This window comes from Winogradskyella echinorum (assembly GCF_014297365.1).
In the GTDB taxonomy this organism is placed as follows: domain Bacteria; phylum Bacteroidota; class Bacteroidia; order Flavobacteriales; family Flavobacteriaceae; genus Winogradskyella; species Winogradskyella echinorum.
In genome coordinates this window covers 288,357-329,467 of record NZ_JACOQD010000003.1, presented here as the reverse complement: position 1 = coordinate 329,467, position 41,111 = coordinate 288,357, and the positions used below count along the sequence as shown (strand labels likewise).

34 protein-coding genes and 1 tRNA gene (1 of these 35 only partly in view) are annotated in these 41,111 nt (G+C 32.9%); 14 read left to right on the top strand and 21 right to left on the bottom strand.

Going from position 1 to position 41,111, the window contains the following annotated elements:
• Positions 1 to 76 precede the first annotated feature (76 nt).
• Together H8K90_RS13260 and H8K90_RS13255 are read right to left on the bottom strand one after the other, a co-directional pair.
• On the bottom strand, positions 77 to 1,606 hold the full coding sequence (locus tag H8K90_RS13260; protein WP_186846465.1) for an OmpP1/FadL family transporter: 1,530 nt from the start codon (positions 1,604 to 1,606) through the stop codon (positions 77 to 79).
• 35 nt (positions 1,607 to 1,641) lie between these two features.
• The gene (locus H8K90_RS13255) at positions 1,642 to 2,760 is read right to left on the bottom strand and encodes a hypothetical protein (RefSeq protein WP_186846464.1); all 1,119 of its coding nucleotides are present in this window, start codon (positions 2,758 to 2,760) and stop codon (positions 1,642 to 1,644) included.
• Between the two features lie 100 nt (positions 2,761 to 2,860).
• Between H8K90_RS13255 and proS the strand changes: the two genes are divergently transcribed.
• The 4 genes from proS (at position 2,861) to era (ending at position 5,798) form a co-directional block, all read left to right on the top strand.
• Entirely contained in the window at positions 2,861 to 4,339 is a 1,479-nt protein-coding gene (gene proS / locus H8K90_RS13250) for a proline--tRNA ligase (RefSeq protein WP_186846463.1), read from the top strand.
• A 109-nt stretch (positions 4,340 to 4,448) separates the two neighbouring features.
• A tRNA-Glu gene (locus tag H8K90_RS13245) sits at positions 4,449 to 4,520 on the top strand.
• Between the two features lie 22 nt (positions 4,521 to 4,542).
• Entirely contained in the window at positions 4,543 to 4,794 is a 252-nt protein-coding gene (gene rpsT / locus H8K90_RS13240) for a 30S ribosomal protein S20 (RefSeq protein ID WP_186846462.1), read from the top strand.
• A gap of 119 nt (positions 4,795 to 4,913) precedes the next feature.
• Positions 4,914 to 5,798 (top strand): GTPase Era, encoded by an 885-nt coding sequence (gene era, locus H8K90_RS13235; RefSeq protein ID WP_186846461.1) that lies wholly within the window; start codon positions 4,914 to 4,916, stop codon positions 5,796 to 5,798.
• Here the strand turns inward: era and H8K90_RS13230 are convergent.
• The 5 genes from H8K90_RS13230 to H8K90_RS13210 form a co-directional block, all read right to left on the bottom strand.
• Entirely contained in the window at positions 5,789 to 6,289 is a 501-nt protein-coding gene (locus H8K90_RS13230) for a GTP-binding protein (protein WP_186846460.1), read from the bottom strand. The genes era and H8K90_RS13230 overlap by 10 nt on opposite strands.
• Positions 6,290 to 6,314: 25 nt before the next feature.
• Positions 6,315 to 8,198, bottom strand: coding sequence for an OmpA family protein (locus H8K90_RS13225; protein ID WP_186846459.1), 1,884 nt, complete (start codon positions 8,196 to 8,198; stop codon positions 6,315 to 6,317).
• 10 nt (positions 8,199 to 8,208) lie between these two features.
• Positions 8,209 to 9,147 (bottom strand): PorP/SprF family type IX secretion system membrane protein, encoded by a 939-nt coding sequence (locus H8K90_RS13220; RefSeq protein WP_186846458.1) that lies wholly within the window; start codon positions 9,145 to 9,147, stop codon positions 8,209 to 8,211.
• Positions 9,148 to 9,149: 2 nt separating this feature from the next.
• Entirely contained in the window at positions 9,150 to 13,871 is a 4,722-nt protein-coding gene (locus H8K90_RS13215; protein WP_186846457.1) for a gliding motility-associated C-terminal domain-containing protein, read from the bottom strand.
• Between the two features lie 191 nt (positions 13,872 to 14,062).
• Positions 14,063 to 16,189, bottom strand: coding sequence for a LysM peptidoglycan-binding domain-containing protein (locus H8K90_RS13210; protein WP_186846456.1), 2,127 nt, complete (start codon positions 16,187 to 16,189; stop codon positions 14,063 to 14,065).
• Positions 16,190 to 16,538: 349 nt separating this feature from the next.
• Between H8K90_RS13210 and der the strand changes: the two genes are divergently transcribed.
• From der to H8K90_RS13195, 3 genes are all read left to right on the top strand, one after another.
• A complete protein-coding gene (der, locus tag H8K90_RS13205) occupies positions 16,539 to 17,843 on the top strand; it encodes a ribosome biogenesis GTPase Der (protein ID WP_186846455.1) in 1,305 nt (434 codons plus the stop codon).
• A 15-nt stretch (positions 17,844 to 17,858) separates the two neighbouring features.
• Positions 17,859 to 20,297: a T9SS type B sorting domain-containing protein gene (locus tag H8K90_RS13200; protein ID WP_186846454.1), complete on the top strand. Its 2,439-nt coding sequence runs from the start codon at positions 17,859 to 17,861 to the stop codon at positions 20,295 to 20,297.
• A gap of 89 nt (positions 20,298 to 20,386) precedes the next feature.
• Positions 20,387 to 23,167, top strand: a complete 2,781-nt coding sequence (locus H8K90_RS13195) for an outer membrane beta-barrel protein (protein WP_186846453.1) — start codon at positions 20,387 to 20,389, stop codon at positions 23,165 to 23,167.
• Here the strand turns inward: H8K90_RS13195 and H8K90_RS13190 are convergent.
• Genes H8K90_RS13190 through H8K90_RS13165 form a run of 6 tightly spaced genes read right to left on the bottom strand, consistent with a single transcriptional unit; the run spans position 23,164 to position 26,898 of the window.
• Positions 23,164 to 23,664 (bottom strand): TPM domain-containing protein, encoded by a 501-nt coding sequence (locus H8K90_RS13190; RefSeq protein WP_186846452.1) that lies wholly within the window; start codon positions 23,662 to 23,664, stop codon positions 23,164 to 23,166. The genes H8K90_RS13195 and H8K90_RS13190 overlap by 4 nt on opposite strands.
• A gap of 51 nt (positions 23,665 to 23,715) precedes the next feature.
• Positions 23,716 to 24,540: a TPM domain-containing protein gene (locus H8K90_RS13185; protein ID WP_186846451.1), complete on the bottom strand. Its 825-nt coding sequence runs from the start codon at positions 24,538 to 24,540 to the stop codon at positions 23,716 to 23,718.
• A complete protein-coding gene (locus H8K90_RS13180; RefSeq protein ID WP_186846450.1) occupies positions 24,540 to 24,977 on the bottom strand; it encodes a TPM domain-containing protein in 438 nt (145 codons plus the stop codon). The genes H8K90_RS13185 and H8K90_RS13180 overlap by 1 nt, the downstream gene beginning before the upstream one ends.
• Before the next feature lie 9 nt (positions 24,978 to 24,986).
• A complete protein-coding gene (locus H8K90_RS13175; RefSeq protein ID WP_186846449.1) occupies positions 24,987 to 25,583 on the bottom strand; it encodes a LemA family protein in 597 nt (198 codons plus the stop codon).
• A 12-nt stretch (positions 25,584 to 25,595) separates the two neighbouring features.
• A complete protein-coding gene (locus H8K90_RS13170) occupies positions 25,596 to 25,925 on the bottom strand; it encodes a MerR family transcriptional regulator (RefSeq protein WP_186846448.1) in 330 nt (109 codons plus the stop codon).
• A 1-nt stretch (position 25,926) separates the two neighbouring features.
• A complete protein-coding gene (locus tag H8K90_RS13165; RefSeq protein WP_186846447.1) occupies positions 25,927 to 26,898 on the bottom strand; it encodes a M23 family metallopeptidase in 972 nt (323 codons plus the stop codon).
• 281 nt (positions 26,899 to 27,179) lie between these two features.
• Here H8K90_RS13165 and alaS point away from each other — a divergent pair, with 281 nt between their 5' ends.
• Complete coding sequence (alaS, locus tag H8K90_RS13160) at positions 27,180 to 29,795, top strand: alanine--tRNA ligase (protein ID WP_186846446.1); 2,616 nt, start codon at positions 27,180 to 27,182, stop codon at positions 29,793 to 29,795.
• Positions 29,796 to 29,905: 110 nt separating this feature from the next.
• The gene (locus tag H8K90_RS13155) at positions 29,906 to 30,859 is read left to right on the top strand and encodes a GSCFA domain-containing protein (protein WP_186846445.1); all 954 of its coding nucleotides are present in this window, start codon (positions 29,906 to 29,908) and stop codon (positions 30,857 to 30,859) included.
• Here the strand turns inward: H8K90_RS13155 and H8K90_RS13150 are convergent.
• The 4 genes from H8K90_RS13150 to H8K90_RS13135 all read right to left on the bottom strand — a co-directional run bounded on the left by H8K90_RS13150 (position 30,856) and on the right by H8K90_RS13135 (position 33,323).
• Positions 30,856 to 31,302 (bottom strand): HEAT repeat domain-containing protein, encoded by a 447-nt coding sequence (locus H8K90_RS13150; protein WP_246457751.1) that lies wholly within the window; start codon positions 31,300 to 31,302, stop codon positions 30,856 to 30,858. The genes H8K90_RS13155 and H8K90_RS13150 overlap by 4 nt on opposite strands.
• A gap of 123 nt (positions 31,303 to 31,425) precedes the next feature.
• Positions 31,426 to 31,887 (bottom strand): pantetheine-phosphate adenylyltransferase, encoded by a 462-nt coding sequence (coaD, locus tag H8K90_RS13145; protein WP_186846444.1) that lies wholly within the window; start codon positions 31,885 to 31,887, stop codon positions 31,426 to 31,428.
• 46 nt (positions 31,888 to 31,933) lie between these two features.
• Positions 31,934 to 32,293, bottom strand: coding sequence for a four helix bundle protein (locus tag H8K90_RS13140; protein ID WP_186846443.1), 360 nt, complete (start codon positions 32,291 to 32,293; stop codon positions 31,934 to 31,936).
• Positions 32,294 to 32,348: 55 nt separating this feature from the next.
• A complete protein-coding gene (locus H8K90_RS13135; RefSeq protein ID WP_186846442.1) occupies positions 32,349 to 33,323 on the bottom strand; it encodes a D-alanine--D-alanine ligase in 975 nt (324 codons plus the stop codon).
• A gap of 208 nt (positions 33,324 to 33,531) precedes the next feature.
• On the opposite strand from H8K90_RS13135, the gene H8K90_RS13130 reads away from it, so the two are divergent.
• The 5 genes from H8K90_RS13130 (at position 33,532) to H8K90_RS13110 (ending at position 37,646) form a co-directional block, all read left to right on the top strand.
• Positions 33,532 to 34,083, top strand: a complete 552-nt coding sequence (locus tag H8K90_RS13130) for a PASTA domain-containing protein (protein ID WP_186846441.1) — start codon at positions 33,532 to 33,534, stop codon at positions 34,081 to 34,083.
• Between the two features lie 5 nt (positions 34,084 to 34,088).
• Entirely contained in the window at positions 34,089 to 35,123 is a 1,035-nt protein-coding gene (locus H8K90_RS13125; RefSeq protein ID WP_186846440.1) for an RluA family pseudouridine synthase, read from the top strand.
• 239 nt (positions 35,124 to 35,362) lie between these two features.
• Complete coding sequence (gene yaaA / locus H8K90_RS13120; RefSeq protein WP_186846439.1) at positions 35,363 to 36,121, top strand: peroxide stress protein YaaA; 759 nt, start codon at positions 35,363 to 35,365, stop codon at positions 36,119 to 36,121.
• A gap of 30 nt (positions 36,122 to 36,151) precedes the next feature.
• Entirely contained in the window at positions 36,152 to 36,874 is a 723-nt protein-coding gene (locus H8K90_RS13115; RefSeq protein WP_186846438.1) for a hypothetical protein, read from the top strand.
• A gap of 88 nt (positions 36,875 to 36,962) precedes the next feature.
• Positions 36,963 to 37,646: a uracil-DNA glycosylase family protein gene (locus tag H8K90_RS13110; RefSeq protein WP_186846479.1), complete on the top strand. Its 684-nt coding sequence runs from the start codon at positions 36,963 to 36,965 to the stop codon at positions 37,644 to 37,646.
• Positions 37,647 to 37,803: 157 nt separating this feature from the next.
• On the opposite strand, the gene H8K90_RS13105 is transcribed toward H8K90_RS13110, so the two are convergent.
• The 4 genes from H8K90_RS13105 to H8K90_RS13090 all read right to left on the bottom strand — a co-directional run.
• Positions 37,804 to 38,874, bottom strand: coding sequence for a hypothetical protein (locus H8K90_RS13105; protein WP_186846437.1), 1,071 nt, complete (start codon positions 38,872 to 38,874; stop codon positions 37,804 to 37,806).
• Between the two features lie 416 nt (positions 38,875 to 39,290).
• Positions 39,291 to 40,037, bottom strand: a complete 747-nt coding sequence (locus H8K90_RS13100; RefSeq protein WP_186846436.1) for an SDR family oxidoreductase — start codon at positions 40,035 to 40,037, stop codon at positions 39,291 to 39,293.
• 2 nt (positions 40,038 to 40,039) lie between these two features.
• Positions 40,040 to 40,633 (bottom strand): SRPBCC family protein, encoded by a 594-nt coding sequence (locus H8K90_RS13095; RefSeq protein ID WP_186846435.1) that lies wholly within the window; start codon positions 40,631 to 40,633, stop codon positions 40,040 to 40,042.
• A 90-nt stretch (positions 40,634 to 40,723) separates the two neighbouring features.
• A protein-coding gene (locus H8K90_RS13090) for a helix-turn-helix domain-containing protein (RefSeq protein WP_186846434.1) crosses the window boundary here: on the bottom strand, positions 40,724 to 41,111 show its end. The gene runs 461 nt beyond the window's last position; 388 of the gene's 849 nt are visible here — the last part of the coding sequence; its start codon lies beyond the right edge, outside the window; it ends in the stop codon at positions 40,724 to 40,726.

The window sequence follows — 41,111 nt, the reverse complement described above, 5'->3', positions numbered from 1 at the left end:
GGATAAAGTGGTTTATATAAAATAAAAGGCCTGAAGATTATTCTTCAGGCCTTTTATTTTTAAGTTTAATATTGGACTAGATGTTAAAAGTTAATGAGAGAATAACATCCGTAAATTTAGATTCAATTCTTGCAGAATCAGTTAATCCAATGGTATATAATTGATAGTTCATGTCTCTTTCAGATTGGCTAAACGCTAAATCTAAATTAAAATTTCCAAAGCTGTAACCCAGGCCAAGAGAATAAGCAGTTAAATCACCAAAAGCATTATCATCTTTATAAGGGCTTTCTTCAAATCGATAGCCGCCTCTAAAACTAAGTTGTTTGTAACGATATTCACCACCGAATCTATATGTAGAAGCTGAAGTTAGAGAGTCACTTATATCGGTATTTAGATTCGAAAAATTAATATTAGTAGTTGTTCTAAATTTTACGCTACTATAATCTTTAACCGTATAATCAAAACTTAATAATCCTTTACTTCCAAAAACATAGGCAAGACTTCCCGTAATTTTTCCTGGAGTTTGTAATTTGTATTCAGGATATAAATTTACCACGTCACTAATATAATTAATATCTGGATCTGCATTATTAGAATTAATTCCTTGTATTAATTCTTCACTTATTCTATACCATGTTGGAGAATTATATGAGACACCTGCTCTCAATTCTGGTGTTAATTTTGCAATTGCTCCAAGTTGAAAAGAAAAACCACTACCATTAGTAGTTAGTATATTATCGAAAGTAACATTATTTACAATTGATCCATTGTTTGAATTAGTTTCATTAAGCCTAGAAAACTTTTCATAATTAATAAAGTGAGTATTTAAGTTTACTCCTAAAAATAGTTTATCGTCGTATTCTGTAGCAAGATTAAATGCAAGCTTTCCATTATATCCTGTCGCAGAGTAGAGATAATCTTGATTGAAATTTCCAGGAGAAATATTAGAAACATAGTTAGTTTCATCATTATTGGTATTATCATCTAAGTTTTCTGGATCAATTATACCAGACCAATAGCCTAAAAATGCTTGTTGAATATTGTAACCATCATTTGGAATGTTGCCTATATCCATGTAAGCTTCCTCAATAAACTCACCTTGCTGAAGTTTTAAAATACCAAAAGGAATTTCTAAATTGTTTGTTATACCGAGGAAATAACTGTCTATTGAATTGTTATTTGTGCCTCTAGCAACCCATTCATCATTAAAATCTGCAACACGATCATATGCTGCACTTAATGTAAATTTTTTCCAAGGAGAATTAATATCTGTATTCCTGAAGACAAATGTAGCTCCTAATTGATTCAAATCTAGAGTAGAATTTGAAGATGAGTTTATATTGTTGAGATAATTAATGTCATTATTTATATTAAAAGATCCTATGGATACTGTGGCCCGACTATCATTAAATATGGCAGAACCAGCAGGATTTATATTAACGCTAGATAAATCGCCTCCTAATGCACCAAAAGCACCACTCATAGCTCTAAATCGAGCTGTACCTTGAATTTCATCCATAGAATATCTTACGGCATCTGTAACGTCTTGTGCTAAAATATAAGACGTACTTATTAAGCCTATGCAAAGCATAAGTAATTTTTTCATAACTAATTTTTTGAAATTTGGAATTAAATTAAAGTTTATCCACGTCCACGTCTTCCGCTACTAGAAGATCTGCTACCAGACGATGATCTTGAAGAACTACTAGAAGATCTTGCACTGCTACCTGAAGACGATCTAGAGCTACGAGAACTTGACCTTACGCTTCCCGATGATCTAGAGCTACTGCTACTTCTAGATGATCGCATTGTTCCAGAAGACCTTGTAGTCCTTGATGGACGAGTCACCCTTGTGTTATTGGATCTTGTTGTTCTAGTAGATCTTGTTGTATTTGTAGGAGTTGAGCTCCTAGAAATTCTAGTAGATCGACTAGTACGAGTTGTACCTGAATTTCTCAATGTTGAATTATTAGATCTTACTCCAGTACTTCTTGTATTTCTTGACGTAGTTGCTGCATTAGATAGCCTACTTGTAGAATAACCACGTCTCGATATTGCAGAATTACTTCTAGAATATTGACGGCTTAACCCATTATTGTATGCCAATGATCCTCTTCTGCTATTACTGTAAGCATATCTATTGTTTCGATAGTAACCATTGTTCCAGCCCCAATTGTTATATCCTCGCGGATACCAAGCATTCCAACCCCAGTTATTCCAGCCATATCCGTAGCCCCAACCAACGTTCCAACCCCATCGGTGATTCCATCCCCAAGAGTCCCATCCCCAACGATTCCAACCCCAAGGTCGTCCCCAACCGTATGAAGCAAAACCAAAACCACCATTCCACAACCATGGATCATTCCATCCAAAGCCATACCAACCATTATCAATTACATTAATGGTAACAGTACTATTGTTTTGCCCCCAACCACCATAAGCTGGTCTTTGTTCTAGGGTGTCTTGAGCTTTCTCAATATAGTTTCCTTCATAAGAATCTATATCTGTAAAAATTTCGTTTTCCTCTTTTATAGCCTCAACTTCTGCTGAGTTCTCTGCGAAATAATTTTTATAATAATTTGAGTCACTAGTAGATGTAGTGGCTACTGGTTGCTCAACTTCGGTTTCATATTCATCAGTATAAATACCGTCATTGTCATATCCTGCATATTGAAAGGAACCACATGAAGTTAACACAGCCATTAAGCCGAGTGCAACAAAAAATGGCAATTTCTGTTTTGTAATAGTTTTAAATTGCATATCTCTTATATTTTATTGTTGAACAATACAAAAATAGTTAGTTTTGCTGAACTATTTTATTATTTAACATAAGCACAATATCTGTGCCAAAACACTGAAAATGAGTAAAAATCTTACGAGTAGAGCTGAAGATTATTCTAAATGGTATAATGAATTGGTTGTTAAAGCCGATTTAGCAGAGAATTCTGCGGTTAGAGGTTGTATGGTCATAAAGCCTTATGGTTATGCTATTTGGGAGAAAATGCAAGCTGAATTAGACAGAATGTTTAAAGAAACTGGTCATGTAAATGCTTATTTTCCATTATTTGTTCCTAAAAGTTTATTTGAAGCTGAAGAAAAAAATGCTGAAGGTTTTGCTAAGGAATGTGCTGTTGTTACACATTATAGATTAGAAAACGATCCGGATAATGAAGGTAAATTGCGTGTAGATCCTAATGCTAAATTAGAGGAAGAGTTGGTTGTAAGACCAACTAGTGAAGCTATTATTTGGAATACCTATAAAGGTTGGATACAATCTTATAGAGATTTACCAATTTTAATAAACCAATGGGCAAATGTAGTACGTTGGGAAATGCGTACACGTTTGTTTTTAAGAACAGCTGAGTTTTTATGGCAAGAAGGTCATACAGCACATGCAACAAAGTCTGAAGCTTTAATTGAGGCAGAACAAATGAATAATGTATATGCAGAATTTGCAGAAAATTTTATGGCTATACCAGTTATAAAAGGTGTGAAAACTGAAAGTGAACGTTTTGCAGGTGCTGAAGAGACCTATTGTATTGAAGCTTTAATGCAAGATGGAAAGGCATTACAAGCTGGTACGTCTCACTTTTTAGGACAGAATTTTGCCAAAGCATTTGATGTTAAGTTTACTAATAACGAAGGGAAGTTAGACCATGTTTGGGCAACATCTTGGGGAGTTTCTACACGTTTAATGGGTGCTTTAATAATGACTCATAGTGATGATAAAGGTTTAGTTTTACCTCCAAATCTGGCTCCGTTTCAGGTAGTTATTGTTCCTATATATAAGAACGATGAGCAATTTGAATTAATTTCTAAAAAAGCGAATGCTATAAGTAATGAGTTGAAAGCTTTAGGAGTAAGTTGCAAGTTCGATAAAAGAACGACCCATAGGCCAGGTGCTAAATTTGCTCAACATGAGTTACAAGGTGTTCCTTTAAGAATTGCTATAGGACCGAAGGATTTAGAAAATAATACAGTTGAATTAGCAAGACGAGATACTTTGACAAAGGAAATCGTTGAAATGGAGGATTTAACACAAACGATTAAGGATTTGCTGGTAAAAATTCAAAGTGAATTATTCTCAAAAGCATTAAATTTTAGAGATTCACATATCACAGAGGTTGATGACTTTGAAACTTTTAAGAAAGTTTTAGAGACTAAAACTGGTTTTGTTTCGGCACATTGGGATGGTACAGCAGAAACTGAGCAGAAAATAAAAGAGTTAACTAAAGCGACTATTAGATGTATTCCTATGGATAATAAAAAGGAAGAAGGAACATGTGTTTATAGTGGGCAATTATCAACTCAGCGAGTACTTTTTGCAAAAGCTTATTAAAAAAAAATCAAAAAAATTATGATAGTAGTTGCAACATTTAAAAATAGTTGTATTTTTGCATCCGCAATGGAAACATTGTAGGTTCATTTAATTAGTAAAATAACCAAATGGCCCGTTCGTCTATCGGCTAGGACGCCAGGTTTTCATCCTGGTAAGAGGGGTTCGATTCCCCTACGGGCTACAATTTTAATAAGAAAAATAAAATGGCAAATCATAAGTCAGCTTTAAAAAGAATTAGAAGTAACGAAAAAAGACGTGTACTTAACAGATATCAGCATAAGACAACTCGTAATGCTATAAAGAAATTACGTGAGATTACTGATGCAAAAGAGGCACAAAAAATGTTACCTTCTGTTATTAGTATGATAGATAAGTTAGCTAAAAAGAATGTTATACATTCGAATAAAGCTGGTAACTTAAAATCTCAATTAACTAAACACGTTGCTGCAATTTAAATTGTAGTTCCTACTAAGATATTAAAGTCTTTCCTTATGGAGAGACTTTTTTTGTTATACACCTATTGCTTATTTTTTATAGGTCTTATTATTAATACTACCTTTACACCAAATTTTTAATGATGCATAAAGCAGGTTTTGTAAATATTATTGGTAATCCTAATGTTGGTAAGTCCACATTAATGAATGCTTTTATTGGTGAAAAGCTATCTATTATAACATCAAAGGCTCAAACAACAAGGCACCGTATTTTAGGTATTGTTAATGGTGAGGATTTTCAGGTTATTCTAAGTGATACTCCTGGGATTATAAAACCAGCTTACGAGTTGCAAGCCTCAATGATGGATTTTGTAAAGTCAGCGTTTGAAGATGCCGATGTTCTAATTTATATGGTTGAGATTGGAGAGAAGGAACTTAAGGACGAAGCGTTTTTTAAGAAAATTACCAACTCTAAAATTCCAGTGTTATTATTATTAAATAAGATTGATAAATCTAATCAAGAACAGTTAGAGGAGCAATCAGAAATATGGCAAAATAAAGTTCCAAATGCTGAATTTTTCCCTATTTCGGCCACTGAGGGTTTTAATGTTCAGAATGTATTTAATAGAATCATTGAATTGTTGCCTAAATCTCCTGCATTCTACCCTAAAGATCAATTAACAGATAAGCCAGAACGTTTTTTTGTAAATGAAGCTATTAGAGAAAAAATATTAATGCATTACAAAAAAGAAATTCCATATGCTGTTGAAGTAGATACAGAAGAGTTTTTTGAAGAAGACAATATTATAAGAATGCGCTCTGTGATTATGGTAGAGCGAGAAACACAAAAAGGGATTATAATTGGTCATAAAGGCTCTGCTTTAAAACGTGTTGGTGTAGAAGCCCGTAAGGATTTGGAAAAATTTTTTGGTAAGCAAGTCCATTTAGAGCTGTATGTAAAAGTCAATAAAAACTGGAGAAATGACCAACGTCAACTTAAGCGCTTCGGATATAATCAACGATAAATGCTTAGTGTGTTTTTCATAAAATTGTGTAGTCGGTGCATTTCTGGCTTTCCTTTAGTTTGGCCTAATCGTCCTGTAAAATAAAGTATAAACCAAATTACTACCATTAGTACTGCAAGCAATAGCTGAATAGAATAGGAGCTATTTAAAGTTGCATTTGTATAAGCCCAAACTCCAAATCCAAGGAATAGTCCAGCAACAATAAAGTGGAAAAACATAAACATGGTCCAAACTGTAGGATTCGGCCCAAAAAGACCATGGACAGTTGAGTTTTTATCGTCCTTTTTATTGATTTCTAAATGCAATTGTGGTGACCAAAAATGTTGTTCGGATTTAGGGAATTTAATAAACACATGATCATCTATCCGAGACACAATAAACTCAGATTGGTTGGTTTTAGTTGTTTCAAATCCTTTTAATAGTTTTTCGTTGTTGGAATTGACATTAAACTTAAAACGTGGCCTTAATACTATTTCATTTGAAAGCTCCATTTTAATTAATTGCTAGAAAAATAACCTACTTCAGAATTAGAAATTCACAACGTCTATTTATCGAAAATTCTGTTTCGGTACAATTATCTCCACAAGGAACTAAAGGTTGCGTTTCCCCATAACCTTTATAAGTTAAACGATTTCTAGAGATGCCGTTTTCAACAAGATATTCTAAAGTCGCTTTGGCTCTTTTTTTGGATAATTCTAAATTAAACTCAAATCCTGCCCTAGAATCTGTATGTGCTCCAAGCTGTATTTCCATTCTTGGATATTTTTTCAGTAATGCTACTAGTACATTTAAGGTATTTGCGGCTTGCGGTTTAATATCCCATTTAGCAAAATCGAAATAAATGTTTTCTAATTCAATAAAAGTATTGCCATCTTCATCGTCAGTAACAATTTCCTCAGCGTCTTTATATGATTCAATTTCTAACTCTATATTAAATTCTATGTTTCCGCTATCGTTGGTATCAAAGAATGTAATTTCTGGGATGTATTTTGGTTGGAAACCTTCTAATGAATAACTTTTATTTGGTTCTGTTTTTAGCTTATAACGAGCATCTTCACCGGCAATCACTTCAGAAATCATATTACCATCTTCATCAAATAAAGTTACTGTTGTGTTTGGTAATAATTCGCCCGTTACTTTATCGGTAACCAATCCTTCAATGAAATATTCTCTTTCTGTCGGAATACGTTCAAATGTATATATATTATCGATACCACTTCGATTAGAAGATACATACCCAGTGTTTAATGAATCTACAACAACGAATGCAAAATCATCTTTTTCGCTATTAATAGTTTCACCTAAATTAAGAGCATCTAAAAATTTACCCTTGTTTACACTACTCGAAAATAAATCTAATCCTCCAAAACCATATTTGCCATTTGAGGCAAAATAAAGCGTACTATCTTTAGCTACATAAGGAAAATGCTCTCTGCGCTCTGAGTTAATGGCTGGTCCTAAATTTACAGGCTCTCCAAACGTATTATCTTCTAATATATCTACATAAAAAATATCAAAAGAACCTATACTATTGGGCATATCACTAGAGAAAAATAATTTAGTTTCATCGCTATTGAGAGCAGGATGCATAGTAGAATAGAACTCACTTGAAAACGAGACAGGTTCTATATTGGTCCATTCATTATCTACTAATTCTGCCTTAAATATACTTACAACTGCGACTTTAGTAGAATCTAAATCTACACGTTTTTTTAAATTTCTAGAAAAGTACATTGTTTTACCATCTTTAGTAAAGACGGCACTACTTTCATGTTGTTTTTTAGTATTTATAGCTTTATCAAATGGTTTAATGCTATCTATTATGATGGTATCACCTTTTGGAATTTCGGCCTCATATAAGTCTAAATAGGGCTTTCCATTCCATTTATAATTAGGGTTTTTTAAATTTTGTGTTGATGCAAAAACAACTTTATTTCCATATAAACCAATTCCAAAATTAGAACCGCCTAAATCTTGGGTAATGGGTTTCAATTCGTATTCGTAAGGAATAATACGTTTTAATATTGATTTAAAATTTTCTGTACTAAAAGGATCGTTAAGATGCACCGTTGAAACCTCATCGGCTTCTTCATAATTTTTTGTTCCTTTTAGTACATCGTAATATTTTAAATAAAAAGATTCAGTAAGTTCCGACTCTATTTTTCGGTCATAAATCTTTTTATAGACTTTGTAAGCTTTTTCAAATTCAGAATTATAATAATAACAATCACCTAACTTTTCTAATGTTTTAGCAGTCTTTGGTAGTTTAGAATAGATTTCTGCTGCGTCAACATAGGCTCTATTTTCGTAAAGTTTATCCGCTTTTTCCTTAGATTGAGAAAAAGATACATTGCTAATAACTAAAGCTGTTAATACGATAAATAATTTAAACGTTCTCATTTGTCTTTAATTAGAAAAATCTTGGTGATTTATCATAGCCTTTACCTAGTTTACTTATATCAAATAATAGAAATACCTCATGGGTTCCAGAATTAAACCTTCCCAAATTTGATACTGTATAATCATAAGCGTAACCTATTCTTAAAGTAGGTGATACAGCTAAATTAGCTAGAGCACTTACTGAATCATCAAACCTGTATGAGGCTCCAAATTCTACTTTATTATTAATTAAAACATTTGCTGTAAAATCTACAGCTATTGGCGCACCAGAAACCTGTTTCGCCATAAAAGCAGGTTTCAATTTTAGTTTATCATTTAAATTAAATACATAACCACCTGTAAAAAACAAATGTATATTTTCCGATCCTTCTGTAACAATACCACTGTCTTCATCAAGATGTTTTGATTCTAATAAATTCGGTGCAGAAAACCCCAAATAATATTGGTCTGTAAAATAATATAATCCGGCTCCAATATTTGGAAATGTTCTACTTAAGTTCTCAGCAAAAGCAGGATCTGGCAGTGGATCTGAGTATACAAAGCCATTAAAGTCAGTACTAAAAAATGTGGCACCTGCTTTTACACCAAATGATAATTTTGAATTGTCACCTGTAGGGATTACATAGGCAAAATCTACATAAGCATTTGTTTGTTTTACAACATCACCAATTTGATCGTGAATAATAGATAAACCTCCTTCTAATCGATTAGTAAATTTTGTGTGCGCAAATAAAGTTCCGGTTGTAGGTGCGCCGACTGAACCAACCCATTGCGAGCGATAGATTAATCCAAGATTTATAAGAGAGCTATCATCCGTAGCGTAAGCCGGATTTAAAACACTCATATTATACATATATTGAGTGTATTGAGGATCTTGTTGTGCAAACGATTTTAAACCTAATATTAGGATAAAAAATGTGATGCTATATGTTATAAACTTATTTATCATAATTATCTACTCAAGTACACTCTACCTTGTAATGGAGAACGTATGCCATCATTAAATTCTAATATGAAGAAATAAACACCTACTGGTAAAATTTTACCACTTTTTTTAGAAGTACCATCCCATCGATTTGATGTAATATCTCCTTCATATAGTATATTACCATATCTATTATAGATACTTAATTTAAAATTAGGATATAACTCATTTAGATTTACTATATGGAAATCGTCATTGATATTATCTCCATTTGGTGAGAAGCCATCTGGAATGATTAATTCTAAAATACAATCAATAAAAGTAACTGTAACAGCTAATCTTATAGTGCTTTCACAACCTGATTCTGCTTGAGTTGAGGCATAATAAGTGACTCCATCTTGGAGTAATTCACTTTCGGAATAAGCAATGCCACCATTAGGCATGTTATACCATATTATCGTTCCTGGACTAGTAATGTTTTCTGTGAGATTGGCTATAGTTGGGTCGTCAAATTCACAGAAATCTGCACCATCGGCACTTATTACAGGTGTAGGTATGTCTGGAATAATTATTTCTATTGTGTTTATTGAAGAAGTATCTGCACTACAAAATTCGCCTTCAAAATACAATTCGGTTAATGTTAATATAGTTATACCAGGATTAGGCAACAAATTTTGTGGAACAGTAAAAGTAGTACTTCCTGAAGTTATAGTAATAGTAAAAGTATTAGAAGATGTGTTTGCACCAGTAAGATCATATGCAATAGTATAATTACCATCTGCCAATTGGGTAGCACCATTAATATCTACTACGACATCATTAGCAAAACAAACAAAACTATCTACAGTTAAAGTTAAGCCTGTTGCATCAGGTATATTTCCTATGGTTACATTAACTGTAGCTTCATCAGATAAATTACATTCAGTCGAAGTTACGGTGTATGTATATATTCCTGGAGTGTCAATTGTAGGATCAAAAATTCCTGTTCCACTGTTTAGGGCAGGAGACCACGTACCACCAGAATCTGGTGTTCCTTCAAGGCTATCAAATAAATTTACAGTACTGGTTTCGTCAATACAAAGATCTAAAATACCATCATCGCCTGCGTTTGGTAAAGGTCTAATTGTTACGGTAACACTTGCTGAATCATCTGGGCATAATGACCCTTCATTAGAAATGGTATAAACATAAACTCCAGCAGGATCTACGCTTGGATCAAAAATTCCAGTATTACTTGTAAGTGTTGGTGTCCAAAACCCACCAACCTGAGGTGTACCATCCAAGCTGTCAAATAAATCTACAGGGCTGTCATTACTGCATAGTTCTATTGAACCATCATCTCCGGCATCATTTAAATCTGAAAAAGAAACAGTTACTGTTGCAGAACTAGTACCGCATATATTATTTATGGAATATGTGTACATTCCTTCTGGGTCTACATTAGGATCGAAAACACCAGTTCCACTAGTTAAAGCAGGAGACCATGTACCACCAGTATCAGGTGTTCCTGAAAGCGAATCAAATAAATCAACTAAATTTGTTGCATTACACAAATTTAATGTACTATCGCCTCCAGCATTTGGTTGCTCTACTACAGTCACAATAACACTTGCCGAATCATCAGGGCATAATGAACCTTCATTAGAAAGTGTGTAAACATAGGTGCCAGAAGGATCAACACTTGGGTCAAATACTCCCGTTCCGCTAGTTAAGGCAGGAGACCAAGAACCACCTGGTTGAGGTGTACCTCCTAAGCTGTTAAATAAATCTACTGGTGAATCATCAATACAAATATCTAGAGTACCATCCTCACCGGCATCATTTTGGTCATTAAAAGATACGGTAACAATAGCAGAGCTACTTCCGCAAATATTGGTTACAGTATATGTGTAGGAACCTTCGGGATCTACATTAGGATCAAAAATTCCTGTGCCACTTGTTAGAGAAGGAGACCAAGTTCCTCCAGCATCTGGCATGCTCGCTAATGAATCAAATAAATCTACAGGGTTTGTTGCGTTACATAAATTTAAAGTTCCATCAGTTCCAGCATTTGGTTGTTCTGTAACAGTGACGATTACGTTAGCAGACGCATCAGGACAAGTTGCTAAGTTACTTACCACTGTGTAGGTATATGTACCACCAGCATCTAAACTAGGATCAAAAATACCTGTCCCACTTGCTAACGCAGGGAACCAAGTTCCACCTGTATCTGGTGTACCTTGCAAACTATTAAATAAATCGATTGGTGTATCAGAGATACAAATTTCTACAGCTCCATCAGTTCCAGAATCAATTGGGTCCGCTATAGACACTGTAACTGTAGCTGAACTATCACCACAAGTTGAAGGTATGGTGTAGGTATAAATCCCTTCTGCATCTACATCAGGATCAAAAACACCAGTGCCACTTGTAAGCATAGGAGACCACGTTCCACCTGTGTCTGGCATATCTCCAAGGCTATTAAATAAATCAACAGGACTACTAGTGTCGCATAACTCAAGAATTCCATTTGTTCCAGCATTAGGCGCCATTTCTACTGTAACGATTACAGTTGCTGAATCATCGTCACAAGGTCCAGATTCCGATATTGTATATGTATAAGTTCCTTCAGCATCAATACTAGGGTCAAAAACACCGGTACCACTTGCTAATGCAGGAGACCAAGTACCACCTGTTCCTGGTGTTCCTGACAGAGAATCAAATAAATCTACAGGACTATCATTAGAACATAAGTCTATATTTCCATTAAGTCCAGCACTTATGAATGGTGCAACCGAAATGGTAACTGTAGCACTAGCATCAGGACATGGTGTTGTACCTAAAACTGTATAAGTATAAGTGCCTTCAGGGTCTTGTGTAGGGTCAAAAATACCAGTACCACTTGCTAAAGCAGGTGACCAAGTACCACCAGAATCTGGCGTACCTCCAAGGCTATTAAACAAGTCAATTGGACCATCATTATCACATACTTCTATTGTAGTATCTATACCAGCATTTGGTTCTGGTACAATTGTAATGGTAACAGTTGCAGAAACATCTGGACAAGGAGCTGTTCCGGTTAAAGTGTAAGTATATGTGCCTTGAGAATCTAATGTTGGATCAAAAATGTTTGTTCCACTAGCTAAAGCAGGTGACCAAGTTCCACCAGTTTCGGGTGTTCCACCAAGATTATCGAATAAATCTATAAGGCTTGTGTCATTACTACATATTTCAAGTGCACTACTTGTTCCAGCATCAGGCAATTCATTTACGGTAACAGTTACTGTGGCAGAATCTTCAGGGCATGGTGCATTGCCGGAAAATGAATATGTATATATGCCTTCTACATCTACTAATGGGTCAAAAACACCTGTTCCACTAGCTAAAGCTGGAGACCAAACTCCACCAGTATCTGGTGAGCCACCAAGACTGTTAAATAAATCTATAGTACCATTAGTATCGCAAATAACTAAAGTGCCATCTTCACCAGCATCTCTAAATGGTGTAACCGTCACTGTAACTGTTGCAGAAGCATTAGTACATGGTGCTGTTCCACTAACAGTATAAGTGTAAATACCTGCACTATCAATAGAAGGATCAAAAATACCAGTTCCACTCGCTAATGCTGGAGACCAGATTCCTCCAATTTCTGGCGAACCACCAAGACTGTTAAAAAGGTCTATAGGACTATTAATACTACATAAATCTTCTGTGCCATCAGTGCCAGCGTTAGGCTCTGGGAAAATTGTTACTGTAACTGTAGATGATGCGTCAGGGCAAAGATTCGTTGAACTAACTGTATAGGTGTAAACCCCTTCAGGATCTATACTTGGGTCGTAAACACCTGTTCCACTATTAAGAGCAGGTGACCAAATACCTCCAGGTTCAGGTGAGCCTCCCAGTAACGTAAATAAATCTACTGTATTTGTATCTGTTTCACATATATCTATTGTCCCATTAGTTCCTGGATCTGGACCATCTCTTAAAACAGCTAATACTGCAAATCTTCCTGTACTTTCACATGGAGGATCTACTGTAGTTGCATAATAGGTCTGTCCGTTTACTAAAGGTGTGTTTTCTGGTAATGGTAATGCTGAGAATAATGAGATATACCAATTATTTGTACCACTTGCTACCAAATCTGCAACCGTAGGAGTGAATTGCGAAGAGAAACAAAACTCTTGAATCGCATCTCCAGTAGGTATTGGAGTAAAACCAACGTTTACCAATACTGAAAGTCGCGATGTTCTACAACCTGTATCCGGATTTGCTTGGTCAGCATAATAAATAGTATCATCGATTAAAACCGTATTGTCATTTAAAGGTAAACCTCCAGACGCTGTTAAATACCATTCTACGTCGTTACCGATAGCAACTAAATCTGCAACTGTTGCAAGTGTAGGATCATCTAAACAAACTCCTTGAAAATTTTGCCCAATTGGTGGACCATATATGGTAACATCTACTCTTTGTCTTGTACCACAAGTCCCAGAACTATCATCTGCATAATAATCTTCACCATTTACTAAACTTTGGGAATTTATTAGTGGAGTAGTTGATGTTGCAGAATCATACCATACAATACCGCCACCATTATCTATAGCAACTAAATCTGAGACTAAGATAGATTCGAGGTCACAAAATGACTGATTGCTATTGGTTACGGTAGGACATTGTGCATTAACAGATGTTAATCCAAAGATTAAAAATGTAAGAAACAAAACTACAAGAGTAGGCTGAGATTTTGTACTATTCTGTTTGGCTTTCATTAAAAAAATATACTAATTGTAGTTGTTGAAATCGATGCCATGGATTAAGAACAGCAAGTTCAGTGTTATAACGTTTACTTGTTAAATAACAAAATAGAGGGTAAACAAATATATGTAAATAGCCTTTATTAAGCAAAATAATAATGATTTATAGATTTGTAAGACTTTTCCATTTAAACTTTACAAATTGATTATTCAAGTTCAATCATACCTTCATTTGAGTCATATTGCATTAAATAAAGACCTGTATTTGAATAATTTTTATCAGCTGTTTTTTTGTAATCAAATCTTAAGTGTGGGTGTTCTGAGGATATATTTTTTATAGTATTCTCAAATGACGAATTTTGTGATAATCTTAAGAGTACATCTAAAGTGATATCAAAGCCTAACTTAGCGTAATTAGAGGGTTCACTATTAAATGTCTTTTCATAACTCATTTCAAAATCAGTCTTTGCCTTATCGCTGTCATTAGTTATAGTTGTAGGATATATGAGTTTTAATATTCTATATCTCATGTCTGAAACATCTTTGCTTTCTGGTAACAAAGTAGAATCTATTAATACCAATTGAATATTATAATCAGAAAGTTTACTCATTAAAGCTGTTGTAGAATTTAAGAAAACAATAGTTTTTTCACTATCTAACACAACATAGTTAAGTTTGTCTTTACTTAGAGCCAATTGAAGTGCATTACTTTCAAAAAAACCTGCATTATCAACTTTTAAGAATTTAGCATCAGGAATGGTTTTAACAATTAATTCTTTGTTTCGTGCTTCTTCCAAATCGCTGACTACAACAACCTGAGCATTTTTACTTGCTAAATAATTTAATATTTTATTTTTTTGAAAATTTTCAGATGGTACTGATTTATAAACTTCTCTGTTTTCAATAGGACTCATGTTAGAATTAATATCTATAACAGAAATTATCTCATTTGATTCAATATCAGGAAAACGAGTTCCACTTTCTAAGAATGGAACGAGAAGAGCATTCTTGTAATAAGGGCTTTCAATTTTTAATCGAGATTGTACATCATTCTTTTTAATCAAAGTAATGTCAAAATTGAGATTTAATGTTAACGCAGAGTCAATGGCTATTTGTGCACCTTGAAAAAATTCTAAAAATTTCTTATAGTCATCATTATTTTTAAGCATCTCTTGTCTCAATTCAGGAGAGCTCAGTTCATTACCAGAAAAAGGCGTATAGAAATAAAGACCATTAGTGTTAGAAGTGTTTAGATTAGAGTATAATGCTAAATTTTTATTATTGGATGTTGCATTAGAAGGATTTGTTGATGCGTTGTTAGTATTTGAATTTGTACTTGTCTGTGAAACATTTACAGGCATTTTTATAATGTCACCTGCATTAACAGAAGTAAGTAATTTAGGATTTAAGTTGGTTAATTCGTTTATGGTTATACCAGCTTTTCTCGATAAGCTAAATAGGGTTTCTTTTGGCTGTATGACATAATCGGTATATTCATCATCGCCTGAATCTACTGAGGTAGTGTTTTTCGTTGTAGTGTCGTCTTCATTAGGTTCAGTACTATCATTGTTATTACGAGTATCTACTGAAGCAACTGTATTATCAATATCTAGCTTATGACCTGCCATTAACATATCTACAATATGTGGGTTTTTTTGCTCTAACTGAGCGATAGTCATATTAAAGCGCCTTGCAAGTTCAAATTTTGTATCACCACGTTTTACTATATACTGCCCAGTTATTGTTGGGTCAGAATTTATATCTGGAATAATTAATACCTGCCCAATTTGTAAAAATTCGGATAATCTACTCGCATTGGCAGCAGTTAAATTCGCGAGACTTACTCCATAGCGTCGAGATATTCCCCAAAGTGTTTCTCCTTTTACTACAATATGTTCACCTTCTCTTGCTTGTTGAGCTTCTTCCTTAATTGTTTTGTCTACATTAATAATATGGCCAGCTTGAAGCATTCTTATAATATGAGGGTTTTGCTGTTCTAGCATGGCAATACTAACACCAAAACGTCTAGAGAGCCCAGACTTAGTTTCTCCTCGCTTAACTTCGTAGTTAGAGATTAGAGTATCGCTAATTACGGTATTGTTAGATGGGTTGTTATTGTTTGGTGAAGGAATACGTAATGTTCTGCCAGCATATATAACGTTTTCAGAGCCAGGATTTAACTCAAAAATCGCATTCATACTTACTCCGTATCTTTTGGATATAACATAAACGCTTTCACCTTTCTGAATGGAATGCTCTATAATATTTTGCTGAGCTATTGTAAGATTTGAGCCTATAAAGAAAAAAATAATAAGCGTTAAAAATTTCCCCATCCCTTTTTATTATTGTTTTAAATCAGTAAGCTTATGATAAGACTTATTAGGTGTGTTTTTTAATATTAAGCAGAAATAATTATACAATTCAGGGGCATTTTCTTTGTAGTAATCTACCTGTTAATATTCAAAAAATCACATAAAAAATGATTAATGTATATGAGCAATAAAATTACTAAAAATATAGGCTTTACTTCTTAAATCTATACTTCTTATCAACAGGATATTAACAATGATTAATACTTCATTTTTAAGGTTTTAAAGTAGTTTTATTATTTATTTTAAAAATGTCCAATTGTTCTAAAAAACTAGGGAGTATATACTATCTTTGTAGCCTTAAAATAAGACAATGAGTAATATCGTAGCCGTAGTGGGTAGGCCAAATGTAGGGAAATCGACTTTTTTTAATCGTTTAATTAAAAGACGCGAAGCAATTGTTGATGCTGTAAGTGGTGTTACTAGAGATCGTCACTATGGAAAAACAGACTGGAATGGTAAAGAATTTTCTCTTATTGATACCGGAGGATACGTTGTAGGAAGTGATGATATTTTTGAAGCAGAAATTGATAAGCAAGTAGAACTCGCCATTGACGAAGCAGATGCAATCATTTTTATGGTAGATGTAGAAACTGGTATTACTGGTATGGATGAAGATGTTGCGAAACTACTGCGAAAAGTAAAGAAGCCTGTTTTTTTAGTTGTAAACAAAGTAGATAATAACAAACGTGCTGAAGATGCGGTTGAATTTTATTCACTAGGATTGGGTGATTATTATACAATTGCAAGTATTAATGGAAGTGGAACAGGTGATTTATTAGATGCCTTAGTAGAAGCATTACCAGAAAAAGAAGACGTTGAAGAGGAGGAGTTACCGCGTTTTGCTGTTGTAGGACGACCAAATGCAGGTAAATCATCTTTTATAAACGCTTTAATTGGTGAAGAGCGTTATATAGTTACTGATATTGCTGGTACCACAAGAGATTCTATTGATACAAAATACAATCGTTTTGGTTTTGAGTTTAATTTAGTTGATACAGCAGGTATTCGCCGTAAATCTAAAGTAAAGGAAGACTTAGAATTTTATTCTGTAATGCGAAGTGTAAGAGCAATTGAGCATTCCGATGTTTGTTTAATTGTTTTAGATGCCACACGTGGTTTTGATGGACAAGTTCAAAACATATTTTGGCTAGCAGAACGCAATAGAAAAGGAATCGTAATTTTAGTGAATAAGTGGGATTTGGTAGAAAAAGACACTAAGACGGCTAAAGACTTTGAAAAACATATAAGAGAACAAATTGCACCATTTACAGATGTGCCAATAGTTTTTATTTCGGTATTAAATAAGCAACGTATTTTTAAAGCCATTGAAACGGCAGTCGAGGTATATAAAAATAGAACTAAACGTATTAAAACTAGTGTGCTTAATGATACGTTATTACCTGTTATTGAGCATCAGCCACCACCAGCATATAAAGGGAAATTTGTGAAAATAAAGTATATTATGCAATTGCCAACTCCGCAACCGCAATTTGCGTTTTTCTGTAATTTACCTCAATATGTAAAAGAACCATATAAGCGCTTTTTAGAAAATAAATTAAGAGATCATTTTGATTTTCACGGTGTACCAGTAAGTGTATATATGCGTAAAAAGTAGTACTTTTATTTTCTTATGAAAGAAATTAAATACGCTTCTTTTTTATGTTTTATAATATTGTATAGTATTACAGGTTATACTCAAAATTTACCGCCAGAAATCACTGTAATTGGTGAACAAGTTTATTGTATTGAAGCTCCGATACCAATAGTCACTTCAGCAGAAATCATAGATCCAGATCCAGAAGACACTTCCTTGTCAGAAATTTTTGTTCAGATAGCAGAAGGATATGAGGTTGGAGAAGATATACTAACTTTAGGTGGAGTAAATCCTAATATAACATCTAGTTGGAACGCCTCTGAAGGTATCTTAACGTTAATTGGTCCAGCTACGTTTGCAGAGTTTGAATACGCAGTTGAAAATGTTTTTTTTGAAACATCTCAAACAGAATACATAAACGATAGGCAAATCTCAATTAATTTAAGCGATGCTAACTACTTGCCAAGTACAGGACATTACTATATATATGAACCTGCTGTCGGAATCACTTGGACAGAAGCAAGAGATGCTGCAGCTTCACAAACTTATTTTGGATTACAAGGTTACTTGGCAACCATAACTACGGAAGAAGAATCGCAATTAGCAGGAGAACAGAGTGCAGGTACCGGTTGGATCGGAGCTACTGATGAAGAAACTGAAGGCACTTGGAAATGGGTGACAGGACCAGAGGCTGGACAAATTTTTTGGATTGGCACAGTTAATGGGAGTTCTCCAAACGGTGAATATACATTTTGGAATACAAATGAGCCTAATAATTTAGGGGATGAAGATTATGCTCATATTACTGCGCCAAGTGTAGGGATTTTAGGTTCTTGGAATGATTTAACAGTAACAGGAAGTACCGATTCAAGCAATCCTTATCATCCACAAGGATATATTGTTGAGTTTGGTGGCATGCCAAATGAGCCCGAGATTAACTTGTCCGCCAATAGCACTATATTAATGCCACGTATCATTAGTGAAAATATATCAGTTTGTGGCTCTGGAGATATAAGCCTGTCAATTGAAGCTTCTACTAATGATGTTTGGTGGTACGATTCACCGACTTCGGCATCAACATTAAATACAGGATTGAGTTACGATGTTAATCTTAGTATTTCAACAACGTTTTGGCTTTTACCTGTAGTAAATGGTTGTACTGATAATGCCAGTAGGTATCCTTTAACGGTAACGGTTAATACACTACCAAATGTTACAGATGTTACAATTTTTCAGTGTGAAGATGAAGTAATGGATGGAATTTCTAATTTCAACTTAAGTGAGTATAATGATGTAATTGTAACTGATGATTTAGGCAATATTGACATGCAATTTTTTGAGACTATAGATTTATCAGTACCTATAGATGAAGAAAACTATACTAATTTAACTAATAACCAGACTATCTATGCATTGGCTGTTAATACCATTACAAATTGTAGTGCTATGGCAGAAGTAGTGTTGTCTGTGAATACCAATTCAGCTCAAAATGCAAATTTATCTGTCTGTGATAACTTAGAAGAAACTGGTATGGTTAATTTCAATTTGTCTTTAGCAGAAATTCAAATTTTAAATGGAGAAACATCTGGTGTCACAGTTTTTGGTTATTATGAAACGTTTAATGATGCGTTATTACAAGAAAACCAATTGGGAAGTAATTACACAAATGTAGAACCGTATAACCAAACTATCTATGCAAGGTTAGAACTGAATGGTGGTTGTTATAGTATTGCTGAGGTTAATCTAAATGTAGAACGTCTACCCAATCTTTTAGATGATGAAACAGTTTATTATTGTCTAAATACTTATCCGGAACCGTTAACACTTTACGGCGGGATTATAGATGATGTGCCTAATAATTACAGTTATAATTGGTCTACTGGAGAAACAACTATTAATATAGGAATTAATGAACCAGGCACTTATACGGTAGAGGTAACAAAACCTTTTGGCTGCACTAATGAGCGTACAATTACAGTTTTACCCTCTGATATTGCAGCCATCGAAACCATTGAGGTAACAGATTTGTCAGAAAATAATAGTATTACTGTTGTTGTTTCTGGTGAAGGTGAATATGTTTATACTTTAGATGATGAAAATGGAATTTATCAAGCGTCTAATACATTTGAAAATATTGTTTCTGGCGTTCATACCATTTTTGTTAAGGATATAAAAAATAATTGTGGTATTACTTCTGAAGCTGTTTCAGTTTTTGGTTTTCCAAAATTTTTCACGCCAAACGGCGATACAGTCAATGACACATGGCAGATAAAAGGATTTTCCTCTCAATTTCCTATGACTGCTAGTGTTCAAATATTTGACCGTTTTGGACAAATACTAACAGTACTTAATCAAAATAATACTAGTTGGAATGGTTCTTATAATGGCAAATTAATGCCAGCATCAGATTATTGGTTTGTGGCACATTTTTTAGATGGTAGAAAAAGAAACGGTCATTTTACTTTAAAAAGATAAAATTTTATAATTCTTTTAAGAAAATTCATACGAATTCTTAGTTACTTGCGTTAATAATTAAGCTATTAGGAAATCATCAATCAACCATCATGAAAAAACTAGTATTAGTTTTTGCATTACTATTTGCAATACTTTCATTCTCTCAAGAAAAATCATTTGAAATCGTTGGAACGCTTATGGCGGAAAATGACAATACACCTATTGAGTCTGCAACCGTTTATGTAGAACGTATTAAGGATAGTACCATTGTCACTTACACCATATCGGATAAGGATGGAAAATTTAAACTTCAAAATTCTACGTACGACAGTAGCTTAAATTTTTTCGTTTCTTATGTAGGTTATGAAACCTATTTAAAGAAATTGACTATTGATAAAGAAAAAATAGATTTAGGCACTATTTCTCTTAAATTAAGCAATCAGCTAGATGAAGTTTTAATTAAATCAACTGCGCCAATCACTATAAAAAAGGACACTTTAGAGTTTAATGTAAAATCTTTTAAAACAAAAAAGGATGCCAACGTAGAGGATTTGCTTAAGCAGTTACCAGGTGTAGAAGTAGATGAAGAAGGAAAAATTACAGTAAACGGTAAAGAAGTGAATAAAATTCTTGTAAACGGTAAACCTTTTTTTGGTAACGATCCTACTATTACTACTAAGAATTTAACTAAAGATATTATTGAAAAAATACAAATTGTAGATACTAAAACAAAATCTCAAGCATTCACAGGTGAGGCTGGTGATGATGAGAATAAAACAATAAATCTTACCATTAAAGAAGAAAATAATAAAGGTGTTTTTGGGCGAGTGTCTGCAGGTGCAGGTACAGATAAACGTTATGAATTTGCGGGTATGGCAAACTTTTTTGATAATGATCAGAGAATTAGTGTGCTTGTCGGTGGAAATAACACTAATTCACCAGGTTTTAGTTTTGGTGAAATTTCTAAAATGTTTGGAAATGGTGGTGGTATTAGCTTTAATAGTAATGGTACTTTTAGTGTAGGAGGACGTTCTTTTGGAGGTGGACAAGGTATAACAACGTCTCGAAATGCAGGACTGAATTATGCTGATAAGATTGGCGAAAATTCCGATATTTCTGGGGATTATTTTTATTCATCTAGTAATTCTGAAAATGAAACATCATCAGAACGTGAAACGATTTTAGCAGATTCTCGTTTTTTTACCAATTCTAATTCGAGATCTAACAGTGATACAGATAGCCATTCTGCCAATCTTGAGTTTGAAATTAAAACGGATTCCACATTTCAAATAAGTATAGAACCTTCGTTTAACTATTCAAAATCAAGAACACTTTTTAGTAGTAATGAAGAAACCTTAGATGAAGATTTAGTGTTAACTAACCAGTCCGACGTCAATTCTAGTGTAGAAAGTTTTGCGAAAGATTTTTCTAATGAAATTTCAATTACAAAGCGCTATGGGAAAAAAGGAGGTTTTGTTAGATTAGAGTTTGATGCTAACATTAACCAACAAGAAAGTGACGATTTTTTAAATTCTAATACCGAAGTATTTGGTTCAGATCCAGAAACCATTGTTAGAGACCAATTTACAGATGGTGAAAATAATAGTTATGGAATTTCTACAGAGTTAACTTATAGATTGCCAATAGTTGCCAAGAAATTCTTTTTAAATTTTGAATACCGTTACTCTAGAGATAAGGATAATAATAGACAAAGTACGTTCGATTTTAATGACGTTACGCAAGATTTTACGGATTTTAATACGGATTTAAGTACAGATTTTGAATATACCGACTCTAGGAGCATACCTAGTTTATCTTTAACTTATAGAGGTGAAAAATGGTACACTTATTTTAAGATGGGTTATAATATTCGTACACTAGAAAATCAAGATTTATTAAGACCTCAATTTAATGTTGAACGCGAGTTTAAAAATATTGAAGCAAACTATAGATTTAATTATAGATTTAGTCCAAAATCTTCATTTTATGCAGGTTATAGTTTAAGAAACAATCCTCCAGCTTTAAGGCAACTACAAGCATTTACTGATGTGTCTAACCCGTTAAGTACTATTATCGGTAATCCTAATTTAGGGCCTTCTAACAGGCATAATTTGTATATGGGATTCGATTCTTTCGATTGGCAGAAACGTACAGGATTTTATGGAAATGCATATGTTAGTGTTACTAATGACCAAGTGATATCTAAAACTGTTGTGGATCCAGAAACTTTAAGGCGTACTACTACTTACGAAAACGTAGATGGCAATTATAACTATGGGGTTTCGGGCAATTATGATAAGCAAGTAAAATTAGATACACTAAGAAGTTTAAAGTTTAGAATGAGAGCTCGTTATAACTTCTCTGAACGTATTAATTTTAATAATGATGTTAAGTATGCTAGCCAAGTTAGATCTATATCACCAAGATTCGGTGTTGATTTTATTTGGGATAAGGTTATGGAGTTTAAACCTTACTACGAAATTAATTTTACAAATAATGCATACGATATTGAGGCTTTTGAAGATAGAGAATTTACTAGGCATAATGCAGGTTTAAGAACAGCAACATTTTTACCTAAAAACCTAGAATGGAGAAATGATATAAGTTTTAATTATAATCCAAATGTTGCAGATGGTTTTCAGAAAAGTGCATGGTTTTGGAATTCTACTTTAGCATACTCTGTATTAAAAGACAAAGGTATTATTACACTGAAGGTTTACGATTTATTAAATCAAAATACTAATGCTAGACGTATTGCTACACAAGATTATATACAAGATTCTCAGAGTACAGTGTTGCGTAGATATTTTATGCTAAGTTTTAGCTATAAGTTTAATAGCTTAGGTTCTAAGGGTGAAACAAATGATGGTGGTGTTATCTTTTTTGATTAATCCCAGAGTATAAACAAACTGTCTAAAGCTTTATTTACACCATTATAATAATTTCTGTTTTTAAATTGAGGAATCATTAGACTGTCAATAATGACTTTACATTCATGATCTGAAATTGTTTTTTCAGTTTTTAGGCCTGTTGATATTGCTACTTTTCTATCGTATTTAGAAATTGTTATCAGTAAACCATTATCCTTTTCTTTTTTACCAATGCCCCAAGAATTAGCTACTTGAGTACTGTAATACTGAATAGTTGTGTTTGTTGGTATAGAATCAACCGTTAATACAGCTATTTCATTAGTAGTGAGCTCCTCATATTTAATTATTTTATGAGTTAATGAATCGTTTTCAATATTTGAAAATAACTTTGAATTATCTACTACTACAAATTGTAGTTTGTTTTCAGGAAGATCTAATAATTTTTCAGATTGATTATCTTTACAATTTAAGCACAATAAAAAGACAAGTGAAATTGTAAAATAGATAGATTTTTTCAAAACATTTTTTTTAATTCATTATCAGTATTACTGAAAAAGAAAGATTTAGTTTTACCATCCACCAGAAGCGCCACCACCTCCAAAGCTTCCACCTCCGAAGCCTCCGCCAAAACCTCCTCCACTAGAAGAGCCTCCGCCGAAACCACCAAAACCTCCAGAAGACGAACCTCTCGAGTAGCTGCCACGTCCCATGTTACTTAAAATAATAGCTTCGAGAATACTTCTGGCATCATCATTATTACGATTACCTCCATGGCCTCCTTTTCCACCACCTCGACTCTTAGAAATAGCAATTATAAAAATGACGAAAATGATAAATAGGAAAATAAAAATTTCAAAAGGAAAACGAACTTCGTTTTGTCTAGTCCCTTGGTATTCGCCTGTCATCACCTCAAAAATAGCATCTGTTGCTCTATTGAGTCCACCGTAATAATCATTTTGTTTAAAATAAGGAATTATGTCGCGCTCAATAATACGTTTACTCATGGCATCAGTAAGTAAATGTTCTACACCTTTACCAGTATTAATACCAATTTTTCTATCATCTCTTGCAAGTAAAATAAAAATACCGTTGTCTTTATCTGCTTGACCAATTCCCCATTTTTCAGCCCATTGCGCACCTAAATAATTGATATATTCACCTTTAGTAGAACTTATGGTCGCAATAACTATTTGTGTGGATGTGGTATCAGAATAGCGAATTAATTTTTGTTCTAAGTTACTTTTCTGAGAAGTAGTAAGTAAATTAATTTCATCATAAACGCTAGTTTGAAATTCAGGTACTGGAGGAATTTCATATTGTGCAAATCCAATAATAGGATTCACTAAAAATAAAATAAATAGTAACCTAAAAGCTATATGTTTTAGTTTAAGCATTAACCTTTTGAGATTGCGTTATCTAATTCGTTACGATCTCCGTGTTCCCAAGGGAAATGTTTAGAAAGTACTTTGCCAGCTTCTGCTACACCATCTATAATCCCTTGTTTAAATTGACCAATCTTAAATTGCGAAGCAATCTTATCGCGAGTAGAATTCCAAAAGTCGGCACCAACAATATTGTTAATACCTTGATCTCCGAAAATAACAAAAGCTTTATTGTTCACAGCCACATATATAAGTACACCGTTTTGTTGTCTGGTATTATCCATCTTAAGAATGTGGAAAACATCTAAAGCACGTTCGTAAACATCTATATCGCAGTTACGCTCAATATGTACACGAATTTCACCAGATGTATCACACTCAGCAATACGTATAGCTTCTACGATTTCCTCTTCTTCTTTTAAAGTGAGAAAATCTTCAAGTTTGGACATGATTATATTTTATTTAAAGTCGAATTCTACATCAGGAGCATTTTCACTTCCTGCATCAGCTTTGTAAAGTGGCATACCATCAAAACCTCTCATGCTTGCAACAAAATTTGTCGGAATCTTTTTTATGGTAATGTTATAATCACCAGCTAAATCATTGAATTTATTTCTTTCAACATTTATTCTGTTTTCAGTGCCTTCTAATTGGGATTGTAATTCAAGGAAATTTTGATTGGCTTTTAATTCAGGATAACGTTCTACTGATACTAAAAGTTTAGATAATGCACCACTAAGTCCTGATTGGGCTTGTTGGAATTGAGCTATATTTTCAGGAGTTAAATTACTTGCATCTATAGTGGTTGATGTAGCTTTTGCTCTTGCTTCTATAACTTCTCTTAAGGTAGTTCTTTCAAAATCCGCAGCTCCTTGAACCGTTTTTACTAGATTGCCTATAAGATCATTTCGTCTTTGATAACTGCTTTCAACATTAGCCCATTGAGCCTGAGCTAATCCTTCTTTTTCAACAAGCATATTATTAACACCAATTCCCCAGTTAAATATTAACAAAGCTATTGCTACTATTATAATTAGCGGTAACCATTTTTTCATAATTAATAAGTTTTAAAGTTGAGTTTTTATTTTAACTAGTTGTGCTTTTATGTTTTCCAGCTTTTCTATGATTTCGTATTTTTCTAAAGCTTGTTTTTTCTCTTCTTTTAAATGTGTTTTAGCACCTTCAAGCGTAAAACCACGTTCTTTTACAAGGTGGTAAATAAACTTTAAGTTTTTGATGTCTTCTGGAGTAAACTTACGGTTGCCCTTGGCATTTTTTTTAGGCTTAATAACATCAAATTCTTTTTCCCAAAAACGAATTAAAGAGGCATTTACTTTAAAGGCTTTGGCAACTTCGCCAATACCATAATAACGTTTTTCTGGCAATTCTATATACATCTTAATCGAGGGATTGATTTTCTAATGAAGCTTTTTTAAGCAATTTGTCATATTCTTCTGCAGATAAGTTGCCGTAGTAAAAGTTAATTGGGTTTATACGTTCTCCGTCCTTAAATATTTCGTAGTGCAGATGAGGTGCTTCAGATCGACCAGTACTACCAACAAAACCAATTAAATCTCCACGTTTTACACGTTGGTTTACTTTTACATTATACTTATACAAATGTGCATAAAGTGAAATATAACCATAACCATGATCTATACGAATATGGTTGCCATAACCAGTAGATGCGTTATCAGCTCGTTTTACAACTCCATCTCCAGATGCATAAATCGGAGTACCACGAGGTGCCGTAAAATCCATACCAAAATGAAACTTTCTCACTTTTGTAAAAGGATCTGTTCTATAACCATAACCAGATGCCATACGCGTTAAGTTTAGATTATTCACTGGTTGAATGGCTGGTATGGCTTCTAAAAACTTTTCTTTATCCTCAGCAAGTTTGGCTATTTCATCTAGTGATTTAGATTGCACTACAATTGCTTTTTCTAAAATATCTAAACGTTTATTGCTTTCGGCTATGAGCTGTGAATTGTCGAAACCTTCATATTTTTTATAACGGTTAATTCCTCCAAAACCAGCTCTTCTCTGTTCTTCTGGTATTGGGTTAGCTTCAAAATAAAGTCTGTAAATGGCATTATCGCGTTCTTCAACATTTTCTAAAGCAGCAATAGCATCATCCATACGTTTATTTATTAGCTCGTATTGCAATTGCATATTTTGTAATTCTCTAGACAGTTGACGCTCTTTTGGAGATTCAAAATATTGACTAGATATAAAGTAACTAATAAATCCAAATAATGCGGCAGCAGTTAAAAATGCGCCAGCATACTTTAATGTTGTAGTTTTTTTACGCTTTATCTTACGATAAGAAAGCGTTTCAGAATCATAATAATATTTTACCTTAGCCATGTTCGAATTTATGCTATTTTTGCAGCTAATAAACACATATTGTGTCTTAAAATATCTGCAAAACCATCAAACCTACAAAAATATTTTCATTGTAAAATTAAAAAAGACAATGAAATATATTTGTAAGAGCTTATCTCTGACTTTAAATTTAAATAAAAAAAGTAGAGAAAATATAAAAAATGTTTTGCAATTGTGCTAATATAAACGAAATCAACAAAGATTCTATCTGACAGATATAAATAATAAGTATTAACAGATAAAACAAGCTATAATTTCAGTATATGAAATCTCAAGAAATACGTACTAAATTTTTAAATTTCTTTGAAGGAAAACAACATTTAATTGTGCCTTCGGCTCCTATGGTCTTAAAGAATGACCCTACTCTAATGTTTGTAAATTCTGGTATGGCACCTTTTAAAGAATATTTTTTAGGTAATGCAGAGCCAAAGAAAAATAGAATTGCCGATTCTCAAAAATGTTTACGAGTTTCTGGAAAGCATAACGATTTGGAAGAGGTTGGATATGATACTTACCATCATACACTTTTTGAAATGTTAGGTAACTGGTCTTTTGGTGATTACTTTAAAAAAGAAGCTATTGCTTGGGCTTGGGAGTTATTAACAGAAGTTTATGGTATAGATAAAGATATTTTATATGTCACTGTTTTTGAAGGCAGTGATGATGCTGATAATCTAAAAATGGATCAAGAGGCATATGATCTATGGAAAGAATTTATTCCAGAAGATCGAATTCTTATGGGGAATAAAAAGGATAACTTCTGGGAAATGGGAGACCAAGGACCATGTGGACCTTGTAGTGAAATCCATGTAGATATTCGTTCAGCTGAAGAGAAGGCTAAAGTAGACGGAAAGTCTTTAGTCAATATGGATCATCCACAGGTGGTAGAAATTTGGAATCTGGTTTTTATGCAATACAACCGTAAAGCAAACAAATCTTTAGAAGCTTTACCTAATAAACATATTGATACGGGTATGGGATTTGAACGTCTTTGTATGGTATTACAAGGAGTACAATCTAATTACGATACAGATGTATTTACACCTATTATTCGCGAAATTGAAGCCATCACTAACAAGGATTATGGTGAGGATGAAAAAGTTGATGTTGCAATTCGTGTTATTTCAGATCATGTAAGAGCAGTTGCATTTTCTATTGCAGATGGACAATTGCCAAGTAATAATGGAGCTGGTTATGTGATACGAAGAATTTTAAGACGAGCTGTTAGATACGGTTTTACCTTTTTAGATAAAAAAGAACCATTTATATATCGTTTGGTTGACACTCTAAATAAAAAAATGGGACAAGCATTCCCAGAGTTAAAAGCACAAAAGCAATTAATTGAAAATGTAATTAAGGAAGAGGAAAGTTCTTTTTTAAGAACTTTAGATCAAGGTCTAGTGCTTTTAGATAAGATAATAAGAGGTTCTAAAACCAAAGAAATATCTGGTGCTAAGGTTTTTGAACTTAAAGATACCTATGGTTTTCCTGAGGACTTAACAGATCTTATTCTCAGAGAAAAAGGATATACATATAATTCTGAAGAGTTTAAAAACGCGCTAAAAGAGCAACAAGATAGAGGTAGAGAAGCTTCAGAATTAAAGTCGGATGATTGGACTATTTTGCATCATGATGAGGTTGAAGAGTTCATTGGCTACGATACTTTAGAAGCACATGTAAAAATTACAAGATACAGAAAAGTAACGTCTAAAAAAGATGGCGAAATGTATCAGTTGGTGTTTAATGTTACACCATTTTATCCAGAAGGTGGTGGGCAAGTAGGAGATAAAGGTTATATAGAAGATAAGCATGGTGACGTAGTTTATGTACTCGATACAAAAAAAGAGAATAACCTTATCATTCATTTTACTAAGAATTTACCTAAGCTTAAAGACGACGTATTAAAAGTTGCGGTAGATGCTAAACAACGTCACAGAACAGAATGTAATCATACAGCTACACACTTATTGCACCACGCATTAAGAGAAGTTCTCGGAGATCATGTAGAGCAAAAAGGATCTGCAGTGCATTCTAAGTATTTGCGTTTCGATTTTTCGCATTTTTCTAAATTAACAGTGGAGGAATTACGAGATGTAGAAAACTTCGTTAATGCTCGTATAGATGGTAAACTACAATTAGAAGAAAATAGATCTGTACCAAAGGAACAAGCCATAGCAGATGGCGCCATGTCTTTATTTGGAGAAAAATATGGTGATAATGTGCGTACTATTCGTTTTGGACAATCTATTGAGCTTTGTGGTGGTACACATGTAAAAAACACATCAGATATTTGGCATTTTAAAATCACTGCAGAGAGTGCTGTTGCTTCCGGAATACGAAGAATTGAAGCCATTACGATGGATGCTGTTAAGGATTTTTATTTTGAAAATAACAGAGCTTATTTTGAAATGAAGGACTTACTTAACAATGCAAAGGAACCTGTAAAAGCGTTACAGAATTTACAAGCGGAAAATTTAGATTTAAAGAAGCAAATTGAGCAACTTCTAAAGGATAAAGCTAAGAACGTAAAAAGTGATCTTAAAAATGAGATTACGAATGTTAATGGGGTTAATTTCATTGCGAAAAAAGTGGATTTAGATGCTTCGGGTATTAAAGACTTATGTTTTGAGTTAGGTGGTGAAGTAGATAATTTATTTGCAATATTTGGTTCAGATGTTAACGGTAAAGCAATTTTATCGTGCTATGTTTCTAAAAATCTTGTTTCAGAAAAGGATCTTAATGCTGGTACGATTGTAAGAGAATTAGGAAAACATATCCAAGGAGGAGGAGGCGGTCAGCCATTCTTTGCAACTGCTGGTGGTAAAAATCCTGATGGTATAGATGCGGCTCTTAATGCTGCTAAGGCTTATTTAAAGTAAAAGAGATTTCTCAGAGGTGCGTTGAGAGAAAGCATTGAGAATCACTGAGGATCTAGTTAGTTCAGATTTTCTTTGTGAAACTTCGTAAGGCTCTGTGTAATAAAGAATAAATGAATTTTCATACAAATATTCTGCTAAGTAAACAACGGCATAATCAAATAGATTATAAGTCTAAACTATTGTTATTAGGCTCATGTTTTTCAGAAAACATTGGTGATAAATTTGAGTATTTTAAATTTCAATCTACCGTAAATCCATTCGGAATATTATTTCACCCTTTAGCGATTGAAAATCTCATAACAAGAGCAATAAATAAAGATTACTATTCCGAAGATGAAATTGTATATCATAATGAACAATGGTCTTCTTTAGACGCACATTCTAGAATGAATAGTCTTTCAAAAGAAGACTTATTAACCAATCTCAATAATGCTTTAGACCAAGCAAATAAAGAAATAAACGAATCAACTCACATAACCATCACATTAGGGACAAGTTGGGTATATAGGCATATTGCTTCAGATACAATAGTTGCAAACTGTCATAAATTACCTCAAAAACATTTTCAAAAAGAATTATTATCTGTCGCTACTATTTCAGAGTCTCTAATTGCCATTATAAGTTTAATTAAAAGTATTAATCCAAAGGTTACATTCATTTTCACGGTATCACCTGTTAGACATACAAAGGATGGCTTTGTGGAAAATACACAAAGTAAATCGCATTTAGTTGCTGCAATTCATCAAGTTGTAGAACCAAGAAATCAGTTGTATTATTTTCCGTCTTATGAAATAATGATGGACGAATTAAGAGATTATCGTTTCTATAGTTCAGATATGATTCACCCTAATGAAGTTGCTGTAAATTACATCTGGGAAAAATTTAAGCACGTTTGGATTTCCGAAACTACTGAAATTACAATGCAGCATATTGAGATGATACATAAAGGGTTAAAACACAAGCCTTTTAATCCAAAATCAGAAGCACATCAAAAGTTTGTAACCAAGCTTCAATCTCAAATAAAAGACTTGTGTCATAAATACCCACATTTTAACTTTGATTAACGCATTGGTTTTTTGAGTTGTTCTTTAACACGATCAAAAGATTCTTTGCTAGCGCGTTTCCAACGATAAATGTTGTGCTTTTTATCCTTTTTTACTTTGCGATTTTCTTCTTTATCTCTGAGTTCTTTTACCCAATTAAAGCGTTTTCTAGTAATAGAAATAACCAAGTCGTCATTACACCCTAAGGCTTCTAGAGCATTTAAAGCAGCAATAGAAACTTTCTGAATTTTATCGTTCATTGCATTGAGCAAAATAGGAATCGATGACGGTCTACCAATTTGCTCTAAAGCCTCAGCAGCGAGCTGGCGCGTCTTATAATTACCATGTTTAAGGGCATACTCAATTTTATCTACAGCATTAACATCTCTCCAATCCATAATCGTATTCTCCGAAGGCTGAATCAACTTCATTTTAAAGAATAAATATGTAAATGTATGTGCCATAACAAAAGTGTAACATATTAATTATATGTAGTAAAATACAACATTTTGTTACAGAAATTCAGATGTGTTTTTAGACTTGTGTATTAAAATACACTGAAAATAAAGTTGTTGTTATTTTGAATTCTATTTAGAATTAACTCTTACGCTTTCAGGAACAAGTTTAGTATAGTCACCATTATTTCTAATCACATCTCGTACAATTGAGGAAGATATATACGAAGTCTTAGCTGCAGTTAATAAAAATACCGTTTCAATTTTAGACAGTTTTCTATTAGTATGGGCAATGGCTTTTTCAAATTCAAAATCGGCAGGATTTCGCAAGCCTCTTAATATAAACTGAGCATCAATTTTTTCGCAAAAATCGATAGTTAATCCTTGGTAAGTGACAACTTTTACTTTCGGTTCATTTTTAAAAGACTCTTCAATAAACCTTTTTCGTTCTTCTAAAGAAAACATGTACTTTTTATCTGCATTAACACCAATAGCAACTATGACTTCGTCAAAAAGTTTTATACCACGCTTTATAATATCGAAGTGTCCATTTGTTATTGGGTCGAAAGATCCAGGGAAAAGTGCTCGTTTCATAGCTTTTGATTTTTTTTGATTTTTTGAGAATCATGAATAACGACATTCAATCATCAAGTTTATCGATAAAATTTGATATTTTTTGTTGTAATGTTTTTACACTTTCTGCTAAGGATTCAAATTTTTCTAATGGTATAAAGTTAAGGTTTTTACAGACGATTAGTTGTGTTTCTAATTCAAAAGCTGAACCTAAGCTATCTTCCAAATATTTTATAAAATGTTTGTCAGTTCTTTTACTAGTTCCTTCAGATATATTTGATGCTATAGATACACTACATCTGTTCATTTGAGTCCTTAAACCAAACTTCTCATAATCTGGTAAAGTTGCCGTAAACGCGTAAACATCAGCAATTATTATAATACTCTCTTGCCATATTTGAAGCTTTTTAAAATTATGTCTTTTCATTTTGTCGTTCTAAAAATGCGTCCTGTTTCATGTATCTAAAGTATCATGATTCAAACTATTTCAACGCTTCTTCAATAGCATTATCAAACAAATCACTCATGCTAATACCAGCTTCTGCGGCTTGCTGAGGTAAAATACTTTCTTTAGTTAACCCTGGGACAGTGTTTACCTCGAGTAAATAGGGCTCATTATTTTTAGCTATAAATTCGCTTCTAGAAAACCCTTTCATTTTTAGAATTTCATATATTTTTTTTGCTTCGACTCTTACTTTATTGGCATAAACTTCAGAAATACGAGCAGGTGTAATTTCTTGAGATTTACCTTCGTATTTAGCTTGGTAATCGAAGAAATCATTTTCAGATACAATTTCTGTAATTGGTAAAACAGTTGTTTGTCCTTTATAAGAAATGACTCCAACAGAAACTTCAACACCATCTAAAAACTGTTCGATTATAATTTCATTATCCTCTTTAAAAGAGTTATCTATTGCCGTTTGTAAATCTTCTTTTTTATACACTTTTGAAATTCCGAAGCTACTACCAGCCTTATTAGCTTTTACAAAACAAGGTAAACCTACTTTAGAGATAATTGTATCTTCGTCTATTGTATCTCCAAGATTAAGAGGGTAGCTTTCTGCCGTTTTAATTCCATATGGTTTTAAGGTTGCTAGCAGATCTCGTTTATTATAGGTTAGAGCAGATTGATACATACCACAACTGGTCTGTGGTAAATTAATTAATTTAAAATAAGCCTGCATAAAACCATCCTCTCCTGGAGAACCATGTATAGCATTAAATACACAGTCGAAAGTAATTTTGGTTTCATTTACCAAGACCGAAAAATCATTTTTATCAACAGGGAATTCTTCATTAAGATCATTTACAAACACCCATTTATCTTTAAAAACATGAATACGATATGCATTATATTTTTCCTTATTTAAGGTTTCATAAACCACATTACCACTCTTTAGCGAAATTTGAAACTCGCTTGTGTAACCTCCCATTATGATTGCAATATTTTTTTTCATTTATGCTGAACTTGCTTATGATGATTTTTTTTTCAGTAGTTAAGAATATACACTAGGTTTTTAGTGTAAGATATTTTAATCTTTATATTGTAACGTAAATGTATAATTTATTTTCAACAAACTAAATGTCATTTTGATACGTATTTTAATTATGTGCCGTTATTATAACGTTATATTTTATTAGTTTTGTCCAATAATTATTTAGCTCATGAGTTTTGTTAAGTTTCTTACCAGTAAAGTGTTTTTTAAGCAATTAGCATTAGCTGTTGTTGCAGTAGTAGTGTTGTGTTTTTTAATGTTAAAATGGTTAACGATTACGACAAATCATGGTGATTTTGTGGTTGTGCCAGATTTAAAAGGTAAGTCTATAGAAACTGCTAAAATAGAATTGAAGGATAATGATTTAACAATGAAAATCCAAGACTCGGCAAATTTTAATCCTAATTATCCTAAGTATTCTGTAATTGAACAAAACCCAGCTGCAGGTGCTCAGGTAAAAGAAAACAGAAAGATTTACTTAATCTTAAACCCTTCAGATTATAGAAAAGTTGAAGTGCCAGATATTTTAAAACGCACCTTTAGACAAGCCAAGCCTCAATTACAGGCTTTAGAGTTTAAAGTGGGTAAAATCACATACATAGATAACATTGGAAAAGATGTTGTTTTAGGTATGAAACACAAAGGCAAAACATTAAAACCAGGTGAACTTTTACCACTTACTTCTACCATAGATTTGGTTTTAGGAAATGGTAAACGCTAATAGACATGCCAAATATTCCAGATATTTCCGAACAAGAAGATGAGCTTTACGAGCATCATGCAATTAATGTAGATAAAGGCCAACAGCCTCTTAGAATAGATAAATACTTAATGAATTTTATTGAAAACGCTACGCGTAATAAAATTCAGGCCGCAGCAAAAGACGGAAGTATTTTTGTAAATAATGTACCAGTAAAATCGAATTATAAGGTAAAACCCAATGATTTTATTTCTGTAAAATTTGAGCATCCTCCTCATGAGAATTTATTAATTGCAGAAGATATTCCTATAGATATAGTTTATGAAGATGATGATTTGTTGGTAGTAAACAAACCAGCTGGTATGGTTGTACATCCAGGTCATGGAAACTACTCTGGGACCTTAATTAATGCGTTAATTTTTCATTTTGAAAATCTACCAAATAACTCTAGTGAAAGACCAGGTCTTGTGCATCGTATAGATAAGGATACCAGTGGATTACTTGTAATTGCTAAGACAGAGCAAGCAATGGCTCATCTTTCTAATCAGTTTGCAAAGAAAACAAGCGAACGCGAATATGTTGCTTTAGTTTGGGGAAATATGGAAGAAGACGAAGGTACTATTGAAGGTCATATTGGTCGTCATCCAAAAAACAGATTACAAAATACAGTTTACGAAGGAGAAGATATAGATAAAGGAAAACCAGCCATAACGCATTATAAGGTGATAGAGCGTTTGGGTTATGTTACTTTAGTAAGTTGTAAACTCGAAACAGGTCGTACACATCAAATCCGTGTACACATGAAACATATTGGCCATACACTTTTTAACGACGAGCGTTATGGTGGTGAGCGCATTTTAAAAGGCACAACATTTACAAAGTACAAGCAATTTGTAGATAATTGTTTTAAAGTATTACCAAGACAAGCTTTACATGCAAGAACTTTAGGTTTTGTGCATCCTACAACAGGAAAGTTTTTAAAGTTTGAATCTGAAATCCCAGAGGATATTGCTCAATGTATTGAGAAATGGAGGCATTATGCAAAGCATCAAGACTCCTAAAGAACTATGATATTCTTTTTTTATCATGCTGAATTTATTTCAGCATCTAACACAGCATTCAAGCTTTAAATTTAGAATATCAAGTTCATAGACTCAAAGCGATATAGACTTTAATTATATCACTATCGCGATTAGTTGTCACTAACATTTGAAACTCTTTAAATTACATTGTATTTTTACAAATAGGAAAGAAAAATTGTTTAACCTTTTAAGAGATACCCACTTTCGTGGGCATGTATATGAAACTCGTATTATCACCTGCAAAGTCTTTAGATTTTGAAAGTAAACTTCCAACTACTAAAACTACAGAAGGTTGTTTTTTAGCTGAAGCAGAACGTTTAAATAAATTATTAAAGAAAAAGTCTGCAAAAAGTTTGTCTAAACTAATGCATATCTCAGATAATTTAGGTCAGCTTAACTATGAGCGTAATCAAGAATGGCGCTTACCATTTACAAAAGATAATGCCAGACCAGCTATTTATGCATTTAGTGGAGATGTTTACAGAGGTTTAGATGCTTATAGTATAGATACTAAAAAACTCGATAAGGTAGAAGATACCGTTAGAATTATATCTGGACTTTATGGAATCCTAAAACCTTTAGACCTTATTCAGCCATACCGTTTAGAAATGGGAACTAAAATGCCCGTAGGAAAAAACAAAAACCTTTATGAATTTTGGCAAAAAAAGGTAACACAAGCTCTAAATGATGAGTTAAAAGAAGGTGAACTTTTTTTAAACCTTGCTAGTAACGAATATTCTAAAGCCATAGATAAAAAGGCATTAAAAGTGCCAGTAGTAAATATTGCTTTTAAAGAATTTAAAAACGGACAATATAAGATCGTTGCTATTTTTGCGAAGTTAGCTAGAGGGTTAATGACACGTTATATTATAGATACAAACGCTAAAACCTTAGATGATATAAAAGGTTTTAATTACGAAAACTATGGTTTTAGTGAAGAATTGTCTTCAGAGAATGAGTTGGTTTTTACAAGATAGTTTCTATCTTTAAAGGACTAATTATTTTTCATGCATTATTATTTAATCGTTGCCCTTCAGGCATTTTGTATTTATCATGTTTACAAAAACCATAAGCCTTATTATTGGTTTTTTCTTATACTTTTTATTCCTGTTGTAGGTTCTATAATTTATATCATTACACAAGTATATAATCAACAAGATGCTGTTAAAATTCAGGATGAAATTACGTCTATAATTAATCCTACTAAAAAGATAAAAGATTTAGAAAAGAAGATTGAATTTTCTGATACTTATACCAATAGAATTGAGTTAGCTGATGCGTATATTGAAAATAAAGATATACCAAATGCTATAATTAATTATAAGAAAACCTTAGAAGATACAGATCAAAATAGTCTGTTTGCGCATCAGCAATTAATTTTATGTTATTTTCAACTCAATGATTATGCAGGTGTTATTGGGCATTCTGAAGCCATTTTAAGTAAACCAGAATTTAAAGGCTCTAAACAACAGTTTTGTTATGGCTTAGCGTTAAAAGAAATAGGACAACTAGATAAAGCAGAAGAACAATTAAAACAAATCGATAGACCTTACTCTAATTATAACGAACGTTTAGAGCTTGCAAAATTCTATCTAGAAAACAATAGAACTGCTGAAGGTAAGGAACTCTTACAAGAAATTTCAGCAGAAGCGCAGCACATGACAAAACCCAACAGACGTATATACAGATCTACAATCATTGAAGTAGAACGTTTAATAAAAACGTTGTAGTTTATCATTTCTGCGAAAGCAGGAATCTCTTAAGTTAAAACCAATCAGAAAATTGATTTCTGTCTACGCAGGAATGACAGATAATAAAATGTTTAAACACAAACACCCATACAAACCTTTCATTCAGTCAGACACTAAAAAACTAATCGTTGGCACACTACCTCCTCCACGATTTTCAACAGGAGAATTACTCGAAAAAGATGTGGACTTCTGTTATGGTAGTTATTACAATTCCTTGTGGTTGTTTATAGACAAAATTCATAATCTCAATTTACGGTACGATAACTCTAATGAAGCTATAGACCAACGCAAAGCGTTTCTAATAAAACACAAAATAGGTGTTTGTGATATAGTAGAAAGTGCAGAACGCGAAAAAATCGATGCCTCGGACTTAGGAATGAAAAATATTATATTGCGAGATATTGTTGGGTATTTAAAACAATATCCAAGTATAGAAACAATTTTGTTTACTGGAGGTAATAGTAAAAATGGACCAGAATATTTTTTTAGAAAACATTTAAAAGATTACAACCTAAAATTAGAATTAGTAAATAACGAAGTGCCACGAATACACAAATTCTCACTTTGTCAATCTGAGCCAAAGACAGGATCTCAAACATTTAGAACTATAGAAACTGTATCTTTAACCTCAGGTTCAGGAGCAGCAAATATTTCTATAAGCAGGTTACCATTATACAAACAACTCAAATCTAAAAATCCAAATTTTAACACTTTTGACTTTAGAGTAATGCAGTATGCTGAGTTTTTTTAAGGAAGAATATTTAACGGTCTCGGCTATCAGTAGTTACGCTATTTAGTGATTACCTTTGTGGGTACGCACCAAACTGAAAATCCCAAGAAATGTTCAGAAGTAGACCAGGCCAAGCAATTACTTATATCCCTTGTTATAAAACGTAATTTTAGTATTCTTAATCATCTAACAAAATTTCCAGGCCTTCTTTTAAAAGTAGGTTGAAATATTTTCTGTGTTCAATTTTTACACTTACTACTTTAGCGTTTTTTGATTTGAGGAATGCTATTTCCTTTTCTGTTAGTTTTCCAACACTTTGGTCGATTTCGCTGTAATAATAGGTGAGGTTAGAGAGATCTGAATCTTTTAGCAATTCAGTATATTTTTCGTCTCTATTTATTGCTGCGGCAATTTTACGCATGTTAACTGTATATACATTATCTGATTTTTCACCAATTATTGGCGTGGTTGCGTCTTCTTCAAATTTCGCCTCGTACCCTTTAGAATAAGCTGTACTGATTTCTTTAGTCATATCAAGTCTACCGCACATTAATAAATATCCGTCTGCAATATTGTTGTAATCAACAAGAGATTTTAAACCAACTAAAGAGCCGTAAGATCCACCAACAACATACACTTTTTTATTTAATGATTTAAAGTAACTAATGAGGTCATAAAGGGTTTTTACCGTTTTTTCATTATAATTTTTAGCTTCTTCCCACGATATTTCTTCCTTTTCTGTTTCTTCTGGATGTAGTGTTTGTGATTCACGCATATTTATTAAAAAATAATTGTTTTCATCAATTTTACCTAGAACGCTAAATATATATTCAAACACATACGTGTTAAGATCATTTTCAGGTCCACCATCTATATTTATGATTACCGTATCACTGTCAGGATTGCCAAAAGAATAGCCATGTTTTTCCAATGATTTAGGTATATCAGCAAATACAATTCTTATGTCTTCATTTTTAAGCGTGCTTTTAACAACTAAAGCTTTGTATTCTCCATTTTCATCGACAAACATTTGAGGTATTAATTTTCGATTCATAATTAATGGCAGTACATCTTTAAATGATGCTTTTGTTCCATCCTCATAATATACTGGTTCAAAATCTGCAGGTGGTTCTTTTTTTACCAGTTCTCGCATTGGAAGTAACATTAAACTATCTGGTATAAAGCTATATTTTTGCCCATGGGAAGCAAAGCATAGAATTAAGCTAATAATTAATAGTGTTTTTTTCATTTTGTTCTGGTTTAACTTTGGTTGATTCTGTTTATGGCTAGGGTGATCTTAGCCCGTTTTAATACTTCGACTTTGTTGAGAAATTTATTTAAGTCAGAAGTTAAACAAAATTAGTTGAAAATTTTCAGAAATTCAATTAAATATTTGATAGTCAGAAAGTTGGTGTTGTTTCTTAATGTAAGAAAATTGATACCATTAGTAGTTAACAAAAACATAGATTTCTATAGCTTTGATTTTGGTATAATGCAGTATGCTGAGTTTTTTTAAAGAAGATCGTTTAACGGTATAGTGTATGAGCGGTAGCGGATTTTGCACTATTACTTTTCGGTAAACAATATAATTAATGAAAAGCAAAAACGGTTCAAGTTTACACTTAATCCGCTATTGCTTATACACAATGTTAGCCACAGTTATTATTATAAAGAATATCCTCCATCACAAACCACCTCACTTCCAGTCATAAAGGATGAATCGTCTGAAGCTAAGAATAAAGCAACGTTTGCTAGTTCAGAAACTTTTCCTATCCTACCTATAGGTATTTTTTGAGATACCATTTCCATCATTTCAGGTAATTGTTCTGCTGGAATTCCTACTTTAGAAAATATTGGCGTTTCTACTGGTCCAGGACTCACCGCATTTATTCGGATACCTTTTGGACTTAAACTTGCTGCCAAAGTTTTAATTAGAGAAGCTATAGCCGCTTTAGTAGCTGCATACGCTGTTGTATATGGGTCTGCCATTTGATTAGTAACTGAAGTAGTGATAATAATACTGGCGTTATCGTTTAAGAAGGGTAATGCTTTTTGTATTCCATAAAAAATACCTTTAAAATTCACATCTACCATATAGTCAAAAGCATCTTCATCAATCATTTCAAATGGCATAAGTTTTCCTGTTCCAGCATTAAGATAAAGGACATCAATTTTTCCATATGTGTTATGTACTTGACTATATAAACGCTCTATTTCATTAGGCTTAGAAACATCCGCTTTTAGAATCGAATCAAATTCATTTTTAAATTGTTCTTTAGATTCATTTAAACGTTGTTCATTTCTTGCATTTACAATTACTTTTGCCCCTTCTTTTTTAAAAAGCTGTGCTGAGGCAAGACCAATGCCACTTACACCACCTGTTACAATCGCTACCTTATTGTTCAACTTCATGGCTAGACTTTTTTATACTTCTTTTTAAGCACGTCCATACTCACATTTTTTTCACCTGTTTCCATATAGTGTTTGTAGGCAATTAAAGCTTCGTAAGCCGAATTTCTCATCTTCCCTTTCATTGGCCAAGTCATAATTCTTGGCTTTAATCGATAGCGAATAGTTTGGTAAATAACAGTTTTACCATTAACAGTTTTTACACCAAAGGTGTTTTGCATTTTTTTAAGCGGAAAATTTACCCAATCGTATACTTCATAAGTATAATGTTCGCCATCTTTAATATCAATTATTTTTTCCTTCACAGTAATTTTTCTTTTACCATCTTCCAAATAGCAAACTCTGTCACAACCTAATTCCGCAATATTACCACTTCCGTTAACAGATTCTGAAGATTTTATCCCAGAATGATAACTTCCTACATCACCATATGAGGCTAATACTTCCCAAGCTTTTTGGGGGCTTACATTTACTTCGATTTCATAATTGACTTTCATTAATTTCATCTCTTTTTGTTTTTTTTGTGCATAAATTTGTTGTGTTCCCAAGCCCATAATCAACATTATGAACAAGGCTGAAATACCTGTTTTTTTCATCATTTTTTGATTTTATTAATTCTTTATAATCTTACGATTACAAAGTTGGGAAGAGTGAAATAGAACTGTATTGCAGTTTATCTCAATAATTGCTCATTTCGTGTCAAGAATAAACTGCGAAGGACTTTTCTGATAAGACTTTTGAAAAAGACGGTTAAAGGTAGATGTGGATTCGAAACCACAATCATAAGCAACCTCTGCAATTCTAGAATTATTTTGACGCAGTAGTACAGTTGCTTTTTCTAGTTTTTTGGAAGTGATATATTTTTTTGGACTTTCTTTGTATATTTCTTTGAATTTACGGTTGAAACTAGATAAACTCATGTTACATAAATGAGCTAACTCATTAAGAGATAAACTCGCATACAGGTTGTTTTCTATTGTCTTTTTGAAACTGAATTCATAAGGACTAAATATTTGTTTGAGAAACTCTGGTTCTGATTTTGATTGAGTCGCTTTGGTCATCAAAATAATAAACTCC

What these genes read in the sequence shown, in the direction of transcription:
- H8K90_RS13260 (WP_186846465.1), bottom strand. Translation starts at nt 1,606, where the DNA reads ATGAAAAAATTACTTATGCTTTGCATAGGCTTAATAAGTACGTCTTAT.
- H8K90_RS13255 (WP_186846464.1), bottom strand. Translation starts at nt 2,760, where the DNA reads ATGCAATTTAAAACTATTACAAAACAGAAATTGCCATTTTTTGTTGCA.
- proS (WP_186846463.1), top strand. Translation starts at nt 2,861, where the DNA reads ATGAGTAAAAATCTTACGAGTAGAGCTGAAGATTATTCTAAATGGTAT.
- rpsT (WP_186846462.1), top strand. Translation starts at nt 4,543, where the DNA reads ATGGCAAATCATAAGTCAGCTTTAAAAAGAATTAGAAGTAACGAAAAA.
- era (WP_186846461.1), top strand. Translation starts at nt 4,914, where the DNA reads ATGATGCATAAAGCAGGTTTTGTAAATATTATTGGTAATCCTAATGTT.
- H8K90_RS13230 (WP_186846460.1), bottom strand. Translation starts at nt 6,289, where the DNA reads ATGGAGCTTTCAAATGAAATAGTATTAAGGCCACGTTTTAAGTTTAAT.
- H8K90_RS13225 (WP_186846459.1), bottom strand. Translation starts at nt 8,198, where the DNA reads ATGAGAACGTTTAAATTATTTATCGTATTAACAGCTTTAGTTATTAGC.
- H8K90_RS13220 (WP_186846458.1), bottom strand. Translation starts at nt 9,147, where the DNA reads ATGATAAATAAGTTTATAACATATAGCATCACATTTTTTATCCTAATA.
- H8K90_RS13215 (WP_186846457.1), bottom strand. Translation starts at nt 13,871, where the DNA reads ATGAAAGCCAAACAGAATAGTACAAAATCTCAGCCTACTCTTGTAGTT.
- H8K90_RS13210 (WP_186846456.1), bottom strand. Translation starts at nt 16,189, where the DNA reads ATGGGGAAATTTTTAACGCTTATTATTTTTTTCTTTATAGGCTCAAAT.
- der (WP_186846455.1), top strand. Translation starts at nt 16,539, where the DNA reads ATGAGTAATATCGTAGCCGTAGTGGGTAGGCCAAATGTAGGGAAATCG.
- H8K90_RS13200 (WP_186846454.1), top strand. Translation starts at nt 17,859, where the DNA reads ATGAAAGAAATTAAATACGCTTCTTTTTTATGTTTTATAATATTGTAT.
- H8K90_RS13195 (WP_186846453.1), top strand. Translation starts at nt 20,387, where the DNA reads ATGAAAAAACTAGTATTAGTTTTTGCATTACTATTTGCAATACTTTCA.
- H8K90_RS13185 (WP_186846451.1), bottom strand. Translation starts at nt 24,540, where the DNA reads ATGCTTAAACTAAAACATATAGCTTTTAGGTTACTATTTATTTTATTT.
- H8K90_RS13180 (WP_186846450.1), bottom strand. Translation starts at nt 24,977, where the DNA reads ATGTCCAAACTTGAAGATTTTCTCACTTTAAAAGAAGAAGAGGAAATC.
- H8K90_RS13175 (WP_186846449.1), bottom strand. Translation starts at nt 25,583, where the DNA reads ATGAAAAAATGGTTACCGCTAATTATAATAGTAGCAATAGCTTTGTTA.
- H8K90_RS13170 (WP_186846448.1), bottom strand. Translation starts at nt 25,925, where the DNA reads ATGTATATAGAATTGCCAGAAAAACGTTATTATGGTATTGGCGAAGTT.
- H8K90_RS13165 (WP_186846447.1), bottom strand. Translation starts at nt 26,898, where the DNA reads ATGGCTAAGGTAAAATATTATTATGATTCTGAAACGCTTTCTTATCGT.
- alaS (WP_186846446.1), top strand. Translation starts at nt 27,180, where the DNA reads ATGAAATCTCAAGAAATACGTACTAAATTTTTAAATTTCTTTGAAGGA.
- H8K90_RS13155 (WP_186846445.1), top strand. Translation starts at nt 29,906, where the DNA reads ATGAATTTTCATACAAATATTCTGCTAAGTAAACAACGGCATAATCAA.
- H8K90_RS13150 (WP_246457751.1), bottom strand. Translation starts at nt 31,302, where the DNA reads ATGGCACATACATTTACATATTTATTCTTTAAAATGAAGTTGATTCAG.
- coaD (WP_186846444.1), bottom strand. Translation starts at nt 31,887, where the DNA reads ATGAAACGAGCACTTTTCCCTGGATCTTTCGACCCAATAACAAATGGA.
- H8K90_RS13140 (WP_186846443.1), bottom strand. Translation starts at nt 32,293, where the DNA reads ATGAAAAGACATAATTTTAAAAAGCTTCAAATATGGCAAGAGAGTATT.
- H8K90_RS13135 (WP_186846442.1), bottom strand. Translation starts at nt 33,323, where the DNA reads ATGAAAAAAAATATTGCAATCATAATGGGAGGTTACACAAGCGAGTTT.
- H8K90_RS13130 (WP_186846441.1), top strand. Translation starts at nt 33,532, where the DNA reads ATGAGTTTTGTTAAGTTTCTTACCAGTAAAGTGTTTTTTAAGCAATTA.
- H8K90_RS13125 (WP_186846440.1), top strand. Translation starts at nt 34,089, where the DNA reads ATGCCAAATATTCCAGATATTTCCGAACAAGAAGATGAGCTTTACGAG.
- yaaA (WP_186846439.1), top strand. Translation starts at nt 35,363, where the DNA reads ATGAAACTCGTATTATCACCTGCAAAGTCTTTAGATTTTGAAAGTAAA.
- H8K90_RS13115 (WP_186846438.1), top strand. Translation starts at nt 36,152, where the DNA reads ATGCATTATTATTTAATCGTTGCCCTTCAGGCATTTTGTATTTATCAT.
- H8K90_RS13110 (WP_186846479.1), top strand. Translation starts at nt 36,963, where the DNA reads ATGTTTAAACACAAACACCCATACAAACCTTTCATTCAGTCAGACACT.
- H8K90_RS13105 (WP_186846437.1), bottom strand. Translation starts at nt 38,874, where the DNA reads ATGAAAAAAACACTATTAATTATTAGCTTAATTCTATGCTTTGCTTCC.
- H8K90_RS13100 (WP_186846436.1), bottom strand. Translation starts at nt 40,037, where the DNA reads ATGAAGTTGAACAATAAGGTAGCGATTGTAACAGGTGGTGTAAGTGGC.
- H8K90_RS13095 (WP_186846435.1), bottom strand. Translation starts at nt 40,633, where the DNA reads ATGATGAAAAAAACAGGTATTTCAGCCTTGTTCATAATGTTGATTATG.